At 66.3% G+C, this 46,570-nt stretch carries 47 protein-coding genes and 1 tRNA gene (1 of these 48 running past the window's edge); 20 read left to right on the top strand and 28 right to left on the bottom strand.

Going from position 1 to position 46,570, the window contains the following annotated elements; genetic code table 11:
* A partial coding sequence (locus HL671_RS30155; protein WP_172241377.1) for a tyrosine-type recombinase/integrase occupies positions 1-982 on the bottom strand: 982 nt, incomplete at its 3' end.
* 177 nt (positions 983-1,159) lie between these two features.
* Positions 1,160-1,244, bottom strand: a tRNA-Leu gene (locus HL671_RS30150).
* 177 nt (positions 1,245-1,421) lie between these two features.
* On the opposite strand from HL671_RS30150, the gene HL671_RS30145 reads away from it, so the two are divergent.
* Positions 1,422-1,961: a disulfide bond formation protein B gene (locus HL671_RS30145; RefSeq protein ID WP_246579733.1), complete on the top strand. Its 540-nt coding sequence runs from the start codon at positions 1,422-1,424 to the stop codon at positions 1,959-1,961.
* Between the two features lie 92 nt (positions 1,962-2,053).
* Here the strand turns inward: HL671_RS30145 and HL671_RS30140 are convergent, their stop codons facing one another.
* Positions 2,054-3,139: an AbrB family transcriptional regulator gene (locus tag HL671_RS30140; RefSeq protein ID WP_012041393.1), complete on the bottom strand. Its 1,086-nt coding sequence runs from the start codon at positions 3,137-3,139 to the stop codon at positions 2,054-2,056.
* Positions 3,140-3,231: 92 nt separating this feature from the next.
* Positions 3,232-3,522, bottom strand: a complete 291-nt coding sequence (locus tag HL671_RS30135) for a hypothetical protein (RefSeq protein WP_172241374.1) — start codon at positions 3,520-3,522, stop codon at positions 3,232-3,234.
* Positions 3,523-3,712: 190 nt separating this feature from the next.
* On the opposite strand from HL671_RS30135, the gene HL671_RS30130 reads away from it, so the two are divergent.
* The 5 genes from HL671_RS30130 to HL671_RS30110 all read left to right on the top strand — a co-directional run bounded on the left by HL671_RS30130 (position 3,713) and on the right by HL671_RS30110 (position 6,935).
* Positions 3,713-4,204: a hypothetical protein gene (locus HL671_RS30130; protein ID WP_012041395.1), complete on the top strand. Its 492-nt coding sequence runs from the start codon at positions 3,713-3,715 to the stop codon at positions 4,202-4,204.
* Between the two features lie 114 nt (positions 4,205-4,318).
* Positions 4,319-4,717 carry a CidA/LrgA family protein gene (locus HL671_RS30125; RefSeq protein ID WP_012041396.1) on the top strand — a complete coding sequence of 133 codons (399 nt, stop codon included), beginning with the start codon at positions 4,319-4,321 and terminating at the stop codon, positions 4,715-4,717.
* Positions 4,714-5,436 (top strand): LrgB family protein, encoded by a 723-nt coding sequence (locus HL671_RS30120; RefSeq protein ID WP_172241371.1) that lies wholly within the window; start codon positions 4,714-4,716, stop codon positions 5,434-5,436. The genes HL671_RS30125 and HL671_RS30120 overlap by 4 nt, the downstream gene beginning before the upstream one ends.
* Positions 5,437-5,481: 45 nt before the next feature.
* Positions 5,482-6,267, top strand: a complete 786-nt coding sequence (locus tag HL671_RS30115; protein WP_172241368.1) for a sulfite exporter TauE/SafE family protein — start codon at positions 5,482-5,484, stop codon at positions 6,265-6,267.
* Positions 6,268-6,299: 32 nt separating this feature from the next.
* Entirely contained in the window at positions 6,300-6,935 is a 636-nt protein-coding gene (locus HL671_RS30110) for a DsbA family protein (RefSeq protein ID WP_172241365.1), read from the top strand.
* 106 nt (positions 6,936-7,041) lie between these two features.
* Here HL671_RS30110 and HL671_RS30105 read toward each other — a convergent pair whose 3' ends face one another.
* The 11 genes from HL671_RS30105 to HL671_RS30055 all read right to left on the bottom strand — a co-directional run bounded on the left by HL671_RS30105 (position 7,042) and on the right by HL671_RS30055 (position 18,093).
* Positions 7,042-7,248: a hypothetical protein gene (locus HL671_RS30105; RefSeq protein ID WP_012041400.1), complete on the bottom strand. Its 207-nt coding sequence runs from the start codon at positions 7,246-7,248 to the stop codon at positions 7,042-7,044.
* Positions 7,249-7,338: 90 nt separating this feature from the next.
* Positions 7,339-8,145, bottom strand: coding sequence for a COG3904 family protein (locus HL671_RS30100; protein WP_172241362.1), 807 nt, complete (start codon positions 8,143-8,145; stop codon positions 7,339-7,341).
* A gap of 4 nt (positions 8,146-8,149) precedes the next feature.
* A complete protein-coding gene (locus tag HL671_RS30095) occupies positions 8,150-9,505 on the bottom strand; it encodes a hypothetical protein (RefSeq protein WP_172241359.1) in 1,356 nt (451 codons plus the stop codon).
* A 153-nt stretch (positions 9,506-9,658) separates the two neighbouring features.
* Positions 9,659-10,726: an alpha/beta hydrolase gene (locus HL671_RS30090; RefSeq protein ID WP_012041403.1), complete on the bottom strand. Its 1,068-nt coding sequence runs from the start codon at positions 10,724-10,726 to the stop codon at positions 9,659-9,661.
* Positions 10,727-11,015: 289 nt separating this feature from the next.
* Positions 11,016-11,987, bottom strand: coding sequence for a S1C family serine protease (locus HL671_RS30085; protein ID WP_012041404.1), 972 nt, complete (start codon positions 11,985-11,987; stop codon positions 11,016-11,018).
* A 158-nt stretch (positions 11,988-12,145) separates the two neighbouring features.
* Positions 12,146-12,388: a hypothetical protein gene (locus HL671_RS30080; RefSeq protein WP_307769053.1), complete on the bottom strand. Its 243-nt coding sequence runs from the start codon at positions 12,386-12,388 to the stop codon at positions 12,146-12,148.
* A gap of 46 nt (positions 12,389-12,434) precedes the next feature.
* Positions 12,435-13,538: a hypothetical protein gene (locus tag HL671_RS30075; protein ID WP_012041406.1), complete on the bottom strand. Its 1,104-nt coding sequence runs from the start codon at positions 13,536-13,538 to the stop codon at positions 12,435-12,437.
* Positions 13,535-13,975 carry a DUF4383 domain-containing protein gene (locus HL671_RS30070; protein WP_012041407.1) on the bottom strand — a complete coding sequence of 147 codons (441 nt, stop codon included), beginning with the start codon at positions 13,973-13,975 and terminating at the stop codon, positions 13,535-13,537. The genes HL671_RS30075 and HL671_RS30070 overlap by 4 nt, the downstream gene beginning before the upstream one ends.
* Positions 13,972-15,417, bottom strand: coding sequence for an FAD-binding oxidoreductase (locus tag HL671_RS30065; RefSeq protein ID WP_172241353.1), 1,446 nt, complete (start codon positions 15,415-15,417; stop codon positions 13,972-13,974). Before HL671_RS30065 ends, HL671_RS30070 begins: the two co-directional genes overlap by 4 nt.
* A gap of 68 nt (positions 15,418-15,485) precedes the next feature.
* Positions 15,486-17,000, bottom strand: coding sequence for an AMP-binding protein (locus HL671_RS30060; RefSeq protein ID WP_172241350.1), 1,515 nt, complete (start codon positions 16,998-17,000; stop codon positions 15,486-15,488).
* Between the two features lie 70 nt (positions 17,001-17,070).
* Positions 17,071-18,093 carry a helix-turn-helix domain-containing protein gene (locus HL671_RS30055; RefSeq protein WP_172241347.1) on the bottom strand — a complete coding sequence of 341 codons (1,023 nt, stop codon included), beginning with the start codon at positions 18,091-18,093 and terminating at the stop codon, positions 17,071-17,073.
* Positions 18,094-18,353: 260 nt separating this feature from the next.
* Here HL671_RS30055 and HL671_RS30050 point away from each other — a divergent pair, with 260 nt between their 5' ends.
* Both HL671_RS30050 and HL671_RS30045 read left to right on the top strand, forming a co-directional pair.
* Positions 18,354-20,366 (top strand): primary-amine oxidase, encoded by a 2,013-nt coding sequence (locus tag HL671_RS30050; RefSeq protein ID WP_172241344.1) that lies wholly within the window; start codon positions 18,354-18,356, stop codon positions 20,364-20,366.
* A gap of 13 nt (positions 20,367-20,379) precedes the next feature.
* Positions 20,380-20,622, top strand: coding sequence for a hypothetical protein (locus tag HL671_RS30045; RefSeq protein ID WP_041750351.1), 243 nt, complete (start codon positions 20,380-20,382; stop codon positions 20,620-20,622).
* A gap of 244 nt (positions 20,623-20,866) precedes the next feature.
* On the opposite strand, the gene HL671_RS30040 is transcribed toward HL671_RS30045, so the two are convergent.
* Together HL671_RS30040 and HL671_RS30035 are read right to left on the bottom strand one after the other, a co-directional pair.
* Complete coding sequence (locus tag HL671_RS30040) at positions 20,867-21,037, bottom strand: Flp family type IVb pilin (RefSeq protein WP_012041413.1); 171 nt, start codon at positions 21,035-21,037, stop codon at positions 20,867-20,869.
* A 160-nt stretch (positions 21,038-21,197) separates the two neighbouring features.
* Complete coding sequence (locus tag HL671_RS30035; RefSeq protein ID WP_172241341.1) at positions 21,198-22,754, bottom strand: winged helix-turn-helix domain-containing tetratricopeptide repeat protein; 1,557 nt, start codon at positions 22,752-22,754, stop codon at positions 21,198-21,200.
* Positions 22,755-22,896: 142 nt separating this feature from the next.
* On the opposite strand from HL671_RS30035, the gene HL671_RS30030 reads away from it, so the two are divergent.
* Positions 22,897-23,943 (top strand): alpha/beta fold hydrolase, encoded by a 1,047-nt coding sequence (locus tag HL671_RS30030; RefSeq protein WP_172241338.1) that lies wholly within the window; start codon positions 22,897-22,899, stop codon positions 23,941-23,943.
* A gap of 27 nt (positions 23,944-23,970) precedes the next feature.
* On the opposite strand, the gene HL671_RS30025 is transcribed toward HL671_RS30030, so the two are convergent.
* On the bottom strand, positions 23,971-24,528 hold the full coding sequence (locus HL671_RS30025; RefSeq protein WP_041751254.1) for a GNAT family N-acetyltransferase: 558 nt from the start codon (positions 24,526-24,528) through the stop codon (positions 23,971-23,973).
* Positions 24,529-25,076: 548 nt separating this feature from the next.
* Between HL671_RS30025 and HL671_RS30020 the strand changes: the two genes are divergently transcribed.
* Both HL671_RS30020 and HL671_RS30015 read left to right on the top strand, forming a co-directional pair.
* On the top strand, positions 25,077-26,345 hold the full coding sequence (locus HL671_RS30020; protein WP_246579734.1) for a hypothetical protein: 1,269 nt from the start codon (positions 25,077-25,079) through the stop codon (positions 26,343-26,345).
* Positions 26,346-26,431: 86 nt separating this feature from the next.
* Positions 26,432-27,949, top strand: a complete 1,518-nt coding sequence (locus HL671_RS30015) for a hypothetical protein (RefSeq protein WP_172241332.1) — start codon at positions 26,432-26,434, stop codon at positions 27,947-27,949.
* A 7-nt stretch (positions 27,950-27,956) separates the two neighbouring features.
* Here HL671_RS30015 and HL671_RS30010 read toward each other — a convergent pair whose 3' ends face one another.
* The 4 genes from HL671_RS30010 to HL671_RS29995 all read right to left on the bottom strand — a co-directional run bounded on the left by HL671_RS30010 (position 27,957) and on the right by HL671_RS29995 (position 31,577).
* Positions 27,957-29,216: an Hsp70 family protein gene (locus tag HL671_RS30010; protein ID WP_012041419.1), complete on the bottom strand. Its 1,260-nt coding sequence runs from the start codon at positions 29,214-29,216 to the stop codon at positions 27,957-27,959.
* 172 nt (positions 29,217-29,388) lie between these two features.
* Positions 29,389-30,012 carry a peptide chain release factor H gene (prfH, locus tag HL671_RS30005; RefSeq protein WP_012041420.1) on the bottom strand — a complete coding sequence of 208 codons (624 nt, stop codon included), beginning with the start codon at positions 30,010-30,012 and terminating at the stop codon, positions 29,389-29,391.
* Positions 30,009-31,148 (bottom strand): RNA ligase RtcB family protein, encoded by a 1,140-nt coding sequence (locus HL671_RS30000; protein ID WP_012041421.1) that lies wholly within the window; start codon positions 31,146-31,148, stop codon positions 30,009-30,011. The genes prfH and HL671_RS30000 overlap by 4 nt, the downstream gene beginning before the upstream one ends.
* Before the next feature lie 273 nt (positions 31,149-31,421).
* A complete protein-coding gene (locus tag HL671_RS29995) occupies positions 31,422-31,577 on the bottom strand; it encodes a hypothetical protein (RefSeq protein ID WP_172241329.1) in 156 nt (51 codons plus the stop codon).
* Positions 31,578-31,644: 67 nt separating this feature from the next.
* Between HL671_RS29995 and HL671_RS29990 the strand changes: the two genes are divergently transcribed.
* The gene (locus HL671_RS29990) at positions 31,645-32,934 is read left to right on the top strand and encodes an MgtC/SapB family protein (RefSeq protein WP_172241326.1); all 1,290 of its coding nucleotides are present in this window, start codon (positions 31,645-31,647) and stop codon (positions 32,932-32,934) included.
* A 38-nt stretch (positions 32,935-32,972) separates the two neighbouring features.
* Here the strand turns inward: HL671_RS29990 and HL671_RS29985 are convergent, their stop codons facing one another.
* Complete coding sequence (locus HL671_RS29985; protein ID WP_172241323.1) at positions 32,973-34,925, bottom strand: putative bifunctional diguanylate cyclase/phosphodiesterase; 1,953 nt, start codon at positions 34,923-34,925, stop codon at positions 32,973-32,975.
* Between the two features lie 444 nt (positions 34,926-35,369).
* Here HL671_RS29985 and rutA point away from each other — a divergent pair, with 444 nt between their 5' ends.
* The 3 genes from rutA to HL671_RS29970 all read left to right on the top strand — a co-directional run bounded on the left by rutA (position 35,370) and on the right by HL671_RS29970 (position 38,135).
* Positions 35,370-36,452 carry a pyrimidine utilization protein A gene (gene rutA, locus HL671_RS29980; protein WP_172241320.1) on the top strand — a complete coding sequence of 361 codons (1,083 nt, stop codon included), beginning with the start codon at positions 35,370-35,372 and terminating at the stop codon, positions 36,450-36,452.
* A gap of 95 nt (positions 36,453-36,547) precedes the next feature.
* Positions 36,548-37,177 carry an isochorismatase family protein gene (locus HL671_RS29975; protein ID WP_172241317.1) on the top strand — a complete coding sequence of 210 codons (630 nt, stop codon included), beginning with the start codon at positions 36,548-36,550 and terminating at the stop codon, positions 37,175-37,177.
* Between the two features lie 94 nt (positions 37,178-37,271).
* Positions 37,272-38,135, top strand: coding sequence for an isocitrate lyase/PEP mutase family protein (locus tag HL671_RS29970; RefSeq protein ID WP_172241314.1), 864 nt, complete (start codon positions 37,272-37,274; stop codon positions 38,133-38,135).
* A gap of 150 nt (positions 38,136-38,285) precedes the next feature.
* Here HL671_RS29970 and HL671_RS29965 read toward each other — a convergent pair whose 3' ends face one another.
* The 4 genes from HL671_RS29965 to HL671_RS29950 all read right to left on the bottom strand — a co-directional run bounded on the left by HL671_RS29965 (position 38,286) and on the right by HL671_RS29950 (position 41,951).
* Entirely contained in the window at positions 38,286-38,843 is a 558-nt protein-coding gene (locus HL671_RS29965; protein WP_012029992.1) for an HNH endonuclease, read from the bottom strand.
* A 217-nt stretch (positions 38,844-39,060) separates the two neighbouring features.
* Entirely contained in the window at positions 39,061-40,032 is a 972-nt protein-coding gene (locus HL671_RS29960; protein WP_172241311.1) for a peptidyl-alpha-hydroxyglycine alpha-amidating lyase family protein, read from the bottom strand.
* A gap of 69 nt (positions 40,033-40,101) precedes the next feature.
* The gene (locus HL671_RS29955; protein WP_172241308.1) at positions 40,102-41,193 is read right to left on the bottom strand and encodes a DUF2855 family protein; all 1,092 of its coding nucleotides are present in this window, start codon (positions 41,191-41,193) and stop codon (positions 40,102-40,104) included.
* 104 nt (positions 41,194-41,297) lie between these two features.
* The gene (locus HL671_RS29950) at positions 41,298-41,951 is read right to left on the bottom strand and encodes a DNA-3-methyladenine glycosylase family protein (protein WP_172241305.1); all 654 of its coding nucleotides are present in this window, start codon (positions 41,949-41,951) and stop codon (positions 41,298-41,300) included.
* A 127-nt stretch (positions 41,952-42,078) separates the two neighbouring features.
* Between HL671_RS29950 and gluQRS the strand changes: the two genes are divergently transcribed.
* Both gluQRS and HL671_RS29940 read left to right on the top strand, forming a co-directional pair.
* Positions 42,079-42,948, top strand: a complete 870-nt coding sequence (gene gluQRS, locus HL671_RS29945) for a tRNA glutamyl-Q(34) synthetase GluQRS (RefSeq protein ID WP_172241302.1) — start codon at positions 42,079-42,081, stop codon at positions 42,946-42,948.
* 402 nt (positions 42,949-43,350) lie between these two features.
* Positions 43,351-44,622: an ATP-binding protein gene (locus tag HL671_RS29940; protein ID WP_244424364.1), complete on the top strand. Its 1,272-nt coding sequence runs from the start codon at positions 43,351-43,353 to the stop codon at positions 44,620-44,622.
* Here HL671_RS29940 and HL671_RS29935 read toward each other — a convergent pair.
* Positions 44,549-45,442, bottom strand: coding sequence for a YihY/virulence factor BrkB family protein (locus HL671_RS29935; RefSeq protein ID WP_041751257.1), 894 nt, complete (start codon positions 45,440-45,442; stop codon positions 44,549-44,551). The two genes, HL671_RS29940 and HL671_RS29935, sit on opposite strands and share 74 nt — an antisense overlap.
* Before the next feature lie 130 nt (positions 45,443-45,572).
* Between HL671_RS29935 and HL671_RS29930 the strand changes: the two genes are divergently transcribed.
* From HL671_RS29930 to HL671_RS29920, 3 genes are all read left to right on the top strand, one after another.
* Complete coding sequence (locus HL671_RS29930) at positions 45,573-45,767, top strand: twin transmembrane helix small protein (protein ID WP_012041433.1); 195 nt, start codon at positions 45,573-45,575, stop codon at positions 45,765-45,767.
* An 18-nt stretch (positions 45,768-45,785) separates the two neighbouring features.
* Positions 45,786-46,358 (top strand): cob(I)yrinic acid a,c-diamide adenosyltransferase, encoded by a 573-nt coding sequence (locus HL671_RS29925; protein WP_172241299.1) that lies wholly within the window; start codon positions 45,786-45,788, stop codon positions 46,356-46,358.
* Between the two features lie 117 nt (positions 46,359-46,475).
* On the top strand, positions 46,476-46,570 hold the 5' portion of the coding sequence (locus tag HL671_RS29920) for an electron transfer flavoprotein subunit beta/FixA family protein (protein ID WP_172241296.1). It continues 655 nt past the right edge of the window; the window shows 95 of its 750 coding nt (coding positions 1-95); it begins with the start codon at positions 46,476-46,478; its stop codon lies off the right edge, out of view.

Here is a 46,570-nt window from a genome sequence, read left to right as displayed (position 1 = left end):
CGAACGAACTCAGATCTGGATAAAACTTGGGGGCAAGGTCATTGTCGCTGATGGGGCGGTGCCAGGATCGAACTGAAGGAAAGAGCAGCTTCGATCCTCCTGTCAGTTCGCGAAGCTCTTCGAGCGTGGCGAGCGTTTGAGGGGCGAGGGGCACTCGGTGCGGACGTCGCATCTTCATCTTTGCGGCAGGGATGCGCCATTCGGCAGCTTCCATATTGAACTCGGCCCATTCGGCCTTTCGGAGCTCTCCTGGCCGGACGAACATCAGCGGCGCCAGCCGCAGGGCGTATCTCGTGACCGCCTGTCCCTCGAAACCGTCGATCGCGCGAAGTAGGGCGCCGACTGCGTGGGGCTCGACGATCGTGGCGCGATGGGTCACTTTCGGCGTCACGAGAGCTCCGCGGAGATCGGCCGTCGGGTCGCGCTCAGCGCGGCCGGTGGCGATGGCAAAGCGGAATACGGCGCCGACGGTGCTGCGCGCTCGCGTTGCGGTCTCGTGCCGTCCGCGCTTCTCGATCTTCCGCAAGGCGTCAAGGATCTCGGGCGCCTTCAACTCGGCGATCGGGCGCTTGCCGAATTCCTGGTTGGCGAAGTCGAGCAGCCACTGCTTCTTCTTCAGCGTCGTCGGCGCGTCGCCCTCGGCCTCAAATTTCTCCATCAGCTCCTTGGCGACGGCTTCGAATGTGTTGGCGCGGGCAATCCTGGCCTGACGGCGCTCGGCCTTGCGCTCGACGGAGGGATCGATGTCCTCCGCCAGCAGCCTCTTGGCGTCGTCTCGTTTGGCCCGAGCGTCCACCAGCGAAACGATCGGATAGGGGCCGATGGCGAGCAGCTTCTGCTTGCCGTCGTAGCGATAGGCGAAGCGCCAGAGCTTCGATCCGGTGGTGGTGACGAGCATGAACAGCCCGCCGTCATCGGAGCGCTTGTAGTCCTTTTCGGCCGGCTTCAGGTGCCGGAAATAGGTGTCCGTCTTGGTCGGCATAGGTTCGATTCCACCCAAAAGTCGCGATACCAGCACCCCAGCAAGCTACCAGCGAGGATACCAACGGACGGGGCGGATACCAGCAAACCGGGGCGTACGACCGCGGCGGGCGATCGGCGGCTTTGCCTTGATTTAAAGGGAAAAACGGACGTCAGCGGATGAGGGCGGACGGTCAAATGGTGCCCCTGGCCGGAATCGAACCAGCACTCCTTGCGGAACTCGATTTTGAGTCGAGCGCGTCTACCAGTTCCGCCACAGGGGCATTCGCCTGAGCCCGTATTCAGGACCCCCAGCGAAGCGGGGCGGACTATAGCGGGCGGCGGGGCGGGGTCAACCCGCACGGACGTGATGGGCTCTCATCTCGACAGGTTTCGCGCCCGGGAGTAGGAGCCGGGGACGGCACGGCGCGAGGCCGGGTACAGCCCATGGGGGACGACCGATGACCAATACCTCTGTGATGGACCGCGCGGCGGCGGGCGCCATGAGCCCGGCGGTGACGGCCGCGCTGCTCGCGGCGGGCATCGCGGCGGCGACCTTGGCCGGCGCCTGGTACATGCAACTGGTCTGGGGCCTGCAACCCTGCGAGCTCTGCCTGAAGCAGCGCTGGGCCTATTATGCCATCGTGCCCCTGGCGGTGCTCGTCGCAGGTCTCGCCGGCCGCGGCGCATCGCGCGGGCTGGTGCTGGCCGGGCTCGTCCTGATTGCACTGGCGGCGCTCGGCAATGCCGGGCTTGGCGTGTACCACTCCGGGGTCGAATGGGGGTTCTGGCCGGGGCCGACGGAATGCACCGGCCCGATCGGCAATCTCGGCAGTGCCGGCAGCCTGCTGGAGCGGCTGGACAGCGTTCGCGTCGTGCGCTGCGACGAGGTGCAGTGGCGTTTCCTTGGCCTGTCGCTGGCCGGCTACAGCGTGCTGATCTCGCTGCTGATCGCGGCGATCGCCGGCTGGGGCATCACGCGGAAGCCGGCCGCCGCATAGCCTGATCTGAACGTAAAACGGGCTTTCCGAAAAACGCGATATTCAACAAAGGGATAGGATCTTGATGCGGCTCGACGTCATCGCGTCATGAGCTAGTCATCGACGTCCTCTTGCGGCCGCCCGAACAGATGGATGATGCCGGGGGTGGCGATCGTGACGAACACAAAGCGCGACAGGTGATGCGCGCCGACAAAGATCGGATCGATGTGCAGGGTCAGCGCCAGGGCCATCATCGCGTCCATCGCGCCTGGCGCGAACGCGACGATGGTGTCGGAGAAGCGCACATGGGTCACCAGCACGATGACGGTGACGAAAGCCGCTGAGATCGCAACCGCGATCGCGAACGAGCCGAGCGCCGCTTTGACATGGCTGAGCAGCGTCTTGACGCGCATGCGCGCGAAACGGCTGCCGATCAGCGCGCCGATGCCGATCAGGGCGATGCCGCGCATCCATTCCGGCAGGCCGCCCTCGACGAGGTCGGTGCCGTGCAGGATGCCGCTGGCGACCATGGCGCCGAACAGCCAGCTGGCCGGAAACTTGATCAGCTGCATCAGCATGGCGGCGACCAGCGATGCCACCAGCAGCGCCAGCAGGCCGAGCGACGAGGCGACCGGCTGGCCGAGCGAGACCGGGGCCGCTGGCGCGACGCCGGCCAGCGCCAGCACCAGCGGCAAGGCCGCGGTCAGGATGATCACCCGCAGGGTCTGCACCACGGCGATCGCGGGCAGGTCGGCGCCGCGCTCGACGGCCAGGATCGTGATCTGCGACAGCGCCCCGGGGCTGCCGGCGAGCAGCGCCGAGGTCCGGTCCCAGCCATGGACGCGCTGCAGATACAGGCTGGAGCCGAACGTGGCGCAGAAGGTTGCGAGCGCGAGCAGCCCTATCGTCAGCGGATAGGCACTGACGTGATTGATCAGCTCGCGCGAGACGACGGCGCCGATCGAGATGCCGAGCAGCAGCAGGATCGTTTGGGTCAGGATCGGCGGCATCGACAGCGGCCGTCCGGCGATCGCCGCGATCCCGGTCGCGATCATCGCGCCGGAGATCAACCCTCCCGGCAGATGTGCCACGAGAAAGATCAACCCGCCGGCGGTGCCGAGAGCGAGCGTCTCGAGCGCGCTCAGGGTCTTGGCGCGACTCGGCAGGTCGAAGGTCAGGGAAGAGATGATCTGGCGCACGCCGCCTTATGCCAAAAGCGCGGTTTGGGAACAATTCCCGCGGTCGCGGAGGCGCCATGCATTCCCGGCGCCGGCGATGCGGCCCCTCGCGGTCATTTCGGTTTGTCGGCCGGCGCCGCCGCTGCTGCTGCCGCGGCCTTGTCGCGCTTGCAGGCGGACCGGAATTTGCCCCGTGCCCGGCCCTTGAGCCCCTGGTCGTCGGCCTCCTTGGAGCACGCCACCGAGATCGCCCGACGCGCCGGCTTGTCCATGGTGGCGAATTTGTCGGTGGCCGCATCGGGCCGCCCCGGCAGAGCCAGGCCGGGTTGGGACGACGCGGGCCCCGCCGCCAACAAGACAGCGATCGCGGCGGTTGCAGCAGCCGCGCGGGCAGTGAATGTCATACTGAATTCCTCGAACGAAACGCGCGGGCTGGAGTCCGCCGATACTGAACCCTCAGTGAATGGAATGAGCCGGATCGGCGTGTGACGCAAATTATATTTTCGTTGCGGCACGGCCGGGGCTGCTTTGTCGCCCGCAGCTGTCTGGCTAGGATCGTGGCCCCATTCATCATGCTCCATAGGGAGATCGAGGATGAGTTTCTACGCAAAATCTTTGGTTGCGGTCACCGCTCTCAGCCTGGCTGCCTTTGCCGCCGCGCCGGCGAAGGCGCTGACCATGCAGGAATGCAGCGCCAAGTATAAGCAGGCAAAGGACGCCGGCACGCTCAACGGTCAGAAGTGGAACGACTTCCGCAAAGCCCAATGCGGCAGCGATTCCACGGCCGCGGCGCCGGCCGCGCCCGCGGCTCCGGCGGCCCCCGCCGCTGAGGCCAAGCCGGCCAAGGAGAGCAAAGCCGCGGCCAAGGAGGCCGCACCGGCCGCCGCGCCGAGCGGCCCGGCCGTGTTTCCGAATGCGGTGGATCCGAAATACGCCAAGGAGACCCCAGGCAAGGCGCGCATGCACACCTGCGTCGACCAGTACAATGCCAACAAGGCCACCAACGCCAATGGCGGCATGAAGTGGATCGAGAAGGGCGGCGGCTATTACAGCGAGTGCTCGAAGAAGCTGAAGGGCGCGGCCTGAGCAGAGCCCGATTTGAGCTTGCCGGCGGCCGGATGCATCATGCGCCGGCCGCCGCCGATTTCTGGAGAAGGTCGCCGCTTGCAATTCGCGCTGGCCTGACCAACAACATCGGCGATGATCGCAAGCCTCGGCCTCATCCTGCTGTGCCAACTGATCGGTGAAGTCATCGTCCGCAGTCTGGCCCTGCCGCTGCCCGGACCCGTGCTCGGCCTGGTCCTGCTGCTTGTGCTTCTGTTGCTGCGAGACAGAGTCCGGTTTCTGGCGATCGGCCCGCTCGCCACCGATAGCGACGCGGGACGGATCGAGGGCGTCAGCCGCGTTCTGCTCGCCAATCTGTCGCTGCTGTTCGTGCCGGCCGGGGTGGGGGTCGTGCAGAAGCTCGATCTCATCGCAGCCCATGGCCTCGCCATCGCGGTCGTTCTGCTGCTCTCGGTGGTGATCACTCTGCTGGTGACGGTCGCAGCCTTCGTCGCGACGAGCCGGCTGCTGGCGCCGAAGCGGGACCGGTCATGAGCGCGAACCCGTTCTCGCTCTGGGTCTATCTTGCGCAGTCGCCGCTGCTGTGGCTCACCGTCACGCTGGTGATCTACGCCGTGACGGATGCGGTATCGCTGCGCACGCGCAGGCATCCGCTCGCGAATCCGGTGTTGCACGCGATGTGGATCGTCGCCGCCTTCCTGCTTCTGACCGGCACGCCCTACACGACCTATTTCGCCGGTGCGCAATTCGTGCATTTCCTGCTCGGGCCGGCCACCGTGGCGCTTGCCGTGCCGCTCTACCAGAACCGCGGGATCGTGCTGCAGGCCATCGTGCCGATGCTGGCTGCGCTCATTGTCGGTTCGATCACCGCGATCGTGTCGGTGGTCCTGCTGGCCGAAGCCTTCGGTCTGCCGCAAGATGTCGTGCTGTCGCTGGCGCCGAAATCCGTCACGGCCGGCGTCGCCATGGGGATCAGCGAGTCGCTGCACGCAGATCCGTCGCTGACGGCCGTGGCCGTCGTGCTCACCGGCATCATCGGGGCGGTGATCGTCACGCCGCTGATGAATAGCACCGGCATCACCGATTTCCGCGCCCGGGGATTTGCAGCGGGTCTCGCAGCGCACGGCATCGGAACGGCGCGCGCGTTCCAGGTCGATGCGCTTGCCGGCACCTTCTCCGGTATCGCCATGAGCCTGAACGCGCTGGTGACGTCGTTTCTCGTTCCAATCGCGATCACGCTGTTGGTCCGGTGAATTTCGGGCTTGCCTTGGCGGCTCGGAAGTGAACCTGCTGCGGCCATGATCTCTGCGACTCAAGGTGTGCTGGGCCTGTTGTGCGGCGCGATGGTCGGGTTCTCGCTCGGTCTCGTCGGCGGCGGCGGCTCGGTGCTGGCGGTGCCGTTGATGGTCTATGTGGTCGGCGTGCCGGAGCCGCATATCGCGATCGGCTCCAGCGCGATCGCAGTCGCCACCAATGCCGCGGTCAACCTCGTCAATCATGCCCGCGGCGGCACCGTGATCTGGCCGATCGCGGCGTTGTTTGCTGTGGCTGGGATCGTCGGCGCGTTCGGCGGCTCGCTGCTCGGCAAGATGGTCGACGGCCAGAAGCTCCTGGCGTTGTTCGCGCTGGTGATGATGGTGATCGCCATGCTGATGCTGAAGACGCGCGCCCGCGTCGGCATTCCCGACGTGAAGATGAGCATGGCCAATTTTCCGGCCATTCTCGGCTTCGGGCTCGCCACCGGGACGCTGTCCGGCTTCTTCGGGATCGGCGGCGGCTTCCTGATCGTGCCGGCCTTGATGGCCGCGACGGGCATGCCGATCATGAATGCGGTGAGCTCGTCGCTGGTGGCCGTCACCACCTTCGGACTGACAACCGCGGCGAGCTACTCTTGGTCGGGGCTCGTCGCCTGGGATCTGGCCGGCCTCTTTATCGCGGGTGGGATCGCCGGCGGCCTTGCCGGCACCCGTCTGGCGCGCCATCTTGCCGAGCGGCGTGGCGCATTGAACGTGGTGTTTTCGATCGTGATCGCGGTGGTGGCGCTTTATATGCTCACGCGCAGCCTATTGCATATCTGGAGCTGATCTTGATGACACGCGGCCCATCGGATTTGACCATGTTCGACACCAATCGGCGCGGCGTTCTCGGTGCCTTGGGCGCTGGCGTTGCGCTGTCCCTGTGGCCGCGTGCAAGCCGCGCGCAGGAGGCCGACGAGCCGGACGAAGTCTCGGTGCTGCGCGATCCCGATGCGCCGGTGCTCGGCAACGCGGCGGGCGATATCGCAATCGTCGAATGGTTCGACTACAATTGCCCGTATTGCCGCAAGCTCGATCCCGAGCTGCACCAGGTCGTGCATGACGACGGCAAGGTGCGCTGGGTCCTGAAGGAGTGGCCGATCCTCGGTCCGGTGTCGGTCGTCGCGGCGCGGATGGCGCTGGCCTGCAAATATCAGGACAAATACGCCAGGGCGCATGAGGCCCTGATCGGCACCAGCTCCAAGCTGACGGAGCCGCGGATCGACGAGCTTCTCTCCGAGGCAGGCATCGATGTCGATCGCGCCAAGCGCGATCTCGCTGCCGACGCCAAGGCCATCGACGCCATGCTGGCGCGGAACGACAAGCAAGCGCGCGGGCTGCGCTTTCGCGGCACGCCGTCCTTCATCGTGGGCAAGTTCAGGGTGCCGGGCGTGCTGACAATGGCGCAGTTCGAGCAGGTGATCGCCGATGCGCGCAAAGCCGCGGCCGCCAAATAGGCGGCGTTGCGATTTGACAAGCAAAGGGCGCCTTGACCCGGAGGTCGAGGCGCCCTGGAAATGACAGCGCTGCGTGCGTGACTTTGCCGGCGTCAGTTAGCGCCTGTTACTTGGACGAGATGCGCACCCAATCGTCATGCGCGCGGGTCTTCAGCGAATTCCAGCTGTCCGCGGCGACGTCCCAGTTCACGATGGTCCGGCGGCTCTGCGCGGTCGGCCCGTTGGCGACCTCCGAGGTCTGCATCGAATCATGGATGTAGACTCCGAATCCGAGCAGTAGCGCACCCAGGATCATTCCCACGAATGTCCGCATGATCATGTTCTCCAGTGTGACGGCCGACAACGCCGCCGCCCTAGCTTGGTTCCGCCATCACGGCGGAAGGTTCAGGCGCGATTGCACCGACTAAGTGCGTGGTTTTTCGGGACGCGATTCTGGCGCGGATGTGACCAGATTGAGCGATTTGAGCTCGTCGGGCTTGAACGTGAACAGCTGGTCATGCGGCGTTTCCATCGCATGCACCCAGACCTTCAGATCGATGCCCATATCGGCCAGGTGGCGCTGGCAGCGTGCCGAGATGTTCTGCGCCCGGCTCATGTCGTCGCCGGATCGCGCCGCGCTGGCGGTTCGGACGGCGGCAATCTGGTGCACGCCGATCACGGCGCGCTCGCCGGCGCGTCGCTCGATGCCGCCGGCGAAAACGAGCGGACAGGATGAGGCGCAATATTTGCCGGCCTCGATCTCCGTCGCGAATTTGCGTGCGCGGATGAGCCGGCCCATCGCAAGCGCATCCGCGACCGAGCCGCCCGGCGAGTTCAGCACGACGGTCCTGATATATTCGCCGTGCCGTTCGACCTCCTCCGTGAAGGCGCGTGCGCTGCCGGGCGTGATCGTGCCCGTCGCATAGAGCCGTCCGCCGCCGCGCAGCTCGAGGCTGAGCGGCTGCTCCAGCGCGGGATCGCCGGTCGGCAGCGCCATCAGCCGCTTCAACAGCGGCGCCAGCACCGAGGGCGTCTCCGGCTGTTCGGGCTGGATGTCGAGCTGAGGCGATGCTGCGTCGGAGCCGAGCCCGGTGTGATTGATCTCGACGAGATCGGCCGCAAGCACGGCAATGCTGACGACGAGGACAGCGCGAAAGATCCAGCGCAGGATGCTTTCGTCGGGATTGCCGGCGAGCCATGGATGGAGGTGCCGATGCAGAGCGGACCCCACGGGATTACTTCCCGATCCGGGCCGACGATAGCGAGGTGACGTTCTCATCGCCGGCAGCCGCCGCAGCTGGTGCGGGCGGTTCGACCGCCATCGCCGCAGCCGGTTCGCCGGAGGTCGAGACGGGCCGTGCCTCGGCCGCGCGCCGTGCGTCCTCGACCTCGCGTGCGATCTGCAGGGCCGTGACAAGGTCGCTTGCGGTCAGGCTGGACGCGCTCGCGACCGGCAGACCTTCACGGCGGATCGCGGCATGCACGACGCAGAGGATCAGGACCAGCACCGCTGGCATGAGGTCGATGGAGATTGCGCCGGCCCAGCTCGGAATGAAGTCGCCGGCATAGCGCAGCACCGCTTCGGCCGGCGACAAGCTCTGGAACCGGGTCGGCTCGATGCGCGGCAGCGCCAGGATCTTGTCCGCGGCATCCGCAAGCGATGCCGCCTGGGTCGCAATCGCGCCTTCGACCTTGCCGACCACGGCGGTCTGCCGCTCGGCGAGATCGCCGCTGCGTCCGCCGGCGGCTGGAGCGATGAAGCCCGACGACAGCGAGGTCGCAGCGCGCTTCACCGCGGGCGCGACCGAGGTCTGCTGCAGATTGGCGATCACGCCCATCAGGTTCAGCGACTCCGTGGCGAAGGCGTCGCTGCGCGTGGCGATCGGGCCGCGGTCGGAGATCAGCTCGCGCATCTTGGCGAGGCTCTTGCTACCCTGCTCATAAAGCCCGGAGACGCGCTTGCCGGATTCCTGCACCTGTTGTCCGAGCCCGTCGAGCTGTGTCGACATCTGGCTGAGCAGCTGCACGACCGTGCCCGAACCCGAGGTGCCGGTGAGTGAGCCGGCGCGCTCCGCTTCCGCGAGCTTGGCGAAGCGGGACGAGGCGAGCTGGATGTCGGGAAGCAGGCTCTGCGCCGCAATCGCCTGGCTGTTGGCCCGGTCGAGATCGCGCGTGTAGTTCTGCACCGTGATCGCAAGGTGCTGCTGGATTGCGGCGGCGCCGGCCAGCGCCGAGGCATTCAGCCAGGACGACATCGCGACGATCATCAGCGAGCCCAGCAGCATGCAGCCGGCCATCAGCAGCCGTCCGACCAGGCTGGTGACGTGCGGCATGAACTGCATCATGAACACCCAGAAGGCGTAGATGCCGACCGAGACCGCGACGGAATAGATGACTGCGGCGAAGAACACCGTGGTTGCGCTGCCATTGAGCAGCTCGCGAACGCCAAGATAGGTGTAGACGCCGGCGGCGAGCGCCAGGATCGCCGTGGTGAGCTTGAGCGTGATCTCGAGACGGTTCACGCCATTGGCGAGCAGGACGGCGGTGGGCCGGGCGGACGACAGCGCCACGGGCGTGGAAAGCGAGGGCATGAGCGGACCTTCGGCGGCATCAAGACCGCCCTGAGCAGCGCCCCCGCTGTTTGGTTAAGGATCAAGTCATGCGACCAAATCCCGACGACATTGTGTCCCCTGGGTTACCGAACCGTCATGCGGATGGCCCGCTGGATGCAGCGTGCGCGTGAATCAGCTCGTCAGCCAGCGCAGCAGCTCGACGTTCACTTCGCGCGGATAGCAATGGCTGAGATCGTCGATCTCGCGATAGACGACATCGGCGCCCGACTTGGCCAGCGCATCCCGCGTGTGCCGCGCGACCTCGACCGGGAACATCCAGTCGAGCTGGCCATGGACGATCTGGATCGGCAGTCCGCGCAGACGATCGCGGTCGGCAATCTGGGCCATCAACGGATGGAAGGTCGCCGCGATGGGAGCGAGGTGGGTGAACGGCGAGCTGTGCTCCAGGCCGCTGACATAGCAGAACGTGCCGCCATCGCTCATCCCGGTCAGCAGCATTCGCGCGGGATCGATCGCCACCCGGCTGCGCACGAGATCGAGGATGCGCACCAGATTCGGCGTGTCGGCGTCGTCCCCCATCAATGCCCAGGTCGGACCCATCGCGGTCGGCGTCACCAGGATGGCGCCGAGGCTGCGCGCCGCGCGCAGCCAGCTCCACAGGAAATCGCGTCCATTGCCGCTGCCGCCATGCAACGCCATGACCAGCGGCCAGGCACGATCGGCCGTGTAGTATTCCGGCACGTAGAGCGAGAAGCCGCCCCGGTTGCCGATCTCATTGTGGTCGTGAAAGACGGTGTCCTTGCCGGCCGACGACGCTGCCAGCAGCTGGCGCAACGTGTCGTCCTGCTCGAACGTCGGTTCCAGGAAGAATTCGCTCAGCGGCGGCAACGTCGCCGCCAGCGGAAACAGAGCCTCGAGCGCGCGCGGCAGCTGGCGCAGCGCGCGGTACACATCGATCAGATCACCTTCGCCTCGCTGGACGGCGCGCAGGCCCGCAAACGACGCCAGCGCTGCCTCAGCAGCGGTGTCGAAGGCGATGCGGATATGGGCAAAATCGGCCGGCCATGCGGTGAGGTGGGACCGCGCGGTGTGCAGGACCTGATCGGGATCACCGATCTCGGTCATCACCTGGTCGAAATCCGGCGGGTTCAGATAACGCGCAACATAGGACAGAGCTTCGAGCGTCTGGAGCAGCGGCGGCAACACGATGAGGATGTCGTCCACCACGGCTTCTGTCATGCGGGTCTCCCTGGCCGAGCGGCCGAACTGTATCACCCGCTTACCCGCGAGCGCCTGCATGCAAACGCAAAATCGGAGGTGCGGGCAATGATCATTTTCCGAACGCGGCGGTTCCACGTCCCGGTAGGCCGCTCGGAGCCTCATAGCGATCGCTGTCGGCGGCCGATCGAGGCGGGCGGCGATGCGCGGTGTCTCTAGGGGACTGCGCCCAACTCGCCCCGCTTGGACGCGGAGGCGTTCCGACCGAAGGTCGATGGCCGGCTATGCCAGACCCAGCGACATCCGCCGCTCAGTGCAGCCGCGGCGCCTTGAGCAGCTTGGCGCGATCGGTCGAGGCCACGGTGACGTCGAAGGTGACGCCCTCGTGATGCACCGTGAGTGGCACGTCCACGCCGGCGTCGCCGAGCGCCCAGAGCTTGCGGTAGAATTCGCTCTGGCTCGTCACCTTGTCGCCATTGATGCCGAGGATGACGTCGCCGGCCTTCAATTCGGCGCGGGCGGCGGGGCCGTTGTTCGAGACGCCGATCACCACGACGCGATCGTCGACCTCGGTGGCGTAGAGGCCGAGCCAGGGCCGGGCCGGCTTGTTGACGCGGCCGAACCGCTTGAGATCGTCGATAATCGGTTTCAGCAGATCGATCGGCACGATCATGTTGACGTGCTCAGATTTGTTGTCGCGCTCGCGTTCGAGCTGCAGCGATCCGATGCCGATCAGCTCGCCCTTGGCCGAGAGCAGGGCAGTGCCGCCCCAATTCGGATGCGCCGGATGGGTGAAGATCGCCTCGTCCAGCAGATATTCCCAATAGCCGGCGAATTCCTGCTTGGCGATGATCTGGCTGGCGACGGATCGCGTGCGGCCGCCGGCGCCACCGAGCACCACCTGATCGCCAATCTTGGCAGACTCCGAGGAGCCGAGCGGCAATGCCGGCAGGTCAAGCTGCCCGAGCGCCTGCACCAGACCGAAGCCGGTGGCGAAATCGAACCCCAGCACGTGGCCTTCGACCACCCGGCCATCGTTGAGGTGCAGCCAGACGGATTCGGCCTCGGTGATGAGATAACCGATCGTGAGCACCAGGCCTTCGTCGATCACGACCGCATTGCCGGCGCGTTCGGTGCCGAGCGTCTCCGCGCTGAACGCGTCGGCGGGAATGATCGCGTGCAGGCCCACGATCGAGGACAAGGCGTGATCAAGATCATATTGGTAATCTTCGGCGCGAGGCTGGAAGGCGAACGGCACTTTCCATTCGGTCAAAGAAGGCATCTCTTTCTCCTGCTCTGTCGCCGCCTGGAGGCGCCGACCAAGCTCTTGCTTCGTGTCGCGTCATGGCCGCAGCATTGAAGCGAGCTTAACATCTTTCAACGTCGGCGCCAGTTCCGCGGATCCGCCGGTCGTCCGGGAGGAACGACGGTCCGCGCCGGTCACAAGCGGCCACAGCCCTTCGCTGGAATCGGCCAGACGAACCATGCTCCGGCCGCATAGAGGTTGCCGACCGGTGCATTCCCCATTCTCGCCGCGACATGGAAGCGTCCGGCGTCGAGCAAGGCTCCATCGGCGGCGACGATCGTGGCGATCATGCGGTCCGCGGGCCCGAACACCACGACGCTGTCCGGCTTGATCACAAGCGCCATGGTGGCCATGCCGGCGAACCAGGCAAAAGCCACGGCCAGCAGCCCCCGCCAGGGCAGGGGGGAGTATCGGAGAGTCCGATCAGTAATCGTAGGCATGCTCGAACATGTAGCCGGCCGCTTCGAAACGAGTGACATCCTGAACCAGCGATCGGACCGGTACGTCGACGCCGATGCGCCGGGCACCGGGACGGGACTGAACCGGGACACTGAATATAGGCAGTCCATCGAAGGCTGCCAGCCGCCCGTCGCCAGGAGGAACGACGATGGTGACCAGGATGCGATGGTTGCCGGCCACTTCACCAAGCGTCGCCCCGGCATGGCGCCCGAGCTGCTTCACGAACGCGTCGAACTTGGCGTAGCGTTCGGTCTCGACCAGAACGCCCGTTGCGCCTTTCGCGTCGGCCACCTCGCGGATGACCGTCACGCCGGGGATGGTCGCGAGCTCCGCCGCCGGCAGGCCGGTGACGACGCTCCGAATGGTGAGAACGGCCGGATCATAGCCTGCCGCATAGCCGATCACCGCCGCATAGGCGGCCCGGGCGGCATATTGCAGGCTGAGCGAGATCCGCCGCTCCACCGCCCGCAGCGAAGGGACGAACGGTGTCTCGCGCCAGAACTGGTCGAGCTTGGCGGCAAAGGGGTAGCGATACCACGGCGTCTGATACAGGAACGCCGCGTAGTCCTGCAGCAGAGCCAGGTTGAACGCATCCTCGGCCGTCTTGCCATGGTCCGTCGTCGCCGCGCTGAGCGCTCCGATGCTGGTCTCATAGGCGCCTTGCAGCGCCATCTCGGCGGTGAAGCTGAAGCCGATGATGTAGTTTGTCAGCTTCTGATCCGACGTGGCCGGGCCGGATCCGGCAGCCTGCCGGGTCGCGCGGCACAGGCTGCGCCAGAAGCCGGCGATGCTCGATGCATAGCGGAAGTCGGATTCCGATCCTTGTTCGGTGACGGCTGCAAGATCGTTATAGGCGTGGACGATGTACCATTCGGGAAACGTCAGAAAGCTGTCGCCCTGCGCCCGTGCATAGCCGGGATCGCTGATGCCGAACTGCGACGTGACCGCAGGCGTCGGCACGTCCGCGGTGCAGACCGTCTCGACACGGATCACCGTGGCGGCAACCCCGAGCGCCGCGGCAGCCACGACCGCGATGGCCAGATAGGCGATTTTGCGACGCAGGCTCATGCGTGCGCGGGCCTCGCGCCCCAGGGCGACCAGCCGACGGCGATACCGAGCGCGCCCAGGGCAAGATGCGGCAGGCTGGACAGAATCTTCACCAGCAGCGAGCTGTCGCGGATGCCGTCGATGACGATCGAAAGGTCGAGATAGCCGGAGCCCGTGAACACGCCCATGACCCCGTCGAGGAAGTACAAGGTGCCGAAGACGCGCAGAAAGAACACAGCGCTCCGTCGCGTCGCCATCGCGGCAAGGGCCCAGAGTCCCGAGGCGACATGCAGCGCGTCCTTGTAGATGTCGAGCTGGAACAGGCCGAAGACGCGCCCCTGTGCATCGATGAAGGACGGGATGTAGTCGGTCGCGGCCGCAAACAACAGCGCTACGGCCAGGGCAAGCGCGGCGATGCGATAACGATCGAGTGAGAAACTGGCGGCGGTTGGTGTCATGCGAAATAGGCGTCCCACATCGCGTTGCGGAACAACAGACCCGGATCATAGTGCCGCTTCGCGGCGACAAAGCGCGCGGCCGCCGGATAGGCTTGCTCGACCTGATCGCGGCGGGCATGGAGGCGATAGGGCAGATAGAACGCGCCGCCGATCGCGGTGACGCGATCGATCAGCGCTTCGGTCGTGCGCAGCATGTCGACCTCGCCTTCCGGTGTCGTCATCTGTGAGAACGACATGACGGCGGCGATGCGGCGCACCGGCGCGATGGTGAGCGCGGGCGTCTTGTCCTCGGCGACGTAGCGCAAGGTGACGTTGAGGAATTCGGCCCTTGCTTTCGGAATGATCTCGCGGCACGCGGTGAGGAACTCGCCGAACCGCTCCGGCGCGACGAAATATTCATGCAGGATGTCGGTGCGGTGCATGTCCTTCTGCGCCAGATTGGCGACCGGCTCGGCCATCAGTGAGTTGCGGGTGTAGTGGCTGTCGGAGATGGCGGGGCCGAGTCGTGTCTCCATGAACCAGCGCAGCCCCTTGGCGACTTCCCAGCCGGTCTGCGCGCGGTAGATTGTGTTGGCGACGCCCGTCAGCTTGCCCGAGTTCGCCGCCGGCGGCAGCGTCGCGGGCGCATCGGGCGCGGGGCGGAAGGTGACGAGCAGCGCGTCGTCGAAGAACGCCTTGCGCGAAACCGACATCCGGCCATAGGCCATCTTCACATGGCCATCGCCGTCGATCGCGCGCGTGAACTGCGCGGCGAAGGTCTCCGGCGGCAGGCGCTCGAAGCGCGGTTCGAGCAGCAGGTTCGGCACCATCTCGACCTCGAGATCGACGATGATGCCGAACAAGCCATAGCCGCCCATCGCCAGCCCGAACAGTTCGGCGTTCTCCGTGCGCGAGCATGTCACCAGCGTGCCGTCGGCGAGCAGCATGCGGATCGACTTCACCGTGGAGCCGAACGGTCCATAGGGCACCGGCCAGCCATGTGCATTGACGCTGAACGTGCTGCCGACGCCGAAATCACTGTTCGACTGCATCACCGCCGGGGAGAAGCCCTTCGGGTCGAGCGCGGCAATCACGTCCCACCAGCGGTTGCCGGCAGCGGTGCGATAGGCCTGCGCCGTGGTGTCGAGCTCGATCGGGCCGCCGTCGAGGGTCACGGCGGTGCCGTCCCGCGGCAGGCTCTGACCGCCCATCGAATGCCTGGCCACGGCGGCAGTGACCGGACGTTTGGCGGCCGCCGCCTCCTTCAGTTCGGCGCGGAGCCGGGCGATCAGATCGTCAGTGGTGGGCCTGGAGATCACCACGTGCCTGGCGACCGGCGTCGGATTGAGCCGGCTCGCATCGTTGAGGATGGTGCGTAACTCGGCCTGGGCCCGCGGCATCCGCGCCAAAGGCAGCGCCGCGGCCGTCGCTGCGGTGTGCAGAAACCGTCGTCTCGAGATCATGGCGCGGACTCTCCTTGCCCTTACGGAGTCTACGCCACGATCGTAAACGTTCGAAAAATTCCGCGGCCTCAGTCCGCGGGCTGAGCCCGCGCCGGCATGATGCGGAACTGACGGCCCTCCTTGAGCCAGGTCGCCCGCTCGTCGCGCAGCAAGGTGCGGCGCACCTTGCCGGAATCGTCGCGCAGCATCACGTCGACCAACTCATAACTTTCCGGATGCTTGTAGCGGCTGAGCCGGTCGGCGAGAAACGTGCTCATGCCCGCGACGATCGCCTCGGTGTCCTTGGCGCGGTCGATCTCGACGATGGCATGCACGCGCTGGCCGAGCTCCGGATCGGGCAGGCCGACCACGACGCAGGAGCGGATGTCAGGATGCGCCATCAGCGCCGCCTCGACCTCGGCCGGATAGATGTTGGCGCCGCCGCGCAGGATCATGTCGGCAAGCCGGTCGCCGAGATAGAGATAGCCATCGGCGTCGAGCCGGCCGATGTCGCCGAGCGACTCCCAGCCGTCGGCGCGCCGCTTCGGCTCGGCGCCGAGATAGTGATAGGTGCTGCCGGGGCCGTCCGCCGGCAGGAAGTAGATCTCGCCGCTCTCGCCCGGAGGGACGTCGTTGCCATCGGGGCCGAGGATGCGAAGCTTGCACGTCTCGTCGATCTTGCCGACCGAGCCCTTGTGCTGCAGCCACTCGGTTCCGGAGATGATGGTGCGGCCTTGCCGTTCGGTGCCGCCATAGAGCTCGTAGACGCGCTCCGGTCCGAGCCACGCGATCCATTGCTCTTTCAGCCATGGCGGCATCGGCGCGGCCATGTGGAACACCATTTTCAGGCTCGACACGTCGTAGCTGTTGCGCACGGGCTCCGGCAGCGCCCAGATCCGGTGCATCATGGTCGGCACGAAATTGACCCATTGGATGCGCTGCGCCTGGATCAGCCGCAGCGTCTCCTCCGCATCGAACTTCACCATGCCCGTCAGTTTGCCGCCGGCAAACAAGGCGTAGTGCGATACGATGAAGGGCGCGTTGTGATACAGCGGACCGGGATTGAGCAGCGACGCGCCCTTCGGGATTCCCAGCGGCGGCTCGGCGGCGGTGTCGGTCACCGCAGGTTGATGATCGAGGATCACCTTCGGGCGCCCGGTCGAGCCGCCCGATGTCATCGCCTTCCAATAGCGCGACACCGGCGCGCTGAGCGGCTCATCGGAAAAACTTTCCGGCGTGAAATCGGCCGGCAGCGCGTTGGGAGCGTTCCAATCGGCCTCGCCGCCGACCACCAATGATGGCTGGAGAATCTCGAGCACCGCAGCGGCCTCACCGCGCGGCAGTCGCCACGACAGCGACGTCGGCGTCGCGCCGCATTTCCACACCGCGAAGCTGGTTTCGAACAGTGCATTGCCGTTGGGCAGGCCGATGGCGACGAAGTCGCCGGGCTTCACGCCTTTGGCCGCGAAAGCGCGCGCACGGGCATTGGCGCGACGCTCGAGCTGATCCCAGGTCAGCGCGTCCGTTCCGTGCTGGACCGCGATGCTGTCTTTGGGCTTGCGCTCGGCATACCAACGCGGCACGTCGGCCATCGGGATCAGCATCTCGTCCTCCGCTCATCGGGCGCCTCGCATGGGCACCCGTTCTTGGTCCGGCAGGCTCACGCCGCGGACATCAGTGACGGAAGGAGTTTTGCCTGAACTGCGAGGATGCGTCCATACGCGCACGCCGCAGGGTTTCGGATGGCAGTTCTGCGAAATGGCGCTTGTAGTCGAGCGAGAATTGGCTGAAGTGCCAGAAGCCGTGGCGCACGGCGATGTCGTAAATTCCGTCGCGCGGATCGCGTCGCGACTTGAGGTCGCGCCGCACGCGATTGAGCCGGATGGCGCGCCAATAGCTGACAGGGCTGGTCCCGAGCACGTCCTGGAAGCAATAGCTCAGCTTGCGGCGGCTGGCCCCGACCGCCTTGCACACATCGAGCAGCGACAGCGGTTGATCCGATGACGCCAACATCATCTCGGTCGCCTGCGCGACGATACGCTTGCGTGCAGCAGCGCTGCGGCGGGTGTCGCACAAGCGTGCGTCGGGCAGCAGGTCGGTGATCGCAAGCAGCAGGCTGTCCTGCAGCGCCTCGCTGATCGTCGTGTCGTGCAGGAACTCCTCAGGGGCGCCGAGCACAGCGTCCATCGCGGCGAGCGCCGCGCGCAATCGACGGAGCGCGTCAGCCGGCGCCGCAATGGCGCGCATCCGATGTTTCAGATCAGCGGGTAGCTCGATGGCGAGCTGACCGGCGATCGCTTCGATCAGCTGTGTCGACAGGGTCATTCCGCGCAGCTCGAACGCGCGCGGTGTGCAGAAGTCGATATCGGCGTCGAAGGACACGACCAGCGCATCCTGCGTGATCCCCGTGCCGTTGAGGCTGAGCGGTCCCCCGCTGTGCCAGGCGAGGCCGACGCTGAAACAGTCGGCGTCGAGGCGGCCATATTGCCGGACCTGCTGGCTCGTGACCTCGCGGAAGATCTGCAGCCGCGGCAGCGAAATCTGGGTGAAGCTGCCCCGGAACGCACCGGCGCTGATCTGGTCATAGGTCAGCCGCCAGCCGCCGAGTTGCGCACAGTGCTCGTCGACGTCGGCGCTGGTCGTCTGCACCAATCCCGGGCGCCCGGTCCGAATCTGCGGCGTGTTCTTCAAGCTCATGACATGATCGCGGAATCTGATGCCGGAGCACCTGCAAGATGCGGGCCATTGCTGGCCGGCGCCCCTGGCGGATTGCGGCTGATCTTGCCCGATTTCGATAACGCTGTCCTGCGTCTGATTGGCAGTCTCGCGCACGACTGCGTTCTGGCCGAGCACAGCTTGTTGCCGGAGGATGCGCGCCCCACGATGTCGACCGGCGCGCGGCCTTCGGGCTATCGCGGTGCAATCGTCCTGACCGTCCGAGGGTGCCGAAACAATCGATGGAGATATCCATGCAGGACATCACTGCCGCCGCTGCAATCGCCGTCCATCCGCTCGATCCCTTGACCTCGGAGGAGATCGCGGCCGCGTGCGGTCTGGTCCGGGCTGCGGCGGCTGCGCCGGATCATTGCCGCTTCCCGATCGTGCGGCTGGAAGAGCCCACCAAGGCCGAACTCACCGCCCATGCGGGCGGACAGGTCTTGCCGCGCAAGGCGTTCGTCGTCTCGCTCGATATCGCCAGCGGTGAGTCGGTGGAACTCGTCGTCGACCTCGGTAGAGCAGAAATTGTCGACCGCGAGGTGGTGCCGAACCGCGAGGCGCCCTACGGCCAGCCGCCGGTGACGCTCGAGGACTTCTTCCGCTGTGATGCCACGGTGAAGGCCGATCCCGGCTGGCGCAACGCGATGCGTCGCCGCGGGCTGACGGACAAGGACATCGAGCTGGTGCAGATCGATCCGTTCTCCTCCGGCTTCTTCGACCTGCCGTTCGAGCGGGGCGCTCGCATCGTGCGTGCGGTCAGTTACTTCCGCGAGCATCTGCAGGACAACGGCTATGCGCATCCGATCGAAGGCGTGGTCGCTGTCGTCGACCTGATCGCAGGCAAGGTCATCGACCTCACCGACGAGGATCCGGTGATCCCGATCCCGCGCAAGAAGCGCAATTACGGCGCCCATGAGGTGGCATCGCCGCGCACCGACATCAAGCCGCTCAACATCGAACAGCCGGAGGGGCCGAGCTTCACGGTCAACGGCTGGAACGTCGAATGGCAGAAATGGAGCTTTCGCGTCGGGTTCACGCCGCGCGAAGGGCTCGTGCTGCATCAGCTCGGCTATCAGGATGGCGGGCGCAAGCGCTCCATCATTCATCGCGCCAGCGTCACCGAGATGGTCGTGCCCTACGCCGATCCGACCGCCAATCATTTCTGGAAGTCGGCGTTCGACGCCGGCGAATATGGCCTGGGCGCGCTCGCCAATGCGCTCGAGCTCGGTTGCGACTGTCTCGGCAACATCCATTATTTCGACGTGCCGGCCGCGAACAGCAAGGGCGAGCCGTTCGTGATGAAGAACGCGATCTGCATGCATGAGGAGGATTACGGCATCCTCTGGAAGCATTATGAGGTCCGCAACGGCCTGTTCGAGGTGCGGCGCTCGCGTCGTCTGGTCGTCAGCTTCTTCGCCACCGTCGGCAATTACGACTACGGTTTCTACTGGTACCTTTACCAGGACGGTACGATCCAGCTTGAATGCAAGCTGACCGGAATCATCCAGACCGCGGCGGTCGCGCCGGGCGCGACCTATCCCTGGGGTGGCATGGTCGACGACAATCTCGGCGGCCCCACCCACCAGCATTTCTTCAATGCACGCCTCCACATGGATATCGACGGCGGCGGCAACACGGTGACCGAGCACGAATTCGTGCCGCGGCCGTGGGGCCGCGACAATCCGTACGGCAATGTGTTCGACACCACCAGCCGTGTGTTGTCGCGCGAGCGCGATGCTGCGCGCGTCGCCAATGGCGAGACCGGACGCTACTGGAAGATCGCCAATCCGAACCTGACAAATTCGGTCGGCGGCGCGCCAGGCTACAAGCTCGTGGTCAATCCGAGTCCACTGATGCTGGCGCAGGAGGGCAGCTTCGTGCGCAGCCGTGGCGGGTTCGCGACCAAGCATGTCTGGGTCACCGCCTTTGACCCGGCCGAGAAATATGCCAGCGGAGACTATCCGAACGTGCACGCCGGCGGCGACGGCCTGCCGCGCTATGCGGCGCAGAACCGTCCGATCGAGAACACGGACATCGTGGTATGGCATTCGTTCGGGCACACCCATGTGTGCAAGCCGGAGGATTTTCCGGTCATGCCGGTGGAGTATGCGGGCTTCATGCTGAAGCCGGTCGGCTTCTTCTCGGCCAATGCCGGCTTCGATGTCCCGGTTGATCGTAACGCCAGGAGCGTGCGGAGTGCCCACACGCCGCCGGCAGCACCGGCCGGCGACACGTGTTGCCACAAGGGCTGAGGGACACAGCCGGATGTGCTGCCTGATCGCCCTGTTGATCTCCGGCTGGTGCTGGCGGCTCGGGCGGCGGCCTGCGCTCTCCGCAGGCCATTGCTGCAGGGGGGAGAAGGTCTCATCCGGCGGCCGCCGGCGTCTCGCGATGACGGCGCTGGCGGGGGTGTCGCTCGGCGCGGCCATCGCGGTCGATGTCGCGGCCGCGTCCACCGTGTCGTCATCGCTGATCGCGCCGATCTGCAGCGCGTTGTTGCCGCGCTGACCAGACGGATGCAGGCCGGCAATAGGTCACGCGTCAGCGCGTACCGATATGTCGTGCCTCGCAACGCCTGCCGACGCTGCATGGTGGCGTGCGAAGCCGGCCGCAGCATGGCGCATTGAGCCCCGGCTTGCAGCGGAAGGATCGTTCCATGAAAAGCTTAGGCCGGGCACGAAGGCCCGGCCCGTCCGACCATGGCGACCGGATTGCTCCAGCCCTGAGAACGCCATTGGGACAATTCGACTGATCAGCCGCCGTTCAGCTTGGTCGTAAGCGTTGTGAAGATCCCCACCAGGGTCAATCCGAGCTTGTTCAGTATGGCAATGATCGCGAGTGCGATGCCGGCGGCGATCAGCCCGTATTCAATCGCCGTTGCGCCTGATTCATCTTCGTAAAATTTGAGCAATAATTGTTTCATCGCAGCCCTCCACCGTCTGCCGCTTCGGTCGCCAGACGGTGCCCGCGAAACTACGGGAAGGAACCTAAGGTAGTATGAACAGTGTCTCGCCAAGTTTCCCAACTTGGCTGAATATGTCAGAAATGACAGTTGAAAAGATCAGCCTTGCACGTGAACGGCCTCAGGCCGGCACGCCCGCGGCCTGCAGAGCTTCCGCATAGGTTGCGGCCATTTTGCGCACCGGAAACGGGATTCGTGCCAGGAATTCGGACACGGTGAGATCGGGCTCGATCTCGAGCAGCTGGCGCGCGACCGAGGTCGCGCGTGCGAGATGTCCGCTTCTGACCAAAGCGACGATCAGGACGCGAAGCGCGACCGCAAAGCGGCGGTTCTGTGCGAGGGCCGTCTCGGCCCATTGGATGGCTGCGGCGAAGTCGTCCTCCGCGACCGCGTGGATCGCCATGGCGGCGGCTGCGAACCAGCCGCGTGGATCGCGCGGATTGAGCCGCTGCGCGCGTTCGATCAGGGCACGGCCAGCGGCCGTCTCCCCCGCCATGATCTCGATCCAGCCGCTCAAGGTCAGCGCCATCGCCGAGTTGGAGTTGATCGCGAGCGAGCGCCTGAACAGCTCGCGTGCAGGGGCGGTGTCGTCCGCCATGTTCCAGATCGCGAAGGCAGCCATCCACAGCACCTGCGCATCGTTGGGCGCGCATTCGCTGGCTCGCCACGCCAATGCGACGGCGGAGGCTTGGTAGTCCTCATCCGGCGTGCGCCAGCCCTGGAAGTGGCGCAGCGCCTGGCAATAGGCCCGGGCGGCCATCGCCGGCGCGCAGGCGGGATCGATCGCCAGCGCCTGATCGAGGCAGGTGATCGCTGCCGCCAGGCTGTCCGGCGTGAAGGCATCGCGCAGGCTTGCCGCGCGCAGCAACAGGTCGTAGGCGTCGGGATGCAGCGGGCGCATCGCGCGGCGGCGTTCGCCCTCCGCGAGCTCGAGCGTCGGCTCGATTGCCGCCACGATGCTTTCGCTGATGCGGTCCTGGAGCGCGAAGACGTCGTCGATCTGTCCATCGAAGCGTTCGGCCCAGAGATGCACGCCGGACGACGCATCGATCAGCTGACCGGTGATGCGCAGGCGTGAGCCCGCACGTCGCACGCTGCCCTCGAGAACGTAGCCGGCGCCCAGCTCGCGGCCGACCTCGCGGATGTCGACCGCCTTGCCCTTATAGATGAAGGAGGAGTTGCGGGCGATCACGGCCAGGCCGCTGCAGCGCGACAGCGCTGTGATGATGTCCTCGACGATGCCGTCGGCGAAATACTCCTGCTCGGGGTCGTCGCCGATATTGGTGAAGGGCAGCACGGCGATGGCGGGTCCGTCGAAGGCTGGCGCAGCCGCAACCGGCGTTCTGACCATTGCGGCCTGCTCGCGGACCTCACCGACGAAGCGGATGCCCTTGCGCGGAATGGTGCGGATCAGGCGCTGCGTCTCGCCGCTGTCGCCGATCGCGCTCCGTGCCGCGCTGATACGGCTTGCGAGCGTTGCTTCGGAGACGATGCGGCCGCTCCACACCTCCGCCAGGATGTCGTCGCGGCTCACCACCCGGTCGCGTGTCCTGATCAGGAAGGCGAGCAGATCGAACACTTGTGGTTCCAGCGCGATCAGGCCGTCGCCGCGGCGCAGCTCACGGCGATCGAGGTCCAGCAGGAAGTCGTCGAAGCGATACAGCACGGGCGCCGCCATGGGATGTCGCAGAAGCCGGCCGACCTTCAGGTGACAGGCTCCACAAAATCAAGCGCGCCTCAAGGAAAAATCAAAGCCGTCTGCAAGCGGATCACGGTCGCATGGCGCACAAGACAGCCAGATGGAACCAGGAGCCGACGTCATGCCAACACCCTTTCACCAGAGCCGACGCCATTTTCTGACCTTGGCAGGAACCGCCGTTGCGGCCGCTCAACTTGGATCCGGCGCGGTGGCCGCGGAGCGCGTCAAGAACGCGCCGTCGCTGCCGGCGATCAGGCCGGGGGCGGCGACGCTGGGCCCGATCAAGCAAGTCACCGCAAGCGAGATCAGCATCGGCTATGCGGAAGCTGGTCCGTCCGATGGCGCCGTCGTGATCCTGCTGCACGGCTGGCCGTATGACATCCACAGCTTCGCCGACGTCGCGCCGGCGCTGGCCGCCGCCGGCCAGCGCGTGATTGTTCCTTATCTGCGCGGCTACGGCTCGACGCGGCTGCTGGGGGCGGCCGCCCTGCGCAGCGGCCAGCCGGTGGCGGTCGCCGCCGACATCGTCGCTTTGATGGATGCGCTCGAGATCAGGACGGCGACGCTGGCCGGCTTTGATTGGGGCGCGCGCACCGCGAACATCGTCGCGGCGCTGTGGCCCGAGCGGTGCAAGGCCATGGTCTCGGTCAGTGGCTATCTCATCGGCAGCCAGCAGGCCGGCCGCATGCCGCTGCCGCCGGCCGCCGAGCTGCAATGGTGGTATCAGTTCTACTTCGCGACCGAACGCGGCCGCGAGGGCTATGACAGGAATCGTCGCGACTTTGCCAGGCTGATCTGGCAGACGGCTTCGCCGAAATGGGCGTTCGACGAGGCGACCTTCGCCCGCAGCGCCGCGGCCTTCGACAATCCCGATCACGTCGATATCGTGGTACACAATTATCGCTGGCGGCTCGGCCTCGCGCAGGGAGAGGCGAAGTATGATGCGCTCGAAGCGAGGCTGGGGGCATTTCCTGAGATCGCCGTGCCGACCATCACGATGGAAGGCGACGCCAACGGCGCGCCGCATCCTGCGCCGGAGACCTATGCCAGGAAGTTCACCGGCCGCTATGAGCATCGCCTGGTCAGCGGCGGCATCGGCCACAACCTGCCCCAGGAGGCGCCACAGGCCTTTGCGCAGGCGGTGATTGACGTCACGGCGGGGGCATAGCGCGGTCCTGTATCGCGCCTCGCCACGTCATGGCTGGCTGCGCCGCAGCCACGTCTCCCGGCGCACGACCCATTTCTCGGATCGGGTTTCGCCATTGTGGTGCGGGAGCTCGACAAAGCCGACGAACTCGGCGCCGGTCTTCTGCTTGACCCGGCGCGATGCGGCATTCGTCGCGACGTTGCAGACGTCGAACTGATCGAGCCCGAGCGGACCGAAGGCGAAATCGTTCACGGCGGCGATCGCCTCGCTCATCAGGCCGCGGTTCCAATAGGGCTCGGCGAGCCAGAAGCCGCGATGGCCCTTGGATGATTGCATCCGTGGCCGGAAATGAATGTTGCCGATCGCCTCGCCGTCACCGTCACGCAGCACCAGGACCCATTGATAGATCTCCTCGCCGGCGGCGATCCTGTCGAGCTGCAGCCTGACGAAGCTTTCAGCGCCGTCGGCCGGATAGGGCCAGGGGACGGCGACTGAGAGATTGCGGATGATGTGCCAATTGTCGAAATGGCGCTGGATGGCCGGCGCATCCACGAGCCCCAGCGGTCGCAGGATCAGCCGAGCGGTCTGTAACGCGGGTGTGAGCATCGGACGGGTCATTAAGCAGCTTGAGGTTGCAAAAACCGCCCCTCATCATCCTATCCTACCGTTGTTAATGCATTGTATCGGTATTAAGGTTGCCGGGAACTTGTGTTCCATGCACGGAACTCTACACTTCCGTGCTGCAACATTCCCGTGCATTAGTCGAACACACACGTGACTGCGTTTGCAGGGTGTGTGCAGCGGCCGCGGGGAAACTGCGACCGTTCGGGCCCGGTGTTGTGCCCGAACGTCCATGATCGACGGCCGGCGGGATCAATTGCTGATCTTGGGTGGGATTTCGACTTGGGGTGTTGTGTATGCGTCGCGTTACGGCCAGTCATCACTCGCATTATACTGAACAGACCTCCGATCCACGCATTTGGCGTGATCGTCAGCTCGGACGAGCCGTGCCGTTTTACGGCTCTGAGCTCTTCCAGCTCGGCTGCCCGCCATTGGCCTCCTTCATTGCGGCCTTCCTGGGCTGCCTGATGACGCTGCATCTGGGTGCGACCGGCCTTGCTCCGCCGATTGCATCCGCAGCGGCCGCGCTTCTGTTGAGCGCGTCGCTGATCGTGACCCGTACGGCGAGCCTGGTGCCGAGCACATTCTTCTCGTCCGCCTATGGCGGGAGCTTCGTCGGCATGACGCCGGCGGCGTTGTTGAACGCGAGCATCCTCCGCACAGGCCTGTCGCTCGACTCGACCTTCATCCTCCTGTCGCTGTTTTGCGGATCCGTGTTCTGTCTGGCCTGCGCGCTGGACATGTGGCTGCGCGGTGGGCTGGCCCGCGGCTATGGCGGACGATTGGGCGCCTTGGCGGCATTAGCCTCCTTCCTGTTCATCGGCTTGGCGCCATCGTTCGGCACCGACATCCATCTGTTTCCGATGGCGGGCAAGGGCCTGCTGGAGCAGGGGAGCGGTGCGGCTGCGCTCACCTTCGTCCAGTGCGCTGCAGGCATCATGGCGACGATGGCGGCCCTGCGCTGGGCTCCCGTGGCGGGATCGGCGCGCGCGGTACGCATTGCCGTCGCCGCCGCTGTCGCGTTCGTCGGCCTGCTGGCCTTGCAGCACATCGTCGGCAGCGGCACCTGCGATCTCGAAGCCTATTATGCGGGTTGCTTCGTCGGCATGTCTTCGCCGCGGCGTCTGCGTGGCATCGTTCAGGCGATGGCGGTGGCGGCGGTGCTGACGGTCATGCTGATGATGACCTGTCCGATTCTGCCTGTCGTCGGCGGCAGCCTTGGCTATGTCGCCTTCGTCTCTGTCGTTTTCGTGGACGCGGCTTTCCTGCTGTTCGTCGAGGCCGGAGAAACGCCGCGCCACACGTTGGTGGCAGCGACGCGGGGCTTGATCGCGGCGCTCGCGATTCTCGCGGTGATGCTGCCGAGCGAACTGCTGATCGAGCAGCAAGCCGGTGTGGCCGCGGGCCACGCCGCTGCGGCGCCGGTGCCGAATCGGCCGCCAGGACCCCGGCCGCTGCAACCCGATGCGGGCCGCACCCTCAGTGATGCGTCTTCGGCGGCGGAAGCGAGCTACGATCTCCCGATGCTGATTTTGCAGCCCGAGCGGCGCGAGCCGCCGAACCTTCAGGCCGAGGATGCTGCTGAGCCCGCCCCGGTCCTCCCCGGCGAGCGTCAGCCTGAGCCGCAGCACGTCACCCGGCACGGCCAGGCGGCGGTCCAGCCGATCCATCCGGCGGTCGTGAAGCGCAACCAGCTACGCGTCGTGCCGCCAGCGACAGCCCGGCCGCGGGTCGTGGCCCGGCAGGACGCGTCGCTGCTGCAAGCATGGCGGCCGGATCCGTCGACAGCGGCGGGGCCATGATGGTGAGGCGCGGCGTGTACAACTGATCCCGCGCAGGCGACCTGCAGTCGCGTGTGCGGTCCATCGTCCGAGGGACAGGAGCGGGAATGACCGACCTCCATGTACGCGGTCTGGAAGTGCCCAAGGCCCTTGATCTCAGGGCATGGTCGGCGGAGCTGTTTTGGTCGTTTTCGCGGAGCGCACAGGCGCTGCCTCTGCCTCCTTTATATCTCGTGCCGCTCGCATCTTTCGCCGGCGCATTCCTCGGCTGCCTGGCGACGCTGTATCTGAGCCAGTTCGGCGTGCCTGCGGCGCTTGCGTCTGCCACGGCCACGCTGCTGATCTGCATTGTCTTGATCGCTGCGCCCAGCCGGAAGCTTGTCCCGGCGACTTTCGCCTCGTCGGCCTATGGCGGCAGCTTTGCCGGCATGACGCCGGTGGCGATGCTCAGCGACAGCGTGGCCCCTTTCGGCCTGTCCGCGGAAACCTCTTTCCTCGTGTTGTCTGCATTTTGCGGGGTGATGTTCCTCGCCTTCTGTACAATCGAAATCCGGCTGCGGATCGTGCTGCTGCGCGGCTATGGCGGCCGTTTCGGCGCGCTCGCAGCGGTGGCGTCGTTCGTCCTGCTCAGTCTGGCACCGATGCTCGGCAATGGCGGCGAGCCGGTCCGTCTGATCGGGATGGACGGGTTTGACCAGGGGCTCGGCGGGACCTTCGTCATCTTCGAGCTCTGTGTCACCGGCATGATCGCAACCATGATCATGCAGAGACTGCCGGGCATGGTCACGGCAGCGCGCGCAGCGCGGATCTTCGTCTCGGCGACCGTGGCCTTCATCGGCCTGTTCGCGCTGCAGCTGATGCGTCCCGACGATCTCCCAGTCGCGGATGCCTATTATGCCGGCTGCTTCCTGGGCATGTCATCGCCGCACCGGCTGCGCGGCGTGCTGCAGCCGCTGCTGGCCGCGGCGACCTTGACTGCCCTTCTGGTGAAGGCCTCAGCAATCTTGCCGAGTGTCGGCGGCAGCCTGGGCTTGGCGGCCTTTCTCTCGGTGGCCGGCGTCGACATGGTCAGCCGGTTGTTCCGCGGCCTGATCGTCTCGCCGGATCATTCGACTGTGGTCTTGCGCGCCAGGGCCCTGGCGTGCGGGCTCACGGCCATGGGCGTACTGCTCCCCGGCGACGTGCTTCAGACTCAGCAGGCTCGCGAAGACACCGGAGCGATCATCATGTCTGCGGAGACCGCTGTCGCGGCGCCGGCCGCCGCGCCGGTTCCTGCGCCAGAGCAGCCGGCCGTGGAGACGTCCGCGCTGGTGGCGCAGGTCACCGCATCCGCCGATCCGGTGCCGCCTGTTGAGGCGAAGCCGGACGTTGTGGCGCCCGTGATTCCGCCGCCGCGCGGCGAGTTGCCGCGTCCGCGCCGCACCCGGCCGCCCGCGACCGTTCTCACGCGCGCGCCGGCCGGCTCCGAGCCCTGGAGCATCATTCGGACCGGAGCGCCGGAGCGGCCGGCACGCGTGGCGGCTCCTCGACCAGCTGCCGCCAAGCGCAGCCCGGCGCCGCGCCCAGCCAATGCCGTGTCACTGTCGTCCAGGCCGGCACCGTCCGCCGCGGACATGCCGCGCTGACGCGGGCTCAGCCGAACTTGCGCCGGGCATCGAGCGCCAGCCCGAGGCCGACGCTGCCGAGCAGGTCGGTCTCGGCGACGCGGGCATGCGGAAACAGCGCGAGGATGGCCTCCCGCAAGGTCGGGACCATGCTCGAACCGCCGGTGAGAAAGATGGTGTTGATGGCAGCCGCTTCGACGTCCGCATCATCGAGCAGCGTCGTCACCGTTCTCACGACCCGCTCGACGGAATCGGCGATGGCACGATCGAAATCCTTGCGGGTGAACTTGATGCGCGCCCAGTCGTCCTTCTCCGACAGTACCGCGGTCGTCGACTTTGCCGCGGTCAGCGCGATCTTGGCCTGCTCGACGCCGATCGCGAGCGTATGGCCGCGATGGTCCTCCACGACCTTGATGAAACGGTCGACGAGGTCCCGCCGGTCGGCCTCATAGCGGATCTGGCGCAGCTCGTTGATGACGCCCTTCTTGTAGAGCTGGTTGATGCGGTGCCAGGTGGCGAGCTCGTGATAGTACAGCGTCGGCAGATTGCGCTTGCCGTCGGCGGTCAGGCTGCCATAGCCGAGATGCGGCATGACGCTCTTGAGGCTGAGCAACCGGTCGAAATCGGTACCGCCGATATGAATGCCGCCATTGGCGAGGATGTCGCCCTCGCGGTCAGCCTCGCTGCGCCGCTCCGGCGACACGCGCACGATCGAGAAGTCCGAGGTGCCGCCACCGATGTCGACGATCAGCACCAGCTCCTCGCGCGTCACCTGCTGCTCATAATCGAGCGCCGCTGCAATCGGCTCGTATTGGAACGCGATGTGCCTGAAGCCCTGCTCGCGCGCGATCTGCTCCAGTGCGGCCTGCGCCTCGGCATCGGCCGCGTCGTCCTTGTCGACGAAGCGCACCGGGCGGCCGAGCACGACCTGATCGATCTCCTGGCCGAGCCGGGTTTCGATCTGCGTTTTCAGATGCGCGAAGAAGAAGCCGAGAATGCCGGCGAACGGCACCGCCTTCTGGCGGATGTAGGTCTTCTCGTGGATCAGCGCGGTGCCGAGAATGCTCTTCAGCGCGCGCATGAAGCGGCCGTCATGGCCGGTCAGGTAGCGCTCGATTGCGCCGCGCCCGAACTGCACGCCGTGATCCTCGAAATCGAAGAACATCGCGCTCGGCAGGGTGCGATGCTCCCCCTCCAGCGGGATCAGTTGTGCGGAGGCGTGATCGCTGAGGCCGACCGTGGTGTTCGAAGTGCCGAAGTCGATGCCGCAATAGGCCGCTGCCGCCATGCTCGTCTCGTTTCCAGTCCGGGGGGGCGGTCCGCTTAGCCGTTCGGCGACGCCGTGTCATCCGCGAATCTGCAGACCGACGCGCATGGCAGCGTGCTGGGGTGGGATGACTGGGCACGATTGCTCCATGAAGGAGCAGCCAGGAGCGTTTCGCCGCCTGGCTGCCCAATCCTCATTCAACCGCTCTGAACGCCGGACCTTCGAAGCGCAGGCCCGCGGCGCCGCGCTGGACGCGATCATGCGCGGCGTGGACCAGCCGCGCTTCGCCGGCCTCGGCCAGGCGCGCGCGGCCGTCCAGCAACGCGGCAAGGCGCGTGAGCGCCAGCGCTCGGTTGCGATGCTGGGAGCGGCCGTCGCGCGCGATTGCGGTGAGCCCGGTCGGCAGGTGGATGGCGCGCACAGCGCTCTCCGTCTTGTTCTGGTGCTGGCCGCCGGGCCCGCCGGCGCGAAAGCTCTCGCACCTGACGTCGGCGGCCGCGAGGTCCGGCACCTGGTGCGGCAGCGGCAGATCGACGATGCCGACGAACCAGTTCTTGCGGCCGTGATGCGGCCGCAGCGGACTGCGGCACACCCAGAGCAGCGGGCCCTGCGTCCAGCGCTGCGCGATCTGGTCCGCGAGAGGTCCATCGAGCACGACGATCGCGCTGGCCGGGCCGAGCCGGTCCGCCTCGTTTTGAGCGATCGCGCAATCGCAATCCGCTGCATCGGCTTCGGCTGCGAGCGCTTGGAGTGCATGCGCGACCGCGAGCCTGCACTCGGCGGGACCGCGCCCCGCCGTGAGAAGGAGCCGCCTCATCGGCGGTCCTCCTTGCGCGGTCGGATCGTTGCGATCTTCTTCACCGTGACCAGCGGCCGGAAGCTGGCGACGACGCGCGCAAGCCCGAACGCTTCGAGATCGGCGATGACGCCGGCGATCGGTTTGTAGGCCTCCGGCGCCTCCTCGGCGAGCAGCGCGCGATCCTCGCAGATCACGCGGCCACCGAACGGATTGCGTGACAGCCGCTCGCGATCCGACTTGGTGGCGCCGACGCGGCCGATCATCGACGACCGGTCGAACTTGCGGCCGGCGCCATGGGCGATCGACCACAGTGCCTCCTGGGGCGCCGTGGCGAGCGGTGCGACCAGATAAGACAGCGCGCCACGCGAGCCTGGCACAACGACGAGGCCTTGATCCGACGGTGCCGCACCCTTCCGGTGCAGCATGCCCTCGGCGCGATGCGCGATGCAATTATGCGAGCACGCGCAGACGGAGACGGCCTCGCAGCGCAGGGCCGTCGCTGCCCGCCGTGCGATGATAGCCCGGTTCAACGACGCCCAACGCAGCGCATGATCATGTGCTGCCAGATACGCCTGTCCGGCCTCGGTGTCGGGCGCGAGCGGCTTGAGCCCGTCCGCGACATGCCGTTCGAGCAAGGCGTGGCCGAGGCCGCGCGAGCCCGAATGCACCAGCAGATAGGCGCGGTCGCGATCGATGCCGCAGCTCGGATCGAACACCTCTTCCACCGCCTGCAGCTCACAGAAATGATTGCCGCCGCCGATTGTGCCGAGCGCGGCATCGAAATCGGACGATGGCAGCTCGTGAGCTATCAGCTCGCTTGCGATATCGCCGTCATAGGGCTTTGCGATGTCGCGCAGCCGGTCGGCCGCCTTGTCGACGCGGATGCGGCGGGACGCGAGATCGAGCTGATACAGTGCCATGCCGCAGCCGGCGTCGGAGCCGACGAAGGCCGGATGGATCTGGTCGGCGAGGATGGCGCAGCCGACCGGGCCGAACTTGCCGGGATGCAGGTCCGGCAGGCCGGCGACCGCGCGCACGCCAGGAATGTCAGCGACTGTTTCGAGCTGGCGCACAGCGGCGCCCTCGATCCAGGAGCTGGATGTGTAGAAGCCGTGGACCGGCGCACGGCCGTCCACGCGATGGGAATTGCCCATGTGGGTACCTTGGAGAGATAGGACGATCTTGTCAGGGATAGTCAGCGCGTGCGGACGCACGCGTGCCGGACCAGGCCTCGGCTAAGCGAGGATCAGGCCCGACGGCTCCTGGCGGAGCAACGGATGATCGCAGTCATCGTCTCTCTCCTGTGCGGCGGAGCGGAATGCTCGACGCCGGCGGCTACTAATCACATCGCGAGTGGTTTGACAATTGCGGTGGTGGAGGAGAGCGGCTGGCTGTGGCGGGCGCGACACGGCGTGATTGTCTTGGCGTCAGAACGACGCCAGGAACTCGCCGAGGAGATAGAGGATCTCAGTGGCGACCTGACAATCTTCGCGATAGTCAGTCGATGGCTCGCGGCGGCGGTCGGCGATGGGTCCGTGCCGCGAGGGGCCTATGCTCAGCCTGACGACATGCATGCTGATCATCGGCGCCGTCCGCGCCCTGTCCGGAAGGACCGATTGACGCGGCGCTGCAATTGGGCGATCCGGAACCATGTCCATGTCCGAGATCATGACCCTCAGCTCCAGCCGCGAACTCGTCGCAATCGTCGTCGCGCTCGGCATCGGTCTGCTGATCGGACTCGAGCGGGAACGACGGAAGGGCGAGGGGCCGGGACGATCGCCGGCGGGATTGCGGACCTTTGCCGTCGCGTCGCTCGCGGGCGCTATCAGCATGCTGATCGGCGGCAAGATGCTGCTCGCGGTCGTCACCGCCGGTGTCGTCGTCCTGACGGCCATCGCCTATTCGCGGTCCCGCAGCGATGATCCCGGACTGACGTCGGAGACGGCGCTGGTCCTGACGGTTCTGCTGGGGGGGCTCGCCACCGAGCACGCCGCTTTGGCAGCCGGAGTCGCGGTGATCCTGACGGTGCTGCTCGCCGCCCGGCCGGTGCTGCACGGCTTCGTGCGCTCGGTGCTGAGCGAAGGCGAGCTCAAGGATGGACTGATCTTTGCCGCAGCCACCCTGGTGGTGCTGCCGCTGCTTCCCGACCAGCCGATCGGTCCGTTCGGCGCGCTCAACCTGCGCTCGATCTGGATGCTGGTCGTGCTGATGATGGCGATCGGGGCGGCCGGGCATGTTGCGATGCGCCTGCTCGGCGCCCGCGGCGGACTCGCAGTGTCCGGCTTTGCCTCCGGCTTCGTCTCCAGTACGGCCACGATAGGAGCGATGGGCGCCCGCGCGCGGAAGCTGCCCGAGCTGGCCGGAGCCGCCGCGGCGGGCGCAACGCTGTCCACGCTTGCCACCATCGTGCAGCTCGCTGCGGTGCTGGCGGCAACCAGCGTGCCGGCATTCAAGGCGCTGCTGATCCCGCTATTATGTGCGGGCGGGGCGGCCGCGCTCTATGGCGCGGTCTTCACTGTCCTCGGCCTGCGGCAGACGGGCTCCGCGGACCTGGAGCTCGGACGCGCTTTCAGCCTGCCCGGGGCCTTGTTGCTGGCATTGACGATCTCCGTGGTGCTCGTGCTCTCCGCCGGTTTGCGCCAGGCCTTCGGCGAGGCCGGCCTCGTGGTGAGCGCCGCGGTGGCCGGCCTCGTCGACACGCATGCGCCGGCGGCGGCGACTGCCACGCTCGTCGCCTCCGGGAAGATCAGCACCGCCGAAGCGGTCATTCCGGTGCTCGCGGCGCTGACGGCGAACACCATCAGCAAGATCGTCGTGGCATGGACCAGCGGCGGCGGGTCATTCGCGGCGCGGCTGATACCGGGGCTGATTGTCGTCGTCGCCGCGGCCTGGGCCGGCGCGTTCGCCCCGATCCTCGCGCATGCTGTCTTCACGTATTGACGGGCCGCGGCCTGCGCGTGCGGGCCTCACATCGCCGACTAAGCGCTGCGCGGCAGCGGCTCGATAGCAGCGGCTCGACGCTGCACCAGCCAGCCGATCGCCTCGTCCTCTTTCATCGGCTTGCCATAGAGCCAGCCCTGACCGTAGGAGCAGCCGAGCATGCGCAGGCACTCCGCATCCGCCTCGCTCTCGACGCCCTCGGCGATGATGCGGTGGCCGAGCGGCAGGGCCACCGCGGTGATGGCGGCGACGAGCTGCTGATCCCTGCGATTGCCGGCGATGCCGTGGATGAAGGAGCGGTCGATCTTGATGGTGTCGATCTCGACCGCCATCAGGTTGGCGATCGAGGAATGGCCGACGCCGAAATCGTCGATGGCGAGGGCAAAGCCGTATTGATCGATCAGCTTCAGCTCGTCGGCGCAGCGCTTCGGGTCGAACATCGCCTCCTCGGTGACCTCGATCTCGATCCGCTTGGGATCGACCCCGTAGCGCTCCGACACCGTCTTGAGGGTCTGGGCCGGCGAGTGGATCGGGAACTCGCGCGGCGAGACGTTGATCGACACCCTGATCTGCGGCGCCTTCTTGCGGTCGAGCGCGCGCAGGAAGGCGCAGACCCGCTCGCCGACGAACTCCGTGAGCTGCGCGGACAGGCGCAACCGGATCGCCGCGGTGACGATGTCGGGCGGCGGGATCAGTCCCGCGCAGGCGTGGTTCCAGCGCAGCAGCGCCTCGAAGCCGATGATCTCCTGCGTGGCCATTGCGACCTGCGGCTGAAACTCGACATGCAATTCGCGCCGCGCCAGCGCGGCGGCGAGCTCAAAGTCAAGGCGGCGCTGCAATGTCAAAGCGGACTGCATCTGCGCGTCGAACACCCGCATGCAGGCCCGCCCATCCTCCTTGGCGCGATAGAGCGCGGCGTCGGCCCTGGCCGACAGTTCCTCCAGATCGATGGCGCCAGCGGCATGGGCCGCGATGCCGATCGAGCAGCTGACCGTCAAGGGCTGGCCCGCAATCAGGACCGGGCGCAGCAGCGCGCTCATCAGTCGTTCGCCCAGCGCCACTGCGCGACGGTCCGCGTTCGCACCCTGCAGCACCACGATGAACTCGTCGCCGCCCAATCGCACCGGCAGATCATCGGCGCCGCAGGCCGAGCACAGCAGCGCAGCCAATGTCTGCAGCACCCGGTCGCCGGCATCGTGGCCGCGGGTGTCGTTGATGGTCTTGAAGTTGTCGACGTCGAACAGCAGGAACGCGACCCCGGTTCCGGCCGCGCAGGCCGCGCCGGCCACACTGCGGAAGTGGCTGCGATTGGCCAGCCCGGTCAACGAGTCCATCCGCACCAGCCGCTCCAAGGCCTGGTTGGCGTCAGCGAGCGAGGCCGCCAGCGCGGTGGCCTCGAACGCGGTGTTCTGGCTGGTGGTGAAATTGCGTTCGCCGAGCAGCGCCGCGCGGAACAGCATGACGGTCAGGAAGACCACGTCGGCCGCGACGATGTAGCCGACGTCGCTGCCGGAGAGCAGCATGCGCAGAATGGTCGCAGCCATCACCGGGGCGCTGAAGGCGATCGCCATCGGCGAATAGGCGAGGCTCTGGATGATCGCGCCGGTGGTGGTGCCGGCCATGATGAAGACGACGTCGTTGACGTTCTGTGCGTGCGAGAACAGCGGCAAAGCGAGCGGCACCACTGACCAGAGCAGGCCGCTGGCAAGGGCCATCACGGTCAGGCTGCGCAGCACGGGCTGCGGATCCTGCGCGATGCGGCCCGAGGATTTGAGCCGCGAGACCCATCCGGCGCGCAGCACGGCGAAGGCGATCGCGGCGCCGAGCCACCAGAAGATCAGTGTGTTGCCTTCACGGAAATAGAACAGCAGCGCCAGCGAGGTCGCGATCGCCACGTTCGACAGCAGGGTCAGGAAGATGTTCTGCAGCGAGCTCGCGGCCTGGGCTTTCGCCAGCGCTGCCGCCTTGGGGTCGCTGGGTGCGGTCGGCATGCGCGGAACGGAAGGCCCTGCTGAATCGGTGATGGCGGAGGCCGTCCTGGCGACGGCCCATGCGGCAGTCGAAGAGCTTGCGGAAAGGGGACTAAGGCGGCGTTAATCCGCGATGAAATATGCAACCGGGCTGGAACCATCCCGGCAGCCCTGGGCCGGAAGGCCGGTGATGACGCCGCCTTGCGGCCGGCGGCGGCCCAGCCGGTCGGGGTGGGTCATGGCGGGCGCGGCCCAGCGGCTGAGGCTCCCGGCGTCGCGGATCGCATGACCGCGACACCCGCTGAGGTTGCTCATTCCCGAAGCTGCGGCTGCAGGCATGTGACCGTCCGCTGGGCAGTCGCCATCTGTCCGGAGCCGGTGCGACCCTGCGCGGCTGCATAATACCGACTTGGCATCAGCCTTGCTCGCGTCGATCCGGGGCTTCTGGCACAAGGATCGACCGCAATGGATTTGGGCGTCTTCATCCCGATCGGCAACAATGGCTGGCTGATCTCCACGGCCTCGCCGCAGTACAAGCCGACGTTCGAGCTCAACAAGCAGATCGTGCAGCGGGCGGAGCATTATGGTTTCGAGTTCGCCCTTTCGATGATCAAGCTGCGTGGGTTCGGCGGCAAGAGCGAGTTCTGGGACTACAATCTGGAAAGCTTCACGCTGATGGCGGGGCTGGCCGCGGTGACCTCGCGGATCAAGCTGTTCGCGTCCACCGCAGTGCTGACCCTGCCGCCGGCGATCGTCGCGCGCATGGCAACCACCATCGATTCCATCTCCGGCGGCCGCTTCGGCATCAATATCGTCTCCGGCTGGGCCAAGGCCGAGTATGAGCAGATGGGATTGTGGCCCGGCGACGACTATTTCGGCTACCGCTACGCCTATTCGACCGAGTATGTGCAGGTGATGCAGGAGCTGTGGCGGACGGGGGCCTCCGACTTCAAGGGCAAGTACTTCCAGATGACGGACTGCCACATGAAGCCGTTGCCGGCGCACAAGATCGAGATCGTGGCGGCGGGGCAGAGTCCGACCGGCATGGCCTTCGCCGCAACCTACGCCGACTACAATTTCGTGCTCGCCTCCGGCGTCAACACGCCGACCGCCCATGTCAAGCTCAACGAGCAGTTGCTCGATGCGGTCGCCAAGACCGGCCGCGACGTCGGCGCCTATGTCCTGTTCATGGTGATCGCGGACGAGACCGACGAGGCGGCCATGGCGAAGTGGCAGGCCTACAAGGACGGCACCGATGTCGATGCACTGGCCTGGATGGCTGACCAGGGCTCGAAGGACCAGTCGGCGGCGGGGTCCTCGACCGCCAAGACCATCAACCTGCCGGAGCAGGCGCTCAACTTCAACATGGGAACCATTGTCGGCTCCTATGCCACGGTGGCCAGGCTGCTCGACGAAGCCGCCAGCGTGCCGGGGACGAAAGGCTTGATGCTGACCTTCGACGATTTCGTCCAGGGCATTGAGAGCTTCGGCCAGCATGTCCAGCCGCTGATGACATCCCGCGCCGCGCGGCTGTTGCCGGCGGCGTGACCGCGCATGCGGCCGGCTCGCGATTGCATGCAAAGGCAAGCGTGGCGGCTTCGCCGCCGCGCCTGCCCGATAGCAATACAGGAGTGGATCTGCTCATGAGCTCCGACGCCACCGACAACTACAAGGGTGTCTATGAAAACCGCCTCGGCTTCGGCGGCCGTCCGGCCCTGATCCTGATCGATTTCGTACAGGCCTATTTCGAGCCGGGCTGCGACCTCTATGCCGATGTGGACGACGCGCTGGCTGCCGCGATCCGGGTGCGCAATGCCGCCCGCGCCGCCAGGGTTCCGGTGATCTACACCAATGTCGTCTATCATCAGCATGCCTTGAACGGCGGCCGCTTCTATCAAAAGGCGAAGCCGCTGCGGCACTTCCTGGCAGGGAGCCCGCTGGGCGCATGGCCCGCCGGCCTCGACGTCCGGGACGACGAGCTCGTCGTCTCCAAACAATATCCGAGCGCCTTTTTCGGTACCTCGCTCGCCTCGACGCTGACAAGCTGGGGCATCGACACCCTGATCATCACCGGCCTCACCACCAGCGGCTGCGTGAGGGCATCCTGCGTCGATGCCTGCAGCCACGGGTTCATCCCGGTCGTCGTCAGGGAGGCCTGCGGCGATCGTCATCAGGGCCCGCATGAGGCCAATCTGTTCGACATGAACGCGAAGTATGCCGATGTCGTCAGCGAGCAGGACGCGCTGGCCTACATCGCCGGCCTCGCCAAATGAGATGGGCCGCGCGCCGGTCGTCACTTCGACGTTGAAGCATCAAGCGAGGCTGTTACGCTCGCGACTGGATGGATCTCGAACGAGAGGGACGACGATGCCGGACCCAGCCCTGCGGCAGGCGCTCGCAACAGGCGATTTCATTGCGGCACCCGGAGTCTATGATCTCATCTCGGCATTGATCGCCGACCGCATGGGCTTCAATGCGCTTTACGTCACCGGCTACGGCACGGTCGCCTCGTCGCTCGGCCTGCCTGATGCCGGGCTTGCGACCTATTCGGAGATGCTCGATCGCATCGCCCGCATCGTGGCGATGACGAAGACGCCGGTGATCGCCGATGCCGATACCGGTTATGGAGGCCTCCTCAATGTCCGTCACACCGTGCGCGGCTACGAGAAAGCCGGTGTCACCGCGATCCAGCTCGAGGACCAGGAGTTTCCGAAGAAATGCGGGCACACGCCGCATCGCCGCGTCATTCCCACGGCGGACATGGTCCGCAAGATCAAGGTTGCTTCGGACGCGCGCAGCTCCGCCGATTTCCTGATCATCGCCCGCACCGATGCCCGCTCGGGCAAGGGGCTCGACGAGGCGATCAGCCGCGGCCGCGCCTATGCGGACGCCGGCGCCGACATCGTGTTCGTTGAATCCCCGGAAAGCGAGGTGGAGATGGCCGAGATCGGCCGCATGATCGACAAGCCGCTGCTCGCCAACATGGTGAATGGCGGCCGGACGCCAATGCTTTCGGCCGATCGGCTCAAGCAGCTCGGCTTCGCAGTCGCGATCTTTCCGGCGGTCGGCTTCCTGGCGACGGCGGAGGCGCTCACGCGTGCCTATGACGATCTGCGACGGCACGGGACCACGACGGAGGCGGTGCCGATGTTCTCCTTCGCCGAGTTCAACCGGCTGATCGGTTTCGAGGACGTGTGGGAGTTCGAGCGGCGCTATTCCGAGACGGAGTGAGGTGCCGGCGGGCGATCAGGGGATGACGTTGCGCATGAGCGACGCGCCATCCGGCAACGGCCGATGCCTTGCCTCAGCGCCGTGCACGCGCTGCGCCGTTGCAGCAAACCCGAGACGCCGCAGGGTACGACACCCGGACGAACCGCGCTGCTACGGATCGAGCTCGGTATCCCAATACAGATAATCGAGCCAGCTGTCGTGCAGGTAGTTCGGCGGAAACAGCCGGCCGTTGCGATGGAGCTGGTGGACGGTCGGCGCGTAGGGCGCCTGCTTGGGAAACATCTTGGCCTGCTGCGGCGTCAGATTGCCCTTCTTCAGGTTACAGGGCGAGCAGGCGGCGACGACGTTTTCCCAGGTGGTCTGGCCACCCTTGCTGCGCGGAATGACGTGGTCGAAGGTGAGGTCGTCGCCGGAGTGGCAGTATTGGCAGACGAAGCGGTCGCGCAGAAAGACGTTGAAGCGGGTGAAGGCCGGATGCGTCGTCGGTTTGACGAAGGATTTTAGCGAAACGACGCTTGGCAGCTGGATCTCAAAGGATGGACTTCGGATCGCCCTGTCGTAGTACTCGACAATGTTGACGCGATCGAGGAACACCGCCTTGATCGCGTCTTGCCACGACCAGAGAGACAGCGGGTAGTAACTCAGCGGCCGGAAGTCCGCGTTCAGCACCAACACCGGCCAACCGCCTTGCGAGACATGTGCGTTCAAGTAACGCTCCTGGCCTCCATAACGGCTGCGAAGCAGCATGCCCCCAGATACTACATGCAGCGTGACGGGATTGTGAAGCCCCAAGAATGGCTTGACTCCACTTCTCCCACGCTCCCAGCCTGATCCCCAAGTCGGTCGGAACGGTGGCGGAACCTCCCGTCGCTGCATTGCATGTCAGTTGCAAATCGGCGTTGCCGAGGGGCGTGAAACGACGCGGTCACGCCGGCATCCGCTGCAGCTTCTGCAGACAGCGGTGGGTCTGCACCTCGGCCGGCATCGGGCGGTCCGGAAAGCTGGTGCTCCAGTTGGTCACGCCGACTTCGCCGACATAGATGTCGCCGCGGCTGTCGATCGCCAGGCCGTGAGGAGCCAGGAAACGGCCGGTTTCAAGCCCGGGACCGTGTTCGCCCCCGAGGCGGGCGATGCGCGTTCCGCTCGCATCCGTGATCGTCAGGCGCGGGCCGAGATTGGGAACGTTGAGATTGACCGGCATGCCCGGACCGAGCTCACCAATGATGAAGGTCTTGCGCCTGAACCCGCAGGCGCACAGCGCGCAGGGCCGGTGAAGATTGTTCCACTGCGTCTCGTAGCGGCCATTGCCGTCAAACACCTGAATGCGGTGGTTCTCGCGGTCCGCCACATAGACGAAACCGTCGGCATCGGTCGCGATGTTGTGAACGATGTTGAACTGGCCGGGATCCGAGCCCGGTTCACCCCAGCTGCGGATCAGCCGGCCGTCGGGCGTGTATTTGTGGACCCGCGCGTTGCCGTAGCCGTCGGACACGTAGATCTCGCCGGACGGCGACAGCGCGGTGTGGGTGCAGCGGTTGAACGGCTCGCCGCTCATGAACGGAGCGGGGCGCTCCGGCAGCCCGATGGTCAGCAGCACCTTGCCCTCGGGCGTACATTTACGCACCGTATGGTCGCCATCATCGGTGCAGTACAGATTGTCATCGGCGTCGATCGACAGGCCATGCGCGCGGCGGAACAGGCCCTCACCCCAGCTCGTCAGAAAATTGCCGTCGCGATCGAACACGATCATCGGATGAGCGCCGCGGTTGAAGGCGTAGAGGCGATCCTTGCTGTCGACGGCAACGGAAGCGACGTCGCTCAGCGCCCAGCCGTCGGGCAGCTTCGCCCAGTCCTTCACGACGCGATAGATGTAGTCCCCGGTGCCGAGAATGGACATCGCCTGGCGCTCCCCCTGAAAGCTGAAGTCTCGCAAGGCTACACGGTTCTCCCGCAGGCGGACATCCGCTCAATCCGCCATCGTCAGCATATGCGCCTCGTGCGGCGGAACGCGGCCGTTCAATGTGTCGAGATAGACCCGCCGCACAGCCTCCGGCCCGCGTGCATCCGTGATCGTGAGCCAGCCATCGAGCCGCGGGGCAAAGTCGCGCCACGCCGCCCGGAGCCGGGTCTCGACGCCGCCCGGCCCCCACGCCTTGGCCCGCTTCCTGATCTGGTCCGGCGCGAAGAACCAGCTGGGCCGGGCGCCGGGAAGCGGCGTGGCGTCGTCGCTGCCGTCCTGATGCGTCAGGCCGACGCGGCCGGAATAGACGAGATTGTCGCCATAGTGCCGATGCAGCGCGGCGCGCAGGCCGGCATGGCCCGCCATGTCGACGAATGCCGCGCGCGTTGTCGCGTCGAGCGTGTCGACCGCGTCATAGGTCACCACCTCATCGTAGCAGCCGAGCGAGCGGACGAAGGCGGCGTTGGACGGCGAGGTCAGCCCGATCACGCGGATGCCCCGGCGTTGCGTATGCAGGAGGTGCGCGAGGCCGAAGGCGGTCTTGCTCGAGGCCGACGACAGGATCACGGTGGTCGCGCCGAAATGCATCTGCTCGGCCAGGAAGTCGTCGACCAGGAACGACAGCATGAACAGCGGCCGGAGCAGAGCCTGGTGGTCGCCTTGCCGGCCGGCGAAGGCCGCATCGCCGCCGATGCGCGCGTAAGCATTGTAGACCGGTGCGACGCCCTGGCGATGCGCGGCCGCGTCGCGCAGGCTGCGCTTGCTGATATCGGCGGCTTCGATGCAAAGATGCGTCGCCATCGGGAAGTAGCCGAACAAGCGCTCACCCTCGGCGACCGCCGGATTGCGGGACGCGATCACGTCGCCGAAGCCCCAGACCGGAATGATGCCGAAGCCGTCTGGCGCGGGAAACAGCTGCCAGTATTTCAGCTGCTCGCCGAGCAGCGCGTAAGTGATGTTGTTGGCGGTGAAGGCGAAGCGGTCGACCTTCACCAGCAGCGCATCGCTCGGCAGCGCGTCACGGTCAGGACGTTCCGTGCTGATTGTCCGGCAAGTCTCCAGATCCTGGCGTGCGACGATGAAGTCGTTCGATTGCATGATGGAACCTCGGCCGTTCATGGGCATCGCATGCCCGATCCTGGCCGGTATACATGACCATTTTGCAACCCCAACTTTGTTTCAAACGGCGTGCGCCGGCGTTGTTAGTTGGCCGGCGCGATGATGCCCTCCCGCTTCTTGAGCACGCGGTAATAGCTCCACCACAGATGCGCGGCCGCGCCGCGCAGCGGACGCCAGCCTTCCGCCAGCGGCATCATCTGCTTGGCGGTCGGGCGTGTTGCCAGGCCCAGCCCGACCTTCACCGCTTCCTGCACCGCCAGGTCGCCGGCCGGCCAGGCATCGCCATGGCCGAGGCAGAACAGCAGGTAGACGTCCGCCGTCCAGGGCCCGATGCCGGGCAGGGTGGTCAGCGTGGCGTGGGCCGCGTCGGCGTCCTCATTGGCGAGCACGTCGAGATTGAGCCGCCCGGCGCCGAGCTCGCGCGCGATGTGCTTGAGCGTCTTGATCTTGGCGGCGGAGAGGCCGAGCCGTCCCAGCCGGTCGGCGCGGGCGCGGCGGATCGCGTCGGGATCGAATGGGTCGAACGCCGCCTGCAGTCGGCCCCATATCGCCGCCGCGCTCGCGGTCGACAGTTGCTGGCCGCAGACGATGTGGGCGATGCCGGCAAAGCCCGGCTCCCGCCGCCGCAGCGCCGGCATGCCGGTTGCGGCCAGGATCGGCGCCAGCCGCTTGTCCTGCGTCACCAGCGTGCGGACCGCGTCCTCGAGGGCATCCTGGCTGTCGAGGTGCAGGGTCATGGGCTCTTGGGACTTTCTCCAGCGTCATGCGCGCGGGCTTGACCCGCGCATCCATCTCGGATCGAACCTTCCTACAAAGGATCATTGTCGGATCACGTCTGCTCAACTCCGGCAAGGACGATGTGACATGCCACCCGTTTTCCGATTTGCCCCCAGCCCGAACGGCTACCTGCATCTCGGCCATGCCTATTCGGCACTTTTGAACTTCCAGCGCGCGCAGGACGCCGGCGGCCGCTTCCTGCTGCGCATCGAGGACATCGACCCGACCCGCTGCCGGCCCGACTATGAGCAGGCGATCTACGAGGATCTTGCCTGGCTTGGCATCACCTGGGAGCTGCCGGTGCGGCGGCAGTCGGAGCATTTGCCGGAGTATCGCGCGGCGCTGGCGCGGCTGCAGGCCATGGGGCTCGTCTATCCGAGCTTCGAGAGCCGGGCCGAGATTGCCCGCCTGGTGGCGCAACGGGACGCCGACGGCGACTGGCCGCGTGATCCCGACGGCTCCCCGCTGTATCCGGGAGCGGCCAGGCAGCTGTCTGATGCTCAGCGTGCAGAGCTGATGGCGCGGGGCATGCCTTATGCGTTGCGGCTCGACATGGCGGCTGCGGTCGCGCGGGTGGGCGAGGTGAGCTGGGACGAGCTCGGCAGCGGGCCGGCCGGAGAGACCGGCGTCACAATTGCGCGGCCTGAGGCGTGGGGGGACGTGGTGCTCGCGCGCAAGGAGACGCCGACCAGCTATCACCTTTCCGTGGTGATCGACGATGCCCTGCAGGGGGTCTCCGAGGTCGTCCGCGGCCAGGATCTGTTTCAAGCCACCAGCGTCCATCGGCTGCTCCAGGCCTTGCTCGGCCTGCCTGCGCCGCTCTATCGCCATCACCAACTGATTCGCGATGGCGATGGCCACAAGCTGTCCAAGTCCAATCGCGCGACCGGATTGCGCGCTCTGCGCGCGGAAGGCGTATCATCGGCGGAAATCCGACACAGGATTGGCTTGGTGTAGCCGTTTCGGCTGCTTTGTCCGGTCTCTTCGCATGTTTCCGGCGGGGACAACCTCGGGCGGATCGTGACACCCGGGAACGACCGTGCCATGCTGACAAGCAGCGCGGGTAATCGGGAGCTTCAATCGAAAGCGGCACGAGAGACATGACAGTATAAGTGCCCCTTCGTTTCCGGAGTTCATGTCATAGGGGCCATGATGAAGCGCGTTCGGAAGATGAGTACGGGGCGTCGGGCCCGATCGGCTAAGCCGGCCGCGTCCAGGGCCGCCGGCGCGTCCGCGACGCGCGGCGGAAAGGCGCCCTCCACGGCAGAACAGTCCCGCGCGTCAGCCGGCAAGACGACGGCGGCTAAAGAGCGCGCCAAAGCGCGGCCTTTGAAGAAGCGGGTTCCTCAGGTCACGGCGATGGCTGGGGTCGATCGGAACGTGGCCAAAACTGGATCCACCAAGTCGGGGTCCACCAAGTCTGGATCGGCCAAGCCGGTGCTGAAGGCCGCCGCAACAGCAACGCCGGCCGCGGGGGTCGTCGAAGCCGCCTTGGCGGTCTTCGCGCACGAGGTCCGGACGCCACTCACTGGCATTCTCGCCATCAGCGATCTGCTCGCCACCTCCGAACTCGGCGAGCGTGAGCGGCGCTGGGTCGATACGATCAAGGCCGGCGCCGAGCATTTGTCGAGTCTGGCCACCTTGTTCGTGGACGCCGCCAAGGACGAGACCACCGGCGCGTCGCTGCGGGAGGATCTGTTCGATCTGCGCGTGCTGGCCCGCGCCGCCGGCGACTCGCTGTCGGGGCGCGCTGCCGCCAAGGGGTTGGAGGCGCGCGTCGACGTGTCCGACGCGCTGCCAGGGCTGGTGATCGGTGATCCCGTACGGCTGCGCGCGGCGCTGGAAAACCTGATCGACAATGCCGTGAAGTTCACGGAGCAGGGGGGCGTCGCGCTCGAGATCGCCCTGGCCAAGGCGGCCGGCGGCAAGCCGGCGAGGCGCGCCGCCAAAGGCAAGGTTGCGGTCGCCTTCCGCGTCTCGGACTCCGGCATCGGCCTGACCCTGCAGGAGATCAAGCGGCTGTTCCGGCCGTTCAGCCAGGCCAATGTCACCATCGCCTCGCGCTTTGGCGGGGCCGGCCTCGGCCTGTCGTCGGTCCGGCAACTGGCGCGGGCCATGGGAGGCGACGTGGTCGTGACGCCGCATGAGGGGGGCGGCACGACGTTCACGCTGACGGTCACGCTGCTGGTCGCCGCGGCCCCGCATACGACGATGGGCGAAGGCGAGGACGGCGTCACCTTGGCGCCGGCGCGACCGTTGCGGATCCTCGGGGTCGAGGACAACCCGTTCGGTCGCGTGGTGCTCAACACCATCCTCAATGAGCTCGGCCATCAGGCCGAGTTCATCGGACGCGGTGAGGCTGCGCCGGAGCGGATCGCGGCAGGAAGCTACGATGCGGTGCTGATGGACATGGTGCTGCCGGGGATCAACGGCATCGAGACGGTCGCGCGGATCCGCGCCCTCGGCGCCCCGCATGGCGACATCCCGATCATCGGCGTGTCCGGCCGCGGCGAGGATGAGGCTGCCTCGCGCGCTGCCGGTGCCGATGCGTTCCTGCTCAAGCCCGTTTCGCCGCGGGCTCTAGCGACTGCGCTTCTTGAAGTGACACACCGCGCGGCAGCCGCGACTTGATGATCGATGCGTTCAGTTCGCCGCCATACACGAAGATCGCGGCGATGAAATAGAGGAACACGAGTGCGATGATCACGGAGGCGAGCCCCGCATACATCGTCACGTAATTGTTGGCGAACCGCGCCAGATACTGGCCGAACACGATGCCCGACACCAGCGAGGCGATGAAGGTGAAGACGATGCCCGGCATGATCTGCATGAAGCTGCGGCGTCCCGCCGGCAGCCAGGCATGCAGGATGAACAGGGCGACGATCAGGGCGCTGATGGTGATGCCGTAGCGCGAAAGGTTGACGAAGCGCTCATTGGCTTCGACCGCGAGCGGCAGATAGCGCCGCGCCGTGGCTAACACCAGCGGGCCCAGCACGATCAGGAACGACATCGCCAGCGCCGTGAAGGCCGCGACCAGCGTATAACCAATCGATTCCAGCCGCAGCCAATACCAGCGGCGCTGCTCGATGACGCCATAGGCGCGGTTGAGCGCGACCCGCAACGCTTCGACGCCGTTCGAGGCAAAGTAGACCGCGAGCACGGCGCCGATGGTCAGCGCGTCGGTCCGGGTCGTGGTCAACACGTCGTGGATCTCGCCGGTCAGCGCATCCGCGACCTGGGCTGGCCAGGTTTCCAACATCAAGGTGGCGGCCTGATCGGCGAGCTCCTTGGAGCCGAGGAAGCCGGCGAGAGAGGTCAGGACGATCAGGAACGGAAACAGCGCCATCAGCGTGGACAGCGCGATATGGCTCGCGATCGCCCAGCCGTCATCGGCGAGGAACGTGTAGAACGCATCCATGACCACGTGGAAGATGTAGCGAAGCGCCTTCACCTGTCCCTGCACTCCGCGAAAACAACCGGTCCTCTACAATCCAATAATACGGGCGCAAAAGCCAGAAGTTGCAGCAGCCGGCATCCGATCCGCCATGGCGCTCCCAGCCGCGCGGTGTTATCTAGCCCCAATGGCTTCACTCCTCGGTAAATTCATCCTTCCTATCGCCATCGGCGCAGTCGCCTTGGTGCTGTTTCTCGGCCTCGTCAATATGACGCGCGGCGGTTCGCCGAATTTGTCGCAGAAGCTCATGCGCTGGCGGGTGATCCTGCAGTTCGTTGCGGTCGTCATTGCAATGGCGGCCATTTGGGCCATGGGACGTTGATGGGACGTTGAGAACAACATGGTAGTCCTTAATCGCATCTACACGCGCACCGGTGACGACGGCACGACCGCGCTTGGCAATGGTGAGCGCCGTCCCAAATATGATCTGCGCGTCTCGGCCTATGGAACCGTCGACGAGACCAACGCCGCCATTGGCGTCGCCCGGCTCCATCTCGGCGAAGCGCCCGAGATCGACGCGATGCTGGGGCTGATCCAGAACGATCTGTTCGACCTCGGTGCGGACCTGGCGGTGCCGCAGCGCGAGGGCAAGGCGGAGCGGCTGCGCGTCGTCGCCAGCCAGGTCGACCGGCTGGAGCGCGACATCGATGCGCTCAACGAGCGCCTCTCGCCCTTGACCTCGTTCGTGCTCCCGGGCGGAACCTCGGCGGCGGCGCATCTGCACGTCGCCCGTACCATTTGCCGCAGGGCGGAACGAATGATCGCGGAACTCGCGGGGAGGCCGGACGAGCCCGTCAGCGAGGCCGCCATCCGCTATATGAACCGGCTGTCGGATTTCCTGTTCGTGGCCAGCCGCGCCGCGAACCGCAACGGCGCGGGTGACGTATTGTGGGTGCCAGGGCAGAACCGTTAACCCGGCGGCGTGCGAGGTTGCTTTTTTCACCCCTCGCGCGTTGACCGGGGGGTACGGGCGCTTTAGGTTCCGCGCCCGAAAGGTCAACCCCGGACAAATTAGAGCGAAAGAGGATCGATGAAGGTTCTGGTGCCGGTCAAGCGGGTGGTCGATTACAACGTCAAGGTCCGCGTCAAGAGCGACGGATCGGGCGTTGAGCTCGCCAACGTCAA

Source organism: Bradyrhizobium denitrificans, assembly GCF_013179005.1.
Lineage (GTDB): Bacteria > Pseudomonadota > Alphaproteobacteria > Rhizobiales > Xanthobacteraceae > Bradyrhizobium > Bradyrhizobium denitrificans.
Note: the sequence above shows the minus strand (reverse complement) of the source record. Positions and strands in the feature narration are given on the sequence as shown.

Bases quoted from the DNA above. Each gene is read 5' to 3' on its own strand.
- HL671_RS30120 (WP_172241371.1), top strand. From the start codon at position 4,714: ATGAGCGCGAACCCGTTCTCGCTCTGGGTCTATCTTGCGCAGTCGCCG.
- HL671_RS30010 (WP_012041419.1), bottom strand. From the start codon at position 29,216: ATGGCGGCAGCGGCCTATTGCGGCATCGACTTCGGCACTTCGAACACC.
- HL671_RS30050 (WP_172241344.1), top strand. From the start codon at position 18,354: ATGGAGATATCCATGCAGGACATCACTGCCGCCGCTGCAATCGCCGTC.
- HL671_RS29950 (WP_172241305.1), bottom strand. From the start codon at position 41,951: ATGACCCTGCACCTCGACAGCCAGGATGCCCTCGAGGACGCGGTCCGC.
- HL671_RS30035 (WP_172241341.1), bottom strand. From the start codon at position 22,754: ATGGCGGCGCCCGTGCTGTATCGCTTCGACGACTTCCTGCTGGACCTC.
- rutA (WP_172241320.1), top strand. From the start codon at position 35,370: ATGGATTTGGGCGTCTTCATCCCGATCGGCAACAATGGCTGGCTGATC.
- HL671_RS29930 (WP_012041433.1), top strand. From the start codon at position 45,573: ATGGCTTCACTCCTCGGTAAATTCATCCTTCCTATCGCCATCGGCGCA.
- HL671_RS30085 (WP_012041404.1), bottom strand. From the start codon at position 11,987: ATGCCTTCTTTGACCGAATGGAAAGTGCCGTTCGCCTTCCAGCCTCGC.
- HL671_RS30075 (WP_012041406.1), bottom strand. From the start codon at position 13,538: ATGAGCCTGCGTCGCAAAATCGCCTATCTGGCCATCGCGGTCGTGGCT.
- HL671_RS30045 (WP_041750351.1), top strand. From the start codon at position 20,380: ATGTGCTGCCTGATCGCCCTGTTGATCTCCGGCTGGTGCTGGCGGCTC.
- HL671_RS30090 (WP_012041403.1), bottom strand. From the start codon at position 10,726: ATGACAGAAGCCGTGGTGGACGACATCCTCATCGTGTTGCCGCCGCTG.
- HL671_RS29960 (WP_172241311.1), bottom strand. From the start codon at position 40,032: ATGTCCATTCTCGGCACCGGGGACTACATCTATCGCGTCGTGAAGGAC.
- HL671_RS30125 (WP_012041396.1), top strand. From the start codon at position 4,319: ATGATCGCAAGCCTCGGCCTCATCCTGCTGTGCCAACTGATCGGTGAA.
- HL671_RS30065 (WP_172241353.1), bottom strand. From the start codon at position 15,417: ATGATCTCGAGACGACGGTTTCTGCACACCGCAGCGACGGCCGCGGCG.
- HL671_RS29990 (WP_172241326.1), top strand. From the start codon at position 31,645: ATGTCCATGTCCGAGATCATGACCCTCAGCTCCAGCCGCGAACTCGTC.
- HL671_RS30070 (WP_012041407.1), bottom strand. From the start codon at position 13,975: ATGACACCAACCGCCGCCAGTTTCTCACTCGATCGTTATCGCATCGCC.
- HL671_RS30145 (WP_246579733.1), top strand. From the start codon at position 1,422: ATGACCAATACCTCTGTGATGGACCGCGCGGCGGCGGGCGCCATGAGC.
- prfH (WP_012041420.1), bottom strand. From the start codon at position 30,012: ATGAGGCGGCTCCTTCTCACGGCGGGGCGCGGTCCCGCCGAGTGCAGG.
- HL671_RS30095 (WP_172241359.1), bottom strand. From the start codon at position 9,505: ATGCCCTCGCTTTCCACGCCCGTGGCGCTGTCGTCCGCCCGGCCCACC.
- HL671_RS29970 (WP_172241314.1), top strand. From the start codon at position 37,272: ATGCCGGACCCAGCCCTGCGGCAGGCGCTCGCAACAGGCGATTTCATT.
- HL671_RS30130 (WP_012041395.1), top strand. From the start codon at position 3,713: ATGAGTTTCTACGCAAAATCTTTGGTTGCGGTCACCGCTCTCAGCCTG.
- HL671_RS30015 (WP_172241332.1), top strand. From the start codon at position 26,432: ATGACCGACCTCCATGTACGCGGTCTGGAAGTGCCCAAGGCCCTTGAT.
- HL671_RS30135 (WP_172241374.1), bottom strand. From the start codon at position 3,522: ATGACATTCACTGCCCGCGCGGCTGCTGCAACCGCCGCGATCGCTGTC.
- HL671_RS30055 (WP_172241347.1), bottom strand. From the start codon at position 18,093: ATGAGCTTGAAGAACACGCCGCAGATTCGGACCGGGCGCCCGGGATTG.
- HL671_RS30030 (WP_172241338.1), top strand. From the start codon at position 22,897: ATGCCAACACCCTTTCACCAGAGCCGACGCCATTTTCTGACCTTGGCA.
- HL671_RS29925 (WP_172241299.1), top strand. From the start codon at position 45,786: ATGGTAGTCCTTAATCGCATCTACACGCGCACCGGTGACGACGGCACG.
- gluQRS (WP_172241302.1), top strand. From the start codon at position 42,079: ATGCCACCCGTTTTCCGATTTGCCCCCAGCCCGAACGGCTACCTGCAT.
- HL671_RS30025 (WP_041751254.1), bottom strand. From the start codon at position 24,528: ATGCTCACACCCGCGTTACAGACCGCTCGGCTGATCCTGCGACCGCTG.
- HL671_RS30000 (WP_012041421.1), bottom strand. From the start codon at position 31,148: ATGGGCAATTCCCATCGCGTGGACGGCCGTGCGCCGGTCCACGGCTTC.
- HL671_RS30105 (WP_012041400.1), bottom strand. From the start codon at position 7,248: ATGCGGACATTCGTGGGAATGATCCTGGGTGCGCTACTGCTCGGATTC.
- HL671_RS29995 (WP_172241329.1), bottom strand. From the start codon at position 31,577: ATGATCAGCATGCATGTCGTCAGGCTGAGCATAGGCCCCTCGCGGCAC.
- HL671_RS30060 (WP_172241350.1), bottom strand. From the start codon at position 17,000: ATGCTGATCCCGATGGCCGACGTGCCGCGTTGGTATGCCGAGCGCAAG.
- HL671_RS30115 (WP_172241368.1), top strand. From the start codon at position 5,482: ATGATCTCTGCGACTCAAGGTGTGCTGGGCCTGTTGTGCGGCGCGATG.
- HL671_RS29940 (WP_244424364.1), top strand. From the start codon at position 43,351: ATGGCTGGGGTCGATCGGAACGTGGCCAAAACTGGATCCACCAAGTCG.
- HL671_RS30040 (WP_012041413.1), bottom strand. From the start codon at position 21,037: ATGAAACAATTATTGCTCAAATTTTACGAAGATGAATCAGGCGCAACG.
- HL671_RS30110 (WP_172241365.1), top strand. From the start codon at position 6,300: ATGTTCGACACCAATCGGCGCGGCGTTCTCGGTGCCTTGGGCGCTGGC.
- HL671_RS29955 (WP_172241308.1), bottom strand. From the start codon at position 41,193: ATGCAATCGAACGACTTCATCGTCGCACGCCAGGATCTGGAGACTTGC.
- HL671_RS29985 (WP_172241323.1), bottom strand. From the start codon at position 34,925: ATGCCGACCGCACCCAGCGACCCCAAGGCGGCAGCGCTGGCGAAAGCC.
- HL671_RS29975 (WP_172241317.1), top strand. From the start codon at position 36,548: ATGAGCTCCGACGCCACCGACAACTACAAGGGTGTCTATGAAAACCGC.